Origin of the sequence: Streptomyces microflavus, from assembly GCF_014650075.1 — a bacterium.
GTDB lineage: Bacteria > Actinomycetota > Actinomycetes > Streptomycetales > Streptomycetaceae > Streptomyces > Streptomyces microflavus.
In genome coordinates this window covers 171,359-227,918 of the sequence record NZ_BMUG01000002.1, presented here as the reverse complement: position 1 = coordinate 227,918, position 56,560 = coordinate 171,359, and the positions used below count along the sequence as shown (strand labels likewise).

55 protein-coding genes and 1 pseudogene (2 of these 56 cut by a window edge) are annotated in these 56,560 nt (G+C 72.1%); 32 read left to right on the top strand and 24 right to left on the bottom strand.

The window, feature by feature from the left end:
- The 9 genes from IE264_RS06070 to IE264_RS06030 form a co-directional block, all read left to right on the top strand.
- Positions 1-1,307: the 3' portion of a DHA2 family efflux MFS transporter permease subunit gene (locus tag IE264_RS06070; protein ID WP_032760420.1), read on the top strand. 220 nt of this gene lie to the left of the window's left edge; the window shows 1,307 of its 1,527 coding nt (coding positions 221-1,527); its start codon lies off the left edge, out of view; its stop codon occupies positions 1,305-1,307.
- A gap of 49 nt (positions 1,308-1,356) precedes the next feature.
- Positions 1,357-1,770 carry a DUF3151 domain-containing protein gene (locus IE264_RS06065; protein ID WP_015609558.1) on the top strand — a complete coding sequence of 138 codons (414 nt, stop codon included), beginning with the start codon at positions 1,357-1,359 and terminating at the stop codon, positions 1,768-1,770.
- Between the two features lie 137 nt (positions 1,771-1,907).
- Complete coding sequence (locus IE264_RS06060; RefSeq protein ID WP_015609557.1) at positions 1,908-2,756, top strand: tryptophan 2,3-dioxygenase family protein; 849 nt, start codon at positions 1,908-1,910, stop codon at positions 2,754-2,756.
- A complete protein-coding gene (gene kynU, locus IE264_RS06055) occupies positions 2,749-3,963 on the top strand; it encodes a kynureninase (protein WP_032760422.1) in 1,215 nt (404 codons plus the stop codon). Before IE264_RS06060 ends, kynU begins: the two co-directional genes overlap by 8 nt.
- A 122-nt stretch (positions 3,964-4,085) precedes the next feature.
- Positions 4,086-4,967, top strand: a complete 882-nt coding sequence (locus IE264_RS06050) for an alpha/beta hydrolase family protein (RefSeq protein WP_032760424.1) — start codon at positions 4,086-4,088, stop codon at positions 4,965-4,967.
- A 103-nt stretch (positions 4,968-5,070) separates the two neighbouring features.
- Positions 5,071-5,892, top strand: a complete 822-nt coding sequence (locus IE264_RS06045; protein WP_015609554.1) for an SDR family oxidoreductase — start codon at positions 5,071-5,073, stop codon at positions 5,890-5,892.
- 184 nt (positions 5,893-6,076) lie between these two features.
- Entirely contained in the window at positions 6,077-7,465 is a 1,389-nt protein-coding gene (locus IE264_RS06040; protein WP_032760425.1) for a sensor histidine kinase, read from the top strand.
- Entirely contained in the window at positions 7,462-8,124 is a 663-nt protein-coding gene (locus IE264_RS06035) for a response regulator (RefSeq protein WP_015609552.1), read from the top strand. Before IE264_RS06040 ends, IE264_RS06035 begins: the two co-directional genes overlap by 4 nt.
- A 135-nt stretch (positions 8,125-8,259) precedes the next feature.
- Positions 8,260-9,465, top strand: a complete 1,206-nt coding sequence (locus IE264_RS06030; protein WP_032760428.1) for a cytochrome P450 — start codon at positions 8,260-8,262, stop codon at positions 9,463-9,465.
- 21 nt (positions 9,466-9,486) lie between these two features.
- Here the strand turns inward: IE264_RS06030 and IE264_RS06025 are convergent, their stop codons facing one another.
- The 3 genes from IE264_RS06025 to IE264_RS06015 all read right to left on the bottom strand — a co-directional run bounded on the left by IE264_RS06025 (position 9,487) and on the right by IE264_RS06015 (position 11,255).
- Positions 9,487-9,822, bottom strand: coding sequence for a hypothetical protein (locus tag IE264_RS06025; RefSeq protein WP_015609550.1), 336 nt, complete (start codon positions 9,820-9,822; stop codon positions 9,487-9,489).
- Between the two features lie 213 nt (positions 9,823-10,035).
- The gene (locus tag IE264_RS06020; RefSeq protein ID WP_032760430.1) at positions 10,036-10,308 is read right to left on the bottom strand and encodes a DUF1876 domain-containing protein; all 273 of its coding nucleotides are present in this window, start codon (positions 10,306-10,308) and stop codon (positions 10,036-10,038) included.
- Between the two features lie 95 nt (positions 10,309-10,403).
- Positions 10,404-11,255, bottom strand: a complete 852-nt coding sequence (locus IE264_RS06015; RefSeq protein WP_032760432.1) for a diacylglycerol kinase family protein — start codon at positions 11,253-11,255, stop codon at positions 10,404-10,406.
- A 186-nt stretch (positions 11,256-11,441) separates the two neighbouring features.
- Between IE264_RS06015 and IE264_RS06010 the strand changes: the two genes are divergently transcribed.
- Positions 11,442-12,725, top strand: coding sequence for an adenylosuccinate synthase (locus tag IE264_RS06010; RefSeq protein WP_015609547.1), 1,284 nt, complete (start codon positions 11,442-11,444; stop codon positions 12,723-12,725).
- A gap of 106 nt (positions 12,726-12,831) precedes the next feature.
- Here IE264_RS06010 and IE264_RS06005 read toward each other — a convergent pair whose 3' ends face one another.
- The 4 genes from IE264_RS06005 to IE264_RS05990 form a co-directional block, all read right to left on the bottom strand.
- Positions 12,832-14,361, bottom strand: a complete 1,530-nt coding sequence (locus IE264_RS06005) for a substrate-binding domain-containing protein (protein ID WP_032760433.1) — start codon at positions 14,359-14,361, stop codon at positions 12,832-12,834.
- A gap of 151 nt (positions 14,362-14,512) precedes the next feature.
- Positions 14,513-15,685 carry an oxygenase MpaB family protein gene (locus IE264_RS06000; protein ID WP_032760436.1) on the bottom strand — a complete coding sequence of 391 codons (1,173 nt, stop codon included), beginning with the start codon at positions 15,683-15,685 and terminating at the stop codon, positions 14,513-14,515.
- A 42-nt stretch (positions 15,686-15,727) separates the two neighbouring features.
- Positions 15,728-16,816 (bottom strand): polyprenyl synthetase family protein, encoded by a 1,089-nt coding sequence (locus tag IE264_RS05995; RefSeq protein ID WP_229887420.1) that lies wholly within the window; start codon positions 16,814-16,816, stop codon positions 15,728-15,730.
- Complete coding sequence (locus tag IE264_RS05990; protein ID WP_032760439.1) at positions 16,791-17,156, bottom strand: hypothetical protein; 366 nt, start codon at positions 17,154-17,156, stop codon at positions 16,791-16,793. Before IE264_RS05990 ends, IE264_RS05995 begins: the two co-directional genes overlap by 26 nt.
- A gap of 429 nt (positions 17,157-17,585) precedes the next feature.
- Between IE264_RS05990 and IE264_RS05985 the strand changes: the two genes are divergently transcribed.
- The gene (locus IE264_RS05985; protein ID WP_015609542.1) at positions 17,586-18,470 is read left to right on the top strand and encodes a glycoside hydrolase family 19 protein; all 885 of its coding nucleotides are present in this window, start codon (positions 17,586-17,588) and stop codon (positions 18,468-18,470) included.
- 102 nt (positions 18,471-18,572) lie between these two features.
- Here IE264_RS05985 and dnaN read toward each other — a convergent pair whose 3' ends face one another.
- Complete coding sequence (gene dnaN, locus IE264_RS05980) at positions 18,573-19,715, bottom strand: DNA polymerase III subunit beta (protein ID WP_032760441.1); 1,143 nt, start codon at positions 19,713-19,715, stop codon at positions 18,573-18,575.
- A gap of 330 nt (positions 19,716-20,045) precedes the next feature.
- Here dnaN and IE264_RS05975 point away from each other — a divergent pair, with 330 nt between their 5' ends.
- Complete coding sequence (locus tag IE264_RS05975) at positions 20,046-21,554, top strand: helix-turn-helix domain-containing protein (RefSeq protein WP_078657660.1); 1,509 nt, start codon at positions 20,046-20,048, stop codon at positions 21,552-21,554.
- 8 nt (positions 21,555-21,562) lie between these two features.
- Here the strand turns inward: IE264_RS05975 and IE264_RS05970 are convergent, their stop codons facing one another.
- Positions 21,563-23,413, bottom strand: a complete 1,851-nt coding sequence (locus IE264_RS05970) for a WD40 repeat domain-containing protein (RefSeq protein WP_308428490.1) — start codon at positions 23,411-23,413, stop codon at positions 21,563-21,565.
- A gap of 304 nt (positions 23,414-23,717) precedes the next feature.
- Between IE264_RS05970 and IE264_RS05965 the strand changes: the two genes are divergently transcribed.
- Positions 23,718-24,254: a GNAT family N-acetyltransferase gene (locus IE264_RS05965; RefSeq protein WP_032760451.1), complete on the top strand. Its 537-nt coding sequence runs from the start codon at positions 23,718-23,720 to the stop codon at positions 24,252-24,254.
- 22 nt (positions 24,255-24,276) lie between these two features.
- On the opposite strand, the gene IE264_RS05960 is transcribed toward IE264_RS05965, so the two are convergent.
- Genes IE264_RS05960 through IE264_RS05950 form a run of 3 tightly spaced genes read right to left on the bottom strand, consistent with a single transcriptional unit; the run spans position 24,277 to position 25,751 of the window.
- The gene (locus IE264_RS05960) at positions 24,277-24,678 is read right to left on the bottom strand and encodes a thiol-disulfide oxidoreductase DCC family protein (RefSeq protein WP_032760453.1); all 402 of its coding nucleotides are present in this window, start codon (positions 24,676-24,678) and stop codon (positions 24,277-24,279) included.
- A gap of 3 nt (positions 24,679-24,681) precedes the next feature.
- Positions 24,682-24,918: a DUF397 domain-containing protein gene (locus IE264_RS05955; RefSeq protein WP_032760454.1), complete on the bottom strand. Its 237-nt coding sequence runs from the start codon at positions 24,916-24,918 to the stop codon at positions 24,682-24,684.
- Positions 24,915-25,751, bottom strand: coding sequence for a DUF5753 domain-containing protein (locus IE264_RS05950; RefSeq protein ID WP_032760455.1), 837 nt, complete (start codon positions 25,749-25,751; stop codon positions 24,915-24,917). The genes IE264_RS05955 and IE264_RS05950 overlap by 4 nt, the downstream gene beginning before the upstream one ends.
- 234 nt (positions 25,752-25,985) lie before the next feature.
- Here IE264_RS05950 and IE264_RS05945 point away from each other — a divergent pair, with 234 nt between their 5' ends.
- A complete protein-coding gene (locus IE264_RS05945; protein ID WP_229887418.1) occupies positions 25,986-26,336 on the top strand; it encodes a hypothetical protein in 351 nt (116 codons plus the stop codon).
- Here the strand turns inward: IE264_RS05945 and IE264_RS05940 are convergent.
- On the bottom strand, positions 26,293-26,931 hold the full coding sequence (locus IE264_RS05940; protein ID WP_032760456.1) for a GNAT family N-acetyltransferase: 639 nt from the start codon (positions 26,929-26,931) through the stop codon (positions 26,293-26,295). The two genes, IE264_RS05945 and IE264_RS05940, sit on opposite strands and share 44 nt — an antisense overlap.
- 161 nt (positions 26,932-27,092) lie before the next feature.
- Between IE264_RS05940 and IE264_RS05935 the strand changes: the two genes are divergently transcribed.
- Positions 27,093-27,563 (top strand): hemerythrin domain-containing protein, encoded by a 471-nt coding sequence (locus tag IE264_RS05935; protein WP_032760457.1) that lies wholly within the window; start codon positions 27,093-27,095, stop codon positions 27,561-27,563.
- A 7-nt stretch (positions 27,564-27,570) separates the two neighbouring features.
- Here the strand turns inward: IE264_RS05935 and IE264_RS05930 are convergent, their stop codons facing one another.
- Together IE264_RS05930 and IE264_RS05925 are read right to left on the bottom strand one after the other, a co-directional pair.
- A complete protein-coding gene (locus IE264_RS05930) occupies positions 27,571-28,665 on the bottom strand; it encodes a methyltransferase domain-containing protein (protein WP_051822075.1) in 1,095 nt (364 codons plus the stop codon).
- 270 nt (positions 28,666-28,935) lie between these two features.
- Entirely contained in the window at positions 28,936-29,478 is a 543-nt protein-coding gene (locus IE264_RS05925) for a TetR/AcrR family transcriptional regulator (protein WP_015609527.1), read from the bottom strand.
- Positions 29,479-29,671: 193 nt separating this feature from the next.
- On the opposite strand from IE264_RS05925, the gene IE264_RS05920 reads away from it, so the two are divergent.
- A complete protein-coding gene (locus IE264_RS05920) occupies positions 29,672-30,196 on the top strand; it encodes a DUF6879 family protein (RefSeq protein WP_032760459.1) in 525 nt (174 codons plus the stop codon).
- 66 nt (positions 30,197-30,262) lie between these two features.
- Here the strand turns inward: IE264_RS05920 and IE264_RS05915 are convergent, their stop codons facing one another.
- Entirely contained in the window at positions 30,263-30,943 is a 681-nt protein-coding gene (locus IE264_RS05915) for a hypothetical protein (RefSeq protein WP_051822073.1), read from the bottom strand.
- A 233-nt stretch (positions 30,944-31,176) separates the two neighbouring features.
- Between IE264_RS05915 and IE264_RS05910 the strand changes: the two genes are divergently transcribed.
- Positions 31,177-32,433, top strand: a complete 1,257-nt coding sequence (locus tag IE264_RS05910; RefSeq protein WP_032760460.1) for an MFS transporter — start codon at positions 31,177-31,179, stop codon at positions 32,431-32,433.
- Here the strand turns inward: IE264_RS05910 and IE264_RS05905 are convergent.
- The 3 genes and pseudogenes from IE264_RS05905 to IE264_RS05895 form a co-directional block, all read right to left on the bottom strand.
- On the bottom strand, positions 32,415-34,163 hold the full coding sequence (locus IE264_RS05905) for a serine/threonine-protein kinase (protein ID WP_190167588.1): 1,749 nt from the start codon (positions 34,161-34,163) through the stop codon (positions 32,415-32,417). The genes IE264_RS05910 and IE264_RS05905 overlap by 19 nt on opposite strands.
- Before the next feature lie 317 nt (positions 34,164-34,480).
- Positions 34,481-34,972, bottom strand: a pseudogene (locus tag IE264_RS05900) (MarR family winged helix-turn-helix transcriptional regulator); the annotation flags it as partial.
- On the bottom strand, positions 34,969-35,580 hold the full coding sequence (locus tag IE264_RS05895) for a DJ-1/PfpI family protein (protein WP_032758750.1): 612 nt from the start codon (positions 35,578-35,580) through the stop codon (positions 34,969-34,971). The gene IE264_RS05895 and the pseudogene IE264_RS05900, both read right to left, overlap by 4 nt.
- A gap of 239 nt (positions 35,581-35,819) precedes the next feature.
- Here IE264_RS05895 and IE264_RS05890 point away from each other — a divergent pair, with 239 nt between their 5' ends.
- The 3 genes from IE264_RS05890 to IE264_RS05880 all read left to right on the top strand — a co-directional run bounded on the left by IE264_RS05890 (position 35,820) and on the right by IE264_RS05880 (position 38,834).
- Positions 35,820-37,193 (top strand): aspartate aminotransferase family protein, encoded by a 1,374-nt coding sequence (locus tag IE264_RS05890; RefSeq protein WP_032758749.1) that lies wholly within the window; start codon positions 35,820-35,822, stop codon positions 37,191-37,193.
- A gap of 157 nt (positions 37,194-37,350) precedes the next feature.
- Positions 37,351-38,052, top strand: coding sequence for a GntR family transcriptional regulator (locus IE264_RS05885; RefSeq protein WP_015609520.1), 702 nt, complete (start codon positions 37,351-37,353; stop codon positions 38,050-38,052).
- Positions 38,053-38,183: 131 nt separating this feature from the next.
- On the top strand, positions 38,184-38,834 hold the full coding sequence (locus tag IE264_RS05880; RefSeq protein WP_015609519.1) for a putative DNA-mimic protein: 651 nt from the start codon (positions 38,184-38,186) through the stop codon (positions 38,832-38,834).
- Positions 38,835-38,899: 65 nt separating this feature from the next.
- Here the strand turns inward: IE264_RS05880 and IE264_RS05875 are convergent, their stop codons facing one another.
- Complete coding sequence (locus IE264_RS05875; protein WP_032758748.1) at positions 38,900-39,805, bottom strand: SLATT domain-containing protein; 906 nt, start codon at positions 39,803-39,805, stop codon at positions 38,900-38,902.
- 309 nt (positions 39,806-40,114) lie between these two features.
- On the opposite strand from IE264_RS05875, the gene IE264_RS05870 reads away from it, so the two are divergent.
- From IE264_RS05870 to IE264_RS05860, 3 genes are all read left to right on the top strand, one after another.
- Positions 40,115-40,459, top strand: coding sequence for a YbaB/EbfC family nucleoid-associated protein (locus IE264_RS05870; protein WP_015609517.1), 345 nt, complete (start codon positions 40,115-40,117; stop codon positions 40,457-40,459).
- Between the two features lie 105 nt (positions 40,460-40,564).
- Positions 40,565-41,164 (top strand): recombination mediator RecR, encoded by a 600-nt coding sequence (recR, locus tag IE264_RS05865; protein ID WP_015609516.1) that lies wholly within the window; start codon positions 40,565-40,567, stop codon positions 41,162-41,164.
- Between the two features lie 92 nt (positions 41,165-41,256).
- Positions 41,257-41,916, top strand: coding sequence for a DUF5063 domain-containing protein (locus IE264_RS05860; protein WP_015609515.1), 660 nt, complete (start codon positions 41,257-41,259; stop codon positions 41,914-41,916).
- 127 nt (positions 41,917-42,043) lie between these two features.
- On the opposite strand, the gene IE264_RS05855 is transcribed toward IE264_RS05860, so the two are convergent.
- Positions 42,044-42,886, bottom strand: coding sequence for an SDR family oxidoreductase (locus IE264_RS05855; protein ID WP_032758746.1), 843 nt, complete (start codon positions 42,884-42,886; stop codon positions 42,044-42,046).
- A 225-nt stretch (positions 42,887-43,111) separates the two neighbouring features.
- Between IE264_RS05855 and IE264_RS05850 the strand changes: the two genes are divergently transcribed.
- From IE264_RS05850 to IE264_RS05820, 7 genes are all read left to right on the top strand, one after another.
- Complete coding sequence (locus IE264_RS05850) at positions 43,112-43,630, top strand: SgcJ/EcaC family oxidoreductase (RefSeq protein WP_032758745.1); 519 nt, start codon at positions 43,112-43,114, stop codon at positions 43,628-43,630.
- A 121-nt stretch (positions 43,631-43,751) separates the two neighbouring features.
- On the top strand, positions 43,752-45,893 hold the full coding sequence (locus IE264_RS05845; RefSeq protein WP_078657538.1) for a LamG domain-containing protein: 2,142 nt from the start codon (positions 43,752-43,754) through the stop codon (positions 45,891-45,893).
- 58 nt (positions 45,894-45,951) lie between these two features.
- Complete coding sequence (locus tag IE264_RS05840; protein ID WP_032758743.1) at positions 45,952-46,698, top strand: DUF1838 family protein; 747 nt, start codon at positions 45,952-45,954, stop codon at positions 46,696-46,698.
- Positions 46,699-46,960: 262 nt separating this feature from the next.
- The gene (locus IE264_RS05835) at positions 46,961-48,232 is read left to right on the top strand and encodes an aspartate kinase (RefSeq protein WP_015609511.1); all 1,272 of its coding nucleotides are present in this window, start codon (positions 46,961-46,963) and stop codon (positions 48,230-48,232) included.
- Positions 48,229-49,302 carry an aspartate-semialdehyde dehydrogenase gene (locus tag IE264_RS05830; RefSeq protein ID WP_032758742.1) on the top strand — a complete coding sequence of 358 codons (1,074 nt, stop codon included), beginning with the start codon at positions 48,229-48,231 and terminating at the stop codon, positions 49,300-49,302. The genes IE264_RS05835 and IE264_RS05830 overlap by 4 nt, the downstream gene beginning before the upstream one ends.
- 351 nt (positions 49,303-49,653) lie before the next feature.
- On the top strand, positions 49,654-50,316 hold the full coding sequence (locus tag IE264_RS05825) for a SigE family RNA polymerase sigma factor (RefSeq protein WP_176143989.1): 663 nt from the start codon (positions 49,654-49,656) through the stop codon (positions 50,314-50,316).
- A complete protein-coding gene (locus IE264_RS05820; RefSeq protein ID WP_190167587.1) occupies positions 50,313-51,704 on the top strand; it encodes a hypothetical protein in 1,392 nt (463 codons plus the stop codon). Before IE264_RS05825 ends, IE264_RS05820 begins: the two co-directional genes overlap by 4 nt.
- Positions 51,705-51,820: 116 nt before the next feature.
- On the opposite strand, the gene IE264_RS05815 is transcribed toward IE264_RS05820, so the two are convergent.
- Together IE264_RS05815 and IE264_RS05810 are read right to left on the bottom strand one after the other, a co-directional pair.
- Positions 51,821-52,714, bottom strand: coding sequence for an SURF1 family protein (locus IE264_RS05815; RefSeq protein ID WP_032758739.1), 894 nt, complete (start codon positions 52,712-52,714; stop codon positions 51,821-51,823).
- Positions 52,715-52,776: 62 nt separating this feature from the next.
- Entirely contained in the window at positions 52,777-54,615 is a 1,839-nt protein-coding gene (locus tag IE264_RS05810) for a S9 family peptidase (RefSeq protein WP_051821914.1), read from the bottom strand.
- Between the two features lie 124 nt (positions 54,616-54,739).
- Between IE264_RS05810 and IE264_RS05805 the strand changes: the two genes are divergently transcribed.
- Together IE264_RS05805 and IE264_RS05800 are read left to right on the top strand one after the other, a co-directional pair.
- A complete protein-coding gene (locus tag IE264_RS05805; RefSeq protein ID WP_015609505.1) occupies positions 54,740-55,582 on the top strand; it encodes a class I SAM-dependent methyltransferase in 843 nt (280 codons plus the stop codon).
- Between the two features lie 59 nt (positions 55,583-55,641).
- Positions 55,642-56,052: a nuclear transport factor 2 family protein gene (locus IE264_RS05800; RefSeq protein WP_190167586.1), complete on the top strand. Its 411-nt coding sequence runs from the start codon at positions 55,642-55,644 to the stop codon at positions 56,050-56,052.
- Positions 56,053-56,134: 82 nt separating this feature from the next.
- Here the strand turns inward: IE264_RS05800 and IE264_RS05795 are convergent, their stop codons facing one another.
- A protein-coding gene (locus IE264_RS05795; protein WP_032758737.1) for an SGNH/GDSL hydrolase family protein crosses the window boundary here: on the bottom strand, positions 56,135-56,560 show its 3' portion. 381 nt of this gene lie beyond the right edge of the window; the window shows 426 of its 807 coding nt (coding positions 382-807); the start codon falls outside the window, past its right edge — the gene reads right to left on this strand; its stop codon occupies positions 56,135-56,137.

The window sequence follows — 56,560 nt, the reverse complement described above, 5'->3', positions numbered from 1 at the left end:
GCGGGGCGCTCGGGGACCGGTACGGGCGGCGGCGGGTGTTCGTGGTGGGGATCGTGTGGTTCGCGCTGGCCTCGCTCCTCTGCGGGATCGCGCCGAACGCGGGGGTCCTCATCGCCGCCCGGGCCCTGCAAGGCGTCGGCGGGGCGCTGCTCACGCCGGGGTCCCTGGCGCTCATCCAGGCCAGTTTCCATCCCGACGACCGGGCGCGGGCCGTGGGGCTCTGGTCCGGGTTCGGCGGGGTCGGGGCGGCCGTGGGGCCGTTCGTGGGCGGGTGGCTCGTGGACGGGCCCGGCTGGCGGTGGGTGTTCCTGCTGAACCTGCCGCTCGCCGCGATCTGCGTACCCGTCGCCCTCCGCCACGTACCGGAGTCGCGGGATCCGGCGGCGCACGGCCGGTTCGACGTGCTGGGGGCCGTGCTCGGGGCGCTGGCGCTGGCGGGGGTGACGTACGCGCTGATCGAGGCGCCGGGCCGGGGCGCCTCGCCGCTCGTGATCGGGGCAGCCGTCGGCGGGGTGCTCCTCGGGGTGGCGTTCGTGCTGGTGGAGCAGCGGCGGGCGGACCCCATGCTGCCGCCGTCGATCTTCCGCTCCCGGCTGTTCACCTCGGTCAACCTGGTGACGTTCTGCGTCTACGCGGCCCTCGGCGGCTTCTTCTTCCTCTCCGCGATCCAGCTCCAGGTGGTCGCCGGGTACTCGGCGCTGGGGGCCGGTACCGCGCTGCTGCCCACCACCGTTCTGATGCTGCTGTTCTCGGCCTGGTCGGGGGAGCTGGGGCGGCGGATCGGGCCGCGCATCCCGCTCACGGTGGGGCCGCTGCTGGCCGCCGCCGGGATGCTCCTGATGCTGCGGGTGGGGCGGGGCAGCGCGTCCTTCGGCGGGTACGTGAGTGAGGTGCTGCCCGCCGTCACGGTGCTGGGCGCCGGGCTCGTCGTGGTCGTCGCCCCGCTCACCGCGACGGTCCTGGCCGCCGTGGACACCGGGCGGGCCGGGCTCGCCAGCGGGATCAACAACGCGGCCGCACGGGCCGCCGGGCTGATCGCGGTTGCCGCGCTGCCGCTGCTCGCGGGGATGGGCCCGGAGGCGTACCGGGACGCGGGCGAGTTCGCCTCGACCTTCCGGCGGGCGATGCCGATGTGCGCCGGGCTGCTGGTGCTGGGCGCGGTCATCGCCTGGTGGACCGTCCGCACCCCGACGGCCGCCGAGCGGGAACGGGCCGGGGAGCGGCCGGAGTGCACCGTGCACTGCGGGATCGTGGCCCCGCCGCTGGAGCCCGAGCGTGCCCGGGAAGACGAGGGGCCGGCCCGGTGAGGTGGGCGGTGCGGCCCCACCCGCGCCCCGGTGCAGGCACACTTGATCCATGTCCATCCACGAGAACCTTCTCGGGGGCCCCGCCCCGACCCACCTGCCCGACGACCCCGAGCCGCGCGAGCTGCTCGCCGCCGGTACCCCGCCCGCCGAGGTCGCCGCGAAGTACCCCACCTCCTCGCTCGCCTGGGCGCAGCTCGCCGACGAGGCTTTCGAGGGCGGCCGGGTCATCGAGTCGTACGCGTACGCCCGTACCGGCTACCACCGCGGCCTCGACTCCCTGCGCCGGGCCGGCTGGAAGGGCCACGGCCCCGTACCGTTCGAGCACGAGCCGAACCGTGGCTTCCTGCGCGCCCTGCACGCTCTGGCGCGGGCCGCCGGATCGATCGGGGAGACCGAGGAGCACGAGCGCTGCTCGACGTTCCTGCGCGACTCCTCGCCGACCGCCGCCGACATCCTGAGCTGAGCAGCCTTCCCCTGAGCCGCTCCCCTCCCAAGCGCAACGGGCGGGGAGCGGCTTAGTATGCGAGCAGGGGACCGGAGCTCCATCACCTCACGGAAGGGGCGGACCGCTACCCGGAAGCTCGTGTCGAGGAGACAGCAATGTCGACGAATCACCCCGACCCCGAAGCCACCGGTGCGGACACCCCGCACCTCGACTTCGCGGGAACGACTCCGTACGAGGACTATGTCCAGGCGGATGTCCTGACCCATCTGCAGCACCTCCGCTCCGACGACCCCGGCGAGATGGTCTTCCTGGTCACCACCCAGGTCATGGAGCTGTGGTTCACGGTCATCGTCCATGAGTGGGAGACCGCGACCCGCGCCCTGCGCGAGGACCGCATACCGGTCGCGCGCGACGCCCTGAAGCGTTCGCTGCGCGAGCTGGAGGCGCTCAACGAGTCCTGGCGGCCGCTCGCCGGACTCACCCCCGCCCAGTTCAACTCCTACCGGGGTTCGCTCGGCGAGGGCTCCGGGTTCCAGTCCGCGATGTACCGGCGGATGGAGTTCCTGCTCGGCGACAAGTCCGCCTCCATGCTGGTCCCGCACCGGGGCGCGCCCCGCGTCCACGCCGAGCTGGAGAAGGCGCTCGGGGAGCCCAGCCTGTACGACGAGACCCTCGCCCTGCTGGCCCGCCGCGGGTACGCCATCCCCGAGGCGGTCACCGGCCGGGACCTGACCAAGCGGTACGAGCCGTCGCCCGAGGTCGAGGCCGTGTGGGCGGAGATCTACTCCGCCGCCGACCAGAACGACGAGCTGGTGCGCCTCGGCGAGCTGCTCACCGACGTCGGCGAGCTCGTCTGGCGATGGCGCAACGACCACCTCGTCGCCACCCGCCGCGCGATGGGCTCCAAGACCGGTACCGGCGGTTCCGCCGGGGTGGCGTGGCTGGAGAAGCGCGCCACGAAGAACGTGTTCCCGGAGCTGTGGACGGCGCGCAGCCATGTCTGAGACCTCCCGTGACGCGCTCCGCGAGCGGGCGTCGAAGCTCGACGCCGCCGACCCGCTCGCCCCGCAGCGGGGGCTCTTCGCCCTCGACGACGGCGTCTACCTCGACGGCAACTCGCTCGGCGCGCTGCCCGTCCACGTCCCCGCCCGGGTGCAGGACGTCCTCACCCGTCAGTGGGGCGAGCTGCGCATCCGGTCCTGGGGCGAGAGCGGCTGGTGGACCGCGCCCGAGCGGATCGGCGACCGGATCGCCCCGCTCGTCGGGGCCGCCGCAGGGCAGATCGTCGTCGGTGACTCGACCAGCGTGAACGTCTTCAAGGCGGTCGTCGCGGCCACCCGCCTCGCGGGCGAGGGACGCGACGAGATCCTGGTTGACGCCACGACGTTTCCCACGGACGGGTACATCGCCGCCTCCGCCGCCCGGCTCACCGGTCACCGGATCGTGCCGGTCGCACCCGACGGCGTACCGGCCGCGCTCGGCCCCCGTACGGCCGCCGTCCTCCTCAACCAGGTGGACTTCCGCACGGGCCGGCTGCACGACCTGCCCGGACTGACCGCCGCCGTCCACGCGGCGGGCGCGATCGCGGTGTGGGACCTCTGCCACAGTGCGGGCGCGCTGCCGGTCGGGCTGGACGAGCACGGGGTGGACCTGGCCGTCGGCTGCACCTACAAGTACCTGAACGGCGGACCCGGTTCGCCCGCGTACCTGTATGTCGCCGAGCGCCACCAGGCCGCCTTCGACTCCCCGCTGCCGGGCTGGAACTCGCACGCCGACCCGTTCGGCATGACCCCCGACTACGCCCCTGCGGACGGTTCCGTACGGGGCCGGGTCGGCACGCCCGACATCGTCTCCATGCTGACGCTGGAAGCGGCGCTGGACGTGTGGGACGGGGTATCCGTGGACGCCGTACGGACCAAGTCGCTGGCCCTGACGGACTTCTTCCTGGAGTGCGTCGAGGCGTACGTACCGGCGGGCAGGGTCACCTCGCTCACCCCGGCCGCGCACGCCGAACGCGGCAGCCAGGTCGCCCTGCGCTGCGACGATGCCGAACGCGTGATGCGCCGGCTCATCGAGCGGGGCGTCGTGGGCGACCTGCGGCGGCCCGATGTGCTGCGGTTCGGGTTCACCCCGCTGTACGTGGGGTTCGCCGACGCGGAACGGGCGGCGCGGGTCCTGGCCGAGGTGCTCGACGAGGTGCCGGCCGGCTGACTGACCGTCAATGCGTGTGCGACCGGGCGGGGACGGTGCTGATCACTGGTACCGTCCCCGCAGGTCAACCCAGTTGGGCCAGGACCCAGGCACAGGACACAGGCATAGGACGGTTGAGCAGCATGTCGGATTCTGCCGCGCGTGATCGGGACGTCGCCGAGACCGAGTCGGCGCTCGCACATCCGGTGGTCGCCCCCGACCGGACCGCCTCCTACGGCGACCATCCCGACCAGGTCATCGACTTCTACGCCCCGCGCGACGGCCGCACCGGCGCCCCGCTCGTCGTCCTGCTGCACGGCGGCGCCTGGCGGGCCCCCTACGACCGCGCGCACGTCTCCCCGCTCGCGGACTTCCTGGCCCGGCGGGGGTTCGCCGTGGCGAGCGTGGAGTACCGGCGCGGCGGCGCGGAGGGCCAGGGGCAGGAGCCCGGTGCGGACCCGGTGGCCGGGAGCTGGCCGGAGACCTTCGACGACGTGGCCGCCGCACTCGACGCCGTACCGGCACTGGCCGCCCGGGAGCTGCCGGAGGCCGACGTGCGACGGATCGTGGTCACCGGGCACTCGGCGGGCGGCCACCTCGCGCTCTGGGCGGCGGCACGCCACGTGCTGCCCGAGGGGTCGCCCTGGCACCTGCCCGCCCCGCCGCCGCTGCGTGGGGTCGTCGCACTGGCCCCGATCGCGGACTTCGCCACGGCGGTGGAGCTGGGGGTGTGCGGCGGTGCGGTCAGCCAACTCCTGGGGGAGGGCGGGGAGTCGCAGGAGCGTACGGCCCAGGCCGACCCCACCGCCCTGCTGCCCACGGGGATCGCCACCGCGATCGTCCACGGTGAGGAGGACATCGTCGTCCCGCTGGCCGTCTCGGAGGCGTACGTCGACGCGGCGGCGAAGTCCGGCGAGATGGTCGGGTTCACACTGCTCGGCGACGTCGGGCACTTCCCGCTGATCGACCCCCTCGCCGACGCCTGCGCGATCGTGGCGGAGGAGATCACGCAGCTGGCGTGGTGAGGTCTTCGAGGCGCTGTCCCCTTGCGGACGGAAGCTGACCGCAAGGGCTCCTAGGTTGGGTGTTGCCGGACCGAACGGCCGGACCTGACGAAGGAGACCCGCAATGACGATCCTGGTGACCGGAGCCACGGGAACGGTCGGCCGTCGAGTGGTCGAGCAGCTGCTGGAGCGCGGCGAGCACGTCCGGGCCCTGACCCGCGACCCGGCGCGCGCCGAGTTTCCCGCGGGCGTCGAGGCCGTGCGCGGCGACCTCGCCGACCCGGCCTCGCTGGAGGGCGCGCTGGAGGGCGTGACCGGGCTGCACCTGATCACCTTCGACGGCGGCCTCTTCGCCCCGCTGGCGACCGGCGAGGAGATCCTGGAGCGGGCCCGCGCGGCGGGGGTGCGCAGGGTCACCGTGCTCAACGGCGGCGGGGACACCCCCATGGAGACCGCGGTACGGGCGAGCGGTCTCGCGTGGACCGTCGTCATGCCGGTCGAGTTCATGGCGAACGCCCTGGAGTGGGCGCCCGGCATCAAGGCCGAGGACGTGGTCCGCGAACCGTTCGTCGACCGGCTGAGCGCGATGGTCCATGAGTCCGACATCGGCGCGGTCGCGGCGACGGCGCTCACCGAGGACGGCCACGGCGGCCAGGTGTACCTGATCACCGGCCCGCAGGCGCTGACCGTCGGGGACAAGGTGGCGGCCGTCGCGGCGGCGCGGGGCCGGGCGGTCGAGCTGGTGGAGCTGAGCGAGGAGGAGGCGCTCGCCGACTGGCGGGCCAAGGGGATGCCCGAGGACGTGATCGCGTTCCTGATCGAGGTCTACCGGGACACCCCGCCGGAGGGGAAGACCGTGATCGACACGGTGGAGAAGGTCACCGGGCGGCCGGCCCGGACGTTCGCGCAGTGGGCCGAGGAGCACGCGGAATTCTTCCGTCCGTGACCCTTGGAACGTGCCTCGGAACGCCCCCGGAACGCCCCCCGGAAAGCCCCCCCGGAACGTCGCTCGGCGGCCTCGGGGGGCGCTGCCCCGGGGCGCGAGTAGGGCGCGTAGTCCTTGAGAGGGATGCCCCGGAATCAGCATCTGTAGGGACGACCCGCACTCCGCCGCCGCCTACCGTGGAAGCGTGACCGAGACCCAGACGAAGACCAGTAGCCCGGAGTTCCGGGCGGCCGCCGGTGCGATGGACGGCCTGCGGGAAGACCTCATCCGCCCCGTGTTCGCCTACCGCCCGCTGCCGCCCCTCTCGCCCGAGGGGCGGTTCATACGCCGGCTGCCCGAAGGGCTGAAGCGGGCCGTGGTCTGGACCCCGCACGCCCTGGTGCTGTTCGCCGCCTTCATCGTGATGATGGCCGGGTTCGCCAACTGGAACTTCCGCCTCCTCATGGGGCTGGTGCCCGCGATCGCCGTCGCGATGACCCTGGTCAGGCCGGTCGCCGCGTTCTGGGCCTCCTGGGCCGCGACGCTCTTCTGCGCGATCCTGGGGAGCGACGGGCTGTGGGGGCCCAGCGCCTTCATGGCGCAGGCGGTGGTCATGGTGGTCGTGGCGGCCCGGACCCGGCCCCGTACGGCGCTCTGGATGTGGCTGCTGACCCTGCTGTTCGGGGTGGTGCTGGAGGGCGGGGACGCGTCCATCACCGCGCCCATGGCCATCCTGACCGCCTTCGCGCTGCTCTTCGTCTCCCTGCTCCAGGTCCGGCGCGACGCCGCACGGGAGGTCCGCGACGCCGAGCGCGAGGTCACCGTCCAGCGCACCGTCACCGCCGTCGAGCGCGACCGGCGCACGCTGCTGGAGGAGCGCACCACCATCGCCCGGGAGCTGCACGACGTGGTCGCCCACCACATGTCGGTCGTCGCGATCCAGGCGGAGGCCGCCCCCTACCGGGTGGAGAACCCGCCGCCCGAGCTGGAGCAGGCCTTCGTCACCATCCGGGAGAACGCGGTGGCCGCCCTCACCGAGCTGCGCCGCGTCCTCGGAGTCGTCCGGGCGGAGGACTACGAGGCCCCGGACGCCCCGCAGCCCACGCTCGCCGTGCTCGACGGGCTCCTGGACAACGTCCGCGGGACGGGCCTGGAGACGGAGAAGGTGATCACCGGGGCCGTCCGTGAGCTGCCCCAGGGCGTCGAGCTGTCGGCGTACCGGATCATCCAGGAGGCCCTCAGCAACACCCTCCGGCACGCGCCGGGCGCCACAGCCAGGGTCGAGATCGCCTATGTGCTCGGCGGGATCGGGCTGCGCATCGTCAACGGGCCGCCGAAGGGCCTGGTCAAGCCGTCGCCGGGGGCCGGGCACGGGATCACCGGGATGCGGGAGCGGGTGGCGATGCTGAACGGAGTGATGACGGCCGTGGGGACGGAGGACGGCGGGTACGAGGTCGCGGTCTTCCTGCCCGTACCGGTGGCGGACGAGCCGGCGGAGCCGGTGGAGCCGGTGGAGCCGGTGGAGCCGACCGACCCGGCCGAGGGGGCCACCGTCCCCCAGATCGTCCTGCACAAGAAGGCGGACCGGACATGAGCGACATCCGTGTCCTGATCGTGGACGACCAGATGATGGTCCGCGAGGGCTTCTCCGTGCTGCTCAACGCCATGCCGGGGATCACCGTCGTGGGCGAGGCGGTGGACGGCCGGGACGCCATCGACAAGGTCGCCGCCCTCTTCCCGGACGTCGTCCTGATGGACATCCGGATGCCGGGGATGAACGGCATCGACGCGACCCGCGAGATCGTCGCGCAGGTCGTGGACGCCAAGGTGCTGGTGCTGACGACGTTCGACCTGGACGAGTACGTGTACCAGGCGCTGCGGGCCGGGGCCTCGGGCTTCCTCCTCAAGGACGCCTCGGCCCGGCAGCTCGCCGACGGCGTACGGGTGGTGGCCTCGGGCGAGGCGCTGCTCGCGCCCTCCGTGACCCGGCGCCTGATCACCGAGTTCTCCAAGCTCGCGGAGGCCCCGCGGCAGCCCGCGCTCGCCCGGATCGGGGACCTCACCGAGCGTGAGACGGAGGTGCTCGTCCTGATCGCGCAGGGGCTGTCGAACGCGGAGATCGCCTCCCACCTGATCGTCGCCGAATCCACGATCAAGACGCACGTCAGCCGCATCCTGGTGAAGCTCGGCCTGCGCGACCGGACGCAGGCGGCGGTGTTCGCGTACGAGGCGAGGCTGGTCACGCCGGGGTAGGGACCGGGGCCCCGTGCGCGGGGCCGGGCGGTGGACGGTCGAGGGGGCGCGCGGTGGCCGGGCTCCCGGATCCCGTGCGGTGGCCGGGGCTTCCGGACCCCTTGCGGTGGTGGTGGACGCGGGTAGCGTCGGGTCATGCACGTGTCCTTCGACCCCTGGTCGCCCGCGTTCGTCGCCGATCCCTACCCCGCCTACGCCGCCCTGCGCGCCGCCGGCCGGGCGCACTACTTCGAGCCGACCGGACAGTGGCTCATCCCGCACCACTCCGACGTATCGGCCCTGCTGCGCGACCGGCGCCTGGGCCGTACGTATCTGCACCGCTTCACCCACGAGGAGTTCGGCCGCACCCCGCCGCCCGCCGCGCACGAACCGTTCACCACGCTCAACGGGCAGGGGCTGCTGGACCTGGAGGCCCCCGACCACCCCCGCATCCGGCGGCTCGTCTCCAAGGCGTTCACCCCGCGCACGGTCGAGAACCTCGCCCCGACCGTACGGCGGCTGGCGGCCGAGCTGGTCGACGCGTTCGTGGCCAAGGGCGGCGGGGACCTGCTGGCGGAGGTCGCGGAGCCCCTGCCGGTCGCCGTGATCGCAGAGATGCTGGGCGTGCCGGAGGAGGACCGGGTGCCGCTGCGGCCCTGGTCGGCGGCGATCTGCGGGATGTTCGAGCTGAACCCCTCCGAGGAGACGGCCGCGGCCGCGGTCCGGGCGTCGGAGGAGTTCTCCGCGTATCTGCGCGGGCTCATCGCCGAGCGGCGCAAGGCCCCCGGCGACGACCTGATCTCGGCGCTCATCGCTGCCCACGACGAGGGGGAGCGGCTGACCGAGCAGGAGATGGTCTCCACGTGTGTGCTGCTGCTGAACGCGGGCCACGAGGCGACGGTGAACACCACGGTCAACGGGTGGCGCACCCTCTTCCACCACCCCGAGCAGCTAGCCGCCCTCCGGGCCGCGCCCGCTTCGCTGTCGGCGGCCGTGGAGGAACTCCTGCGCTACGACACCCCGTTGCAGATGTTCGAGCGGTGGGTGCTGGACGACATCGAGGTCGACGGCCAGGTGATCGGGCGCGGGGCGGAGGTGGCGCTGCTGTTCGGCTCGGCCAACCGGGACCCGGAGCGGTTCGCGCACCCGGACACGCTGGACCTGACCCGGCCGGACAACCCGCACGTCACGTTCGGCGCGGGCATCCACTACTGCCTGGGCGCTCCGCTGGCACGGCTCGAACTCACCGCCTCCTTCGGTGAGTTGCTGCGGAAGGCGCCCGCGATGCGGATGGTGGCGGAGCCGGAGTGGCACCCGGGGTATGTGATCCGGGGGCTGAAGGAGCTGGTGGTGGAGGTGTAGGCGGCGCCTGCGCGGTCGGGGTCAGCAGGGTGAGCCGCAGTCCTCCAGCGCCTGGGGGCCGGCCAGGACGTCGAAGGCGTAGCCGAAGGCGGCGAGCCCTGCGGCTACGGCCGCCAGGCCGAGGGCGCCGAGCCACCGGCCCCGGACGACGGCGAAGACGGCCAGGGCGGTGGCGAACCCGCCGAGGGCCATGACGGGGAGGCCCAGCCAGAGGACGGCCGGGTTGGTCTCGCCCTCGAAGCCGCCGAAGAGGCCCTTCCTGCCGTACGGGAGCCAGGCCGCGATGCCCGCGAGGGCGCCGAGCGCGGCGGCGAGGCAGCCGATGGTTCCGGCGGCGGCTTCCTGTCGGGTCTCCATGCGCGGGGAGACGCGCCGGGGCCAGGGTGCGGTTCCGCTGCCTCGGGTGCGCTGCCCCCGGACCCCCGCTCCTCAAACGCCGGAGGGGCTGGGAATGGTCACCCATGCACTTAAGCGCGGGAGGGCGGTGAATGGTCACCCATGCTCCTCAAGCGCGGGAAGGGTCGGAGATGCTCCCCGCCTTTGCAACGCCGGAGGGGCTGGATACGGGCCCTACGTCAGCGGGTAGGACGACCGGCCCGAGGCCTCGTCGATCTCCTCGTGGGCCTTGGTCAGCAGCTTCATCGCCAGTTCGTTGAGCGCCCTGGCCCCCGCGATCTCCTCGCCGACCCGCTGCTGGTCCTCGTCCGAGGGGTGGCGGCTGGCGTAGCCATGGGCGCGCACCTCGGTTCCGTCGGAGAGGCGGACGAGGGCCGCCGCACGGGTGCGGTGCGCGTCCTCCTCGAATTCCAGCTCGGTGTGCCATCCGACAGCGATCCTGGTCATGACGGGTCACCTCCGCGGCCGATTCCCGTACGTACCCCTTCAGCGTCCCTCCGCAGCCCCGTCCGCGCTCGCCGGGACAGCAGGGACCGGCGGGATCAGCTCGCGGGCACCGGCAGCATCAGCCCCCAGGCACCCGCCCGCACGGTCCACGTCCGGGTCCGGACCGGGCCGCCGGTCTGTATGTCGGCCCGGTAGCGGAAGTCCGCGCCGGAGACGGTGACGGCCTTGGCCTCCGCCGTGACCTCCTCGCCGTCCGAGGTGCGGACGACCACGTCGGCGAGGCCCCCGTCGCCCTGGGAGTGGACCGAGACCCCCCGCACCGGCGCGTCCAGATCGCTCAGCAGCACCCCGTCCGCCTCGACCCGCAGCCGGTACGTCCCCTGGGGCCCGCCGGAGGCGCCCGGGGCCGCCGGGCGGACCAGGGACGTCATCAGGGAGCGGCAGGTGTCCCAGACGGCCGTGACGCCCGTGTGCGGGGCATCGGCGAGCAGCGTGGGGGCCGGGATGCACAGCCGGCCGAGCACCACGCCGTCGCTGTCGTCCACCAGCAGGTCCAGGCGGCGCACCGCCCCGTCGAGCGCGGTCCGCGCGGCCGCCACCGCACCCCGGGGCACGCCGAGCGCATGGGCCACCTCCAGGGCGTGCGCGGCGCCCACGGGGATCAGGGAAAGGACGCCTGCGGCGAGCTCGCGCTCCCGGTGGAGCTGGGCCACGGCACGCAGCAGCGCGTGATCGTCGCCCACCACCACCGGGCGGCGCGAACCCCGCCGGGACAGGGCCCGGGCGAACTCCTCCGGGGTGTCCGGAAGGCAGATCTTGGCGTGCGAGCCGGCGCTCAGCACGTCCTTGGCGATACGGACGGACTCGCCGTCGGTCCGGCGGGCGACCGGGTCGATGACCACCAGGAGCTGGTCGTCTCCGTCGCCGGGGGGCTCTGCAGCCGACACCTCGGTCCTTCCTCGGGTAGCATCTTGGTGCAAGAGCCCCTTGCGCTATTGCGCCAGGGGCTTCGTCTATTCCGGGGCACCCGGTTCGACGGCTCAGGCTTTGCCGTACATCGTCGTGCGGCAGGTACGACCTTTACGTACGCCCCCTGACCTTGGACATGCCCCGCCCGGAAGGGGTGTACGCCTGTGCCCGCACTTGTGCTGCTCGGTGCTCAGTGGGGTGACGAGGGCAAGGGGAAGGCCACCGATCTCCTCGGTGGATCCGTGGACTATGTCGTGCGATACCAAGGCGGTAACAACGCCGGTCACACGGTCGTCGTGGGCGACCAGAAGTACGCACTGCATCTCCTCCCCTCCGGAATCCTGTCGCCGGGCTGTACCCCGGTCATCGGGAACGGTGTCGTGGTCGACCCGGCGGTCCTGCTCTCCGAGCTGAGCGGTCTGAACGAGCGAGGCGTCGACACGTCCAAGCTTCTGATCAGCGGCAACGCTCATTTGATCACTCCGTACAACGTCACGCTCGACAAGGTGACCGAGCGCTTCCTGGGGAAGCGCAAGATCGGCACGACGGGCCGGGGCATCGGCCCGACGTACGCCGACAAGATCAACCGGGTGGGGATCCGCGTCCAGGACCTCTACGACGAGTCGATCCTGGAGCAGAAGGTGGAGGCGGCCCTGGAGCAGAAGAACCAGCTCCTGGCCAAGGTCTTCAACCGCCGGGCCATCGAGGCCGGCAAGGTCGTCGAGGACATGCTCCAGTACGCGGAGCAGATCAAGCCGTTCGTCGCCGACACGACCCTGATCCTGAACGATGCCATCGACGAGGGCAAGGTCGTGCTCTTCGAGGGCGGCCAGGGCACTCTGCTCGACGTCGACCACGGCACGTATCCCTTCGTCACCTCGTCGAACCCGACGGCGGGCGGTGCCTGCACCGGTGCCGGTGTCGGCCCGACGAAGATCAGCCGCGTCATCGGCATCCTCAAGGCCTATACGACGCGTGTCGGCGCCGGTCCGTTCCCGACGGAGCTGCACGACGCGGACGGCGAGGCGCTGCGGCGCATCGGCGGCGAGCGCGGTGTCACCACCGGCCGTGACCGTCGCTGCGGCTGGTTCGACGCCCCGATCGCGCGGTACGCGACCCGGGTCAACGGCCTGACCGACTTCTTCCTCACCAAGCTGGACGTGCTCACCGGCTGGGAGCAGATCCCGGTCTGCGTGGCGTACGAGATCGACGGCAAGCGCGTCGAGGAGCTCCCGTACAACCAGACCGACTTCCACCACGCGAAGCCGATCTACGAGAACCTGCCGGGCTGGTCCGAGGACATCACCAAGGCCCAGACCTTCGACGATCTGCCGAAGAACGCGAAGGCGTACGTGAAGGCGCTGGAGGAGATGTCGGGCGCCCCGATCTCCGCGATCGGCGTCGGCCCCGGCCGGACCGAGACGATCCAGATCAACTCGTTCCTGTAGGCAGCACCACAGCACCACAGCGGTAAGGCACCACAGCACCACGGCAGTACGCGCAGGGCCCCGGATCCTCGTCGATCCGGGGCCCTGCGCGTAGGCGGCCGGTCGCTCAGTCCTCGCCGCAGACCCGCAGCCCCTTCGGGGTCGCGCACGGCAGGTGGCCGTGGATCTGGATGACGTCCTGGCCGCGCCCCCGGCTCAGATAGCCGAGGAAGCCGGAGGCCAGGGAGTCGGCGGGCGGGCGGCCGTAGGTGTAGGCGTACTCGATCTCCCGGTACGGGTAGGTGCTGGTGCCGATCGTGTCGACAGACGGCTCGGCGCCGTCGATCGAGATCCGGTGCAGGCCGCGCGGCTCGCTGCCGGAGCGCAGTTCGCTGTAGCCGAGGGCGCCGTCCAGCCGGGCGACGGTGGCCAGGACCTGGTCGGTGCCGTCGAGTTCGCAGCGGACGACCGGGGCCCGCGGGTCGTCCTTGGTGGCGCAGTCGCGGGAGGACTGGGCGGGTTCGTTGCGGTCCAGCACCCGGCGCTGGAACACCTCCCGGGTGCCGGAGTTGGCGTCCCGGCTGACGAGCAGGATCTCCAGGTCCGGGCCGCCGAGCTCCCGCCAGTTGCGGATCTCGCCCGCGTAGACGCGGCGGATGTCGGCGAGGGAGAGGTCGCGCACCGGCACCCGGTCGTTCACGACGAGGGAGAACAGCGACACGGCGACGCGGGTCTCGCGCAGCTCCGGGTGGCCGGGCGGTTTCGGGCCGTCCGAGAGGGCCACCAGCGCCGGCGAGCCGCTCTTCCCGGCCCGCGCGCCCTCGTCCGAGAGCTCGCGGATGCCTGAGTTGCTGCCGCGGGGGTCCACCTCGATCCGGGAGCCCTCGCACTCCTCCATGTACGTCGCGGCCAGCTCCCGTACGACGGGGGCGAAGGCGGTCGATCCCGTCACCCGGAGTTCGCCGCGCGCGCAGTCGAGCGGGGGCGGGGTGTCGTCCCGGACCAGGATGATCGCGGCGAGGACCATGACGCAGACGGTGAGGGACACGGTGATGAGCCGGGCGGCCCGGCCGAACAGCGGCGGTTTGTCGTCGGGGCGGGCGGCGCGGTTGACCGTCACCTCACCGTCCCGGATGCCGCCGGTGATCCGGATCGGGCTGCCGACGTCGGCGCCGGTCAGCAGCACCAGCAGCTTGAAGTGCTCGCCCCGGTTCAGCGGGACGCGGGGCAGCCGGATCAGCGATCCGCTGTGCCGCATTCCGGCGGCCGGGGTGAAGTGCTCCATCAGGTGTACGGCGCCGGGGGGCTGGGTGACCGCTATGCCGCGTACCGTGCGTCCGGTGAACTCGGCGGTCAGGCCGTGCAGTTCGCGCCCGGTGTAGTCGCTGTCGACGATGGACTGCGAGCCGTCGTTCTCGACGCGCAGCAGGACGAGCGTGGCGTCCGACATGTCGGGGGTCTCGCTGAAGAGACCGAGGCGTACGTTGGCCCGGCCCTGGCTCACGTCGCTGCCGATGGGCGTGTCCATCTGGACGCGGTAGCCGATGCGTTTGCGGCGGGGCACCCGGCGCTCGTACCAGAGCACGCCGATCGAGGCGAGGACGCCCAGTACGGCGGTGAGGACCGCCACGACGTTCTCGGCGCTGAACCACTCCACGGCTGCCCCCCCGGTCCCCGTGCTCGCGCGTTCGGTCCCCGTGCCCGCGCGTCGGTGCGAGTCACCGTAGGCGGGCCGGGAGGGGAGCGGGAGGGGTGGGAGGAGAGCGACGGCCGTTGTTCTCCCGTTGTTCAGACGGCAGTTGAGCCCCTCACTGCCTGGGCCCCGGCACGGTGGCCGCCGGAGGGCTCCAGCGGCCGGTGCGGGCGGGGCCGGACGGGACGCCGTACTCCTTCTTGAGGTGCTCGGGGATGGCGTAGTGCATGACGCGCCCCCGGGTCAGGGAGGACAGCTCCAGCACGCTGGTGAGGTGGCCGATCCGGTCCAGGGCCCAGGCGCCGAGCGGGGAGCGGTCCTCGATGGTCTCCAGGACGCCGAGGAGGTGCGGGACGGCCCTGGCGACGGTGTCCCAGGGGGTACGGGGCACCTCCAGCCAGTCCGCGCAGGTGTCGCCGACGAGGTGGCGGATGAGGGCGGAGACGATCGGGTCGAAGAGGGTGCCGGGGACGATCTCCTCGTAGAGGTCGATGAGCTGCCGGGTCAGCAGCGCGCCCTCCGCGGACGGGCCCATGTGCCGGATCATGTAGAGGTCGAGGAACTCACGTGCTTCGGCCAGGGACTTGGGCACCGCGTCCTGGTCGACGCCGAGCATGGCGCCTACCACCCGCCAGGCGTAGTAGTAGGCGTCCGCGCCCTCCTCGGACATGTGGATGCCGAGCCGGTGGAGGCTGTCCAGGACCAGCATGGAGAAGAACATCTGGCCGCCGATCATGTCCTCCTGGCAGATCGGCACCCCCGCGCTCTCCACGTCCCAGACGCCCTCGCGCCGCAGGTGGTGGCGGATGGAGGCGTGCAGGAGGCGGACCTTCTGCGCCGCCGGGATGAAGCGGCTGCCGGCTTCGAAGGCGTCGGGCCGCATCAGGTACACGGTGAACTGGCCGGTCTCCGCCATCCGCTTGGACGGGTAGCTCAGCCCGTGTGTCGCCGACAGCAGCTTCGCCACGTGCGGGACGACGTAACAGGCGGGCATGGAGGCGAAGGAGAGGGCGGTGGAGATGTGCACGTTGTTGTCGATGAAGAACAGCCGGGCCTTCTCCATCTCGCCCCAGTCCACCCAGGACGGCGGGGCGGCGGTGGCGTTCAGGTACTCCCGGGCCACGTCGGGCAGCCCGTCGGGGAGCGGGGCTCCGGCGGTGGAGACGTACCGCATCAGGGTGTTGAACGTGCCGACCTCCCCGCGTTCGAAGAGGGTGGCGACCGTGGCGTCGGCGAGTTCGTCGCCGCCCTGCCGCAGGGCGTCCAGGGATGCCTGGGTGTAGGTCATGGTGCTGCTCCTTCTGCGCGTACGTCGGGGGTCGGGGAGGCGTCAGGAACGGCGGACGGCAGCCGAGTGCGCGAGGCCGGTGAGCGCGGTGGCCGCGGGGCCCGGCAGGTCCAGCTCGTCGAGCGCGCGCAGTGCCTCCTCGACCCGGGCGGTGATCATGGCCTCGATGCGGTCGGGGGCCTTCAGACGGCGCATCACTTCGCGTACGGCGTCGGCGGGATCGGCCGTGGCGGCCGTACGGGTCTCCGCCCCGGGCGCGAGCAGGGTGCGGAGGCGGGCCCTGTCCTCCTCCCCGGCCAGCCGCCAGGTCTCCGAGAGCAGGGCGGTCGGCCGGTGGCCGCGTACGTCGTCGGAGCCGTCCTTGCCGGTGAGCTCAGGGTCCCCGAACAGGCCGAGCAGGTCGTCCCGCAGCTGGAACGCCTCGCCCAGCGGCAGCCCGTACGCGGAGCAGCCCTCGCGCAGCCGCTCACCGGCCCCGCCCAGCAGCGCGCCGATCAACAGGGGCTGCTCGACGGTGTACTTGGCGGTCTTGTAGCGGACGACCTTGAGCGAGGTCGCCGTGTCGGGGGCGGCCGCCCCGGTGTGCAGGATCTCCAGGCACTCGCCCGCGACCAGCTCCCGGGCCAGGGCGGCCCAGAGCGGGCGGGCCCGGGAGAGGTAGGCGGCGGGCAGGCCGCTGGTGACGAAGAGCTGCCCGGCCATCGACATCAGCAGGTCCCCGGCCAGCATGGCCAGCGACCGCGCGGCCAGGGCGGGTTCGGGGTGGTCCTTCACCGCCTCGCGCAGGGCCAGGTGGGCGGTGGGCCGCCCGTGCCGCAGCGGGCTGTCGTCGATCAGGTCGTCGTGGACGACGGCCGCCGCGTGCACCAGCTCCATCGAGGCCGCCGCCCGCACCAGGGCGTCGCTGTCCGGCTGTCCGGCCGCGCGCCAGCCCCAGTAGCAGAACGCCGCCCGCAGCCGTTTGCCGTCCGCCACCGCCGTCTCCACGGCGTCGGCCACGGGGCCCAGGGAGCCGTCGATCGCGGTGAGCTGATCGGCCTCCCCGGCGGCGAAGCGGTGCAGCACCTGGTCCACCCGGGCCTTGAAGGAACCCGGCTCCCACGCCTCAGGCACGGTCACCGATACGGTCACCGATACGGTCTCCGTCACCGGTACGGTCGCGGTCACCGGCGCGGTTGTCGTCACCGGCGCGGTCGCCGTCGCGCTGGGCGATCACATGGCGGGCGAGCACCTCCAGGTGGGCCGGGGGTGCGGTGGTGTACCGGTCGAGTGCGAGGCGGCCGCGCGCGATCAGGTCCTGTTCGGCCTCCGCCGCCAGCTCGGCCGTGTCGGACCGCCGGAGCAGCCCTCGTACGGAGGTGAAGGCGGCGCCCACCGTAGTCACTGCCAGGTCCGCGATCCCCGCCGCCAGCAGCACCGCCTGCTCGCCCGGTCCGCCGACGCCCTTGCCAGTGTCCCTCGTTCGTTCCACGCCATCCCCCAGCCGCAGTGTGTCCGGAGCCGCAAGAGGGCCCGCTCGGCGCCGCGTTCGTGCCGCGCTGTCGAGTTTTGCCCGGGGGTGTGTGCCGGTGCCGGGGAAACTCACCAACGAGTGATCAGCGTCTTTCAAACCTGCGGCATTGCGGCGGCGGTGCGTCCCGCATGCTGGACACGGCCGAATCTTTTACCTTCGGCCCCGGCCCTGTTCACGGCATGATCCGGATCGAATCCTTCCGGAATCAGGGCAGTTGGGGGGCATGGTGGCATCGTTGTCACGGGCGTCGGCGGGCCGGTGCGGGGCTGGTGGCATATTCACGGAAGCTGGTCTAGACCTTGACAGGTCCAGACCATCATCGCTTGAGTGTCGGCACCCCCACGGCGGCGCACGCCGGACGTCGCGCCGCGTCTAAGGAGTGATCACGTGATCCGACGCGTTATGAGCTTGCTGGTCGCGCTGGCCGCGCTCGTCGCCATGCTCGTCGTCCTTCCCGCGGCGACCGCGCAGGCCGCCAACTGCAACACGGCCTGGAGCTCCTCGTCCGTCTACGTGGGCGGGCAGACCGCCTCGTACAACGGCCGTAACTACACCGCCAAGTGGTGGACCCAGAACGAGCGGCCGGGCTCCTCCGACGTCTGGGCCGACAACGGCGCCTGCGGCACCGGCGGTGGCGGCGAGCAGCCGGGCACCGGCTTCGTCGTCAGCGAGGCCCAGTTCAACCAGATGTTCCCGAGCCGGAACTCCTTCTACACCTACAGCGGCCTCACCGCCGCCCTCAGCGCCTACCCGGCCTTCGCCAACACCGGCAGCGCCGAGCTGAAGAAGCGGGAGGCGGCCGCGTTCCTCGCCAACGTCAGCCACGAGACCGGTGGGCTGGTCTACATCAAGGAAGTCAACGAGGCCAACTACCCGCACTACTGCGACACCAGCCAGTCCTACGGCTGCCCCGCCGGCCAGGCCGCGTACTACGGCCGCGGTCCGATCCAGCTGAGCTGGAACTTCAACTACAAGGCCGCCGGTGACGCCCTCGGCATCAACCTGCTGGCCAACCCCTACCTGGTGGAGCAGAACGCGTCCGTGGCCTGGAAGACCGGCCTCTGGTACTGGAACACGCAGAACGGCCCCGGCACCATGACGGCCCACAACGCCATCGTCAACGGCGCCGGCTTCGGTGAGACGATCCGCTCGATCAACGGCTCGATCGAGTGCAACGGGGGCAACCCGGCCCAGGTCCAGAGCCGGATCAACAAGTTCACCCAGTTCACCCAGATCCTCGGCACCACCACCGGCTCGAACCTGAGCTGCTGATCCCCACCCGTACGGGGGGTTCGTCCGGCTGCTGCCGGGCGGCCCCCCGTTCCGGCGTTCCGGCGTTCCGGCGTTCCCCGGTTCCGGCGCTCCGGAACCGGCCTACATCAGCGGCGGCTTCACCGACATCAGCAGGTGCCGGTGGGTGTCCGGCTCCGACTCGCCCGTGATCATCGCCCGCTGCCCCGCCCCCATCAGCAGCAGCCGCAGCGCCGGCTCGTCGAAGGAGGCCAGGGCGTCCGCCAGATACCCCGGGTTGAACGCCACGGTCATCTCCCGGGCACCCTCCAGCGTCGCGGGAAGCCGCTGGGACGCCACGTCGTCCTCGTAACCTGCCTGGAGGAGTACGGAGTTGTCCGCGGCGGAGAAGGACATCTGCACCGGGCTGTCCCCGTCGGCGACCACCGAGACCCGCTTGACGGCCTCCACCAGCCGCGCCCGGTCCACCACCGCGACCGCAGGGCTCTCCAGGGCGAACAACTTGTCGTGGCGCGGGAGCCGCCCCTCCAGCAGCCGCACGGTGGTCCGCATCCCCGCGTGCTCGAACCCCGCCGAACCGGCGTCCAGCGCGACGCTCACCAGCCCGGAGCGCCCCAGCGAGCGGGCGATCTCCGTCAACCGGCGGGCGGAGACGATGACATCAGCGCTGACATCGGCGTTCCCCTCCGGACCCGGGTCGCCCGCGGTGGCCTTCCACGGGAGCGTCCGCACGGCGAAGCGGTACCGGTCGGTCGCGGCGAGTGTCATCGTCCCCGTCTCCCCGTCGAGCCCCAGCCGGATCCCGGTGAGCGCGGGCAGGGTGTCGTCCCGCCCCGCCGCCACCGCCACATCCGCGACGGCCGCCGCGAACTCCGCCGCGTCCACCGCGCCCCGGACCTGCGGGAGCGAGGGCAGCGCCGGGTAGTCGGCAAGGGGCAGCACGGAGAGGCCGAAGCGGGCCCCGTCCCCGGAGACGGTGAACCGCGAGCCCTCCACCGCGCACTCCACGGGCCCGTCCGGCAGCACCTTGCAGATGTCGAGCAGGCGCCGCCCCATGACGAGCACCTTCCCCGGACGCAGGATCTCGGCGGCCTCCACGTCGATGCGCGCGGACGCCTCGTAATCCAGCCCGCTGACGCGCAGCCGTCCGCCCTCCGTGTCCAGCAGCAGCCCGCCCAGTACGGGAACGGGGGAGCGGACCGGCAGGACGCGGGCGGCCCAGGCCACGGCTTCGGTCAGGGCACTGCGCTCGATGCGGAACTCCACGGTGGGGCCTCTTCTCACGGGTCGTCCGGACACACCGACGACGTTAGAGGCCACCACTGACAATCGGCCGGGGCCGACGGGTCGGCCGGGCTCACGAACAGACCGGGGTACAACCGGCCGTGTCCGGGCAGTCCCGGCACCGGTGGCAGCGACCACCCCCGTGAGCCGCTGCCACCGCTACCGGAACACCACGTTCGGACCTTAGACGGGTGGGTAGGGGCACGGGGAGGTTCAATGCGCCCAGTGTGGCGACGGCGGGGGTAACAGTCCGCACAGTGGTGATCGGGGGATCATGTGCGAGCACGGCAACGGGCCGACGACCTGATGAGGATGCAGCGCCTGGCCCGGAACGGCGGGACGGCCGAGCTGCTGCGCTGGCTGTCCGGCCGCGCCGACGGCTGGGCCGGAATCGCGGGCTCCGACGGGACCGTCCTGAGCGCGTCCGGGACCGTGGCCCCTCACGCCCCCCAGCCCCCCGACGTGCCCCGCCTCGTCGCCGACGGCGTGCGGGCGCTCGCGGAGCGCGGGGCCCTGGCGTACTCCCACGACACCGGCGCGCACACCGCCCTGCTCTTCCCCCTGTACGCCGACGACCGGGGCGCCGCCCCCCTCCTCGCCGTCGTCACGCCCCGCCCCGTGGCCGCCGGGCTCGCCACGCTGCTGGCCGACGTGCTGATGCCGCTGTCCCTGTGCTGGGAGGCCGAGGCGGTCGAGCGCAAGCGGCGCCGGGTGGACCTCGCCGAGTCGCGGGGCCGGGAGGCGGTGCTGCACCTGCTGATGACGGGCCAGCTCTCCATCGCCCGCCAGGTGGCCGGTGCGCTGCGCCCCCGGCTCCCCGACCCCGTACGGGTCTGTGTCGTGGAGTGCCCCGGGGGCAGCCGGGACGAGGTGGCCCGGGTCTGCGCCGAGGCGGACGGCGGGCGGTCCTGGATCGTGCGGTGCCCCGTCTACGCCCGCCACCTCATCCTGGTGATGCCGGCGGAAGAGGCTCCGGAGGGGACCGCCACCGATGAGGCCGTCGCCGCGCTGGTGGACCACTGCGTGGTGGGCGTCAGCGAGCAGGTGCCCCTGGCCGACACCGCCACCGGCTACCGCCAGGCCTTCCACGCCCTGGCCGTCGCCCGCGAACACCCCGCCAGGCACGTCAGGTTCGGCCTCGCCCCGGAACCCGCGCTCGTCGTCGGGCGCGCCGGACGGCAGTGGGCCGAGGCCCTCCTCACCCCGCTCCTGACCCATGTGCCGCGCCGGGCCCAGGACCCGGGGAGCCAGGAGCTCGCGGCCACCGCGGCGTCCTGGCTGGCGTTCTCGTCGCACGCGACCGGCCACCTCAAAGTCCACCGCAACACCCTGGCCGCCCGCCTCAAGCTGATCGGCGAGCTGCTCGGCCTCGACCTCCACCGGCTGGCCGACCAGTCGGCGCTCGACCTGGCCCTGCGCATCCGCGCCACCCCCGCCCCGGTCTGCACCCCGGACCCCGGCGAGCCGGCCCGTACGGCGGACTCCGCACACGCCGACGGTACGGCAGCCCCCGTACACGCGAACGGGGCGGCGCACGACCTCGATGAGGTCCTGCGCCGCCCCGCCGTCCAGGAGTGGGCCGCCCGCCAACTGGCCCCGATGACCGGCCCGGCCGGCCCGGCGGCCGAGGAGACCCTGCGCGCCTGGCTCGGCTGCGAGGGCCGCCTGGGCCCGACGGCGGCCGAGCTCGGCATCTCCGTCCCCGGAGCCCGCAAGCGCCTCACCCGGCTGGAGACCGTGCTCCAACGCTCGCTGCTGCGCCCCCCGAGCGCCCGCTACGACCTGTGGCTGGCGCTGCGGGCCCAGGAGGTGAAGCCCTGACCGCTACTTCACTTCGTGAAGATGAAGTACTTCCAGGCGCCGTGCGTCGTGGAGTTGACGGTGTCACCGGAGGAGCTGTTCACGTACGAGGAGCGCACGCGCATCTTGTAGCCGGTGTCGTGCGGTCCCGTGAGAGTGACGATCGACTTGCCCTTGGTGCCGAGCGGGAAGTACTGCTGACCGGCGTCGTACCACTTGCCCTTGTAGTAGAGCTCCAGGCTCAGCCGCTGCGCACGACCCTTGTAGTAGGTCATGGTCGTGGTGAAGTCGGGGTTCTTCTTCTTGCTGTAGTACGCGTAGGAGGTCTTCCCGATCTTCGCCGTCTTGTAGTGCTTCGACAGCTTGGTCGAGACGTTGACCTTCGCGTACGCGGTCGACTTCACGGTCTTCGGCGCGTACCGGCCGTCACCCGCGAAGACGGCGGTCACCGTCGTGTCGCGCTTCATGTTGACGGTGACGGACAGGTTGCCCTTGGAGTTGACCTTGGCCTTCTTGACCAGCTTCTTCGGCTTGTCGGCGCCGAAGGGGTCGGCCCACAGCTCGACGACGCGGTTCTTGTACGTCTTGCCGAGGGTCGCGGTGAAGGAGACGTTCTTGTTGTACGCGTGGAGCGACTTGTTCCGGTTCAGCTTCAGCGAGACCGCGGCGCGCGAGACGGTGACGCTGTCGGACGCGGAGGACGGCGTGTGCGAGGCGTTGCCCGCGAACGTCACCTTGTACGTCACCTTGCCGCCGGCCGGCGGGGTGTCCTTGAAGGTGTAGTTGCCCTTGGCGTCGACCTTGGCGGTACCGATCGCCTTGCCCTTGGGGGACTCCACGTCCGTCCGGACCACGGCCAACGGCGTACCCGAGGGCAGCGGCGCACTCGCGCTGGTGCGGCCACTGAGGGTCAGGGCCTTGCCCCGGGCCGCCGTGGACGGGGCGTTGGCCGTGGTCGTGGTGACGTACGAGCGAGGCGCCGTGAGAATCGTCATCGGGGTCGTCTCACCGCTGAACGTGTCGTGCAGGGCGAACAGCTTGCTGCCGTCGGGCGACCAGTGCAGACCGCGCTCGGCGAGGCCGGTGGTGTGGTGCAGGTCGCGCGTGCTGCCCGGCTGGCCCGAGCCGCGCGTGTACACGTACAGGTCCGGGTCCTCGTACCAGTCGGCCGTGCCGGTGGCGACCGTACCGTCCGGGGCCACCGCGACACTGGCGCCCTGCCGGGGGCCCGGGAACGTCCGTACCTCCGCGAGGTCGCTGAGCCGGTACTCCGCGACGGACGGACCCCGGCGGCCCGCCACGACGATGTTCGCGCCGTCCGGGGTGAAGTCGACGTCGTTGACGAAGCCCCCCTTGTCCTCGTGGAGGCGGATGGCGGGAACGCCGGTGGTGACGTCGTAGATCACGAACGGGCCGGAGCTGATCCCGCTGTCCACGGCGACGAGCGTCCCGGCGGCCAGCGGGTCGGTGTAGAGGGTGGGCGGCGTCGACCAGTCGAAGCCCGCCCCCTGGTCGAGCGTCACCACCGGCTCGGCACCGGTCAGATCCACCGAGCCGAGGGCCGAGTCCCAGTTCTGGCCGTGCCCGAACCAGATCCGCCCGTCGGCGAAGGCGACCGTGGACGGCCTGGTGCCCTCCCCGGTCGGGTACTCCGCCGTCACCCGCAGTGCGGCGGTGTCGATGGCCACGATCTTGTCGGCGTACGGTACGGCCGCGTACAGCGTGCCCGAGTCCGGGCTGAGAGCGAGGTCCGTCACGTCCGGCAGGCCGGGGATGGTGGCGAGCGTCCGCCCGGTGAAGTCGGTGGCGACGATCTTGCCCGAGCTGCGGTCGCTCAGGAACAGCCGCTGGTGGACACCGTCCAGCACGGAGTCCGACAACCACGTGACCGGAACCTCGACCCGGCTGTCGGCAGCGGCCGGGTTCGCCGTCCCGCCGACCAGAACCACGGAACTGAAGAGGACCGCGAACGCTGTCGCGGTCGAAATTCTGCGCGTGCGCACAGTTACAGATACCCCCACGGTATGAAGGGGCCGCGCGTCACCCGGGATGAGAGAAACGAAGGGGCGCGGCCCGGATCGCAGATTAAGCCATGCCGCCGACAGAGGAGCGCACTTTTCGCGCCCCCCGGGGCCCGGGCATAACCGATTGCCGCCGCCGGGACCCGTCGGATAGGAAGCTCGCATGCTCACAGGCAAGAAGGCCGGTCTCAGGGCCCGCCACGAGGAGGACATCCCGGTTCTGCGGGCCGAGCTCCACAACGACGTGGTCAACGCCGCCCGGGCCTCGAGTCGGCCGTGGCGGCCGATGTCACCGGACGCGAAGAACCCGCTCTTCACGGCGGACGACGAGGACGAGAGGCGCGTCGAGTTCTCCGTGGTGGAGCTGGGGGGCGGCACGCTGATCGGTACCGCGACGCTGTGGGGCATCGACACCCACAACCGGTCGGCGCACATCGGCATCGAGCTGCTGCCGTCCGCCCGGGGCAAGGGTTACGGCACCGATGTGGTCGGGACGCTGTGCCATTACGGGTTCGTCGTGCGCAGCCTGCAGCGGCTGCAGATAGAGACGCTGGCGGACAACGCGGCGATGCTGGGCTCCGCCGAGCGCAACGGGTTCGTCCGCGAGGGCGTTCTGCGCTCCTCGGCGTGGGTGCTGGGCGAGTTCCTGGACGAGGTGCTGCTCGGCCTCCTCGTCAAGGACTGGAAGCCGGACGCGTAGGGCGAGGAGTCAAGGTCAATGCCTAGGGCGCAGGCCGTACGCCCGGCCTGCGGTCCGCCGGCAGCGCGCAGGCCGGCGAGCCGCCCGGCATACGGGTGCGGTTGGCGGCGATGAGCCGGTAGACCCCGTGGGCGATCCACCGCACCGGGGGCAGGGTCAGCAGACCGCCCAGCCACGCCCAGCCCCCACCGGCGCGCAGCAGCAACTTGGCGACGGCCTGCGCGCCCCCGTACACCGCCCCGAGCGGCGAGATCCACAGCACCTCGTGCTCGGCCCGCTCCTGGGTGACGCCGAGAGCGTCCAGGTCGGCGAACTGCCAGGGGGTCACGGTGCATTGCGGACGCACGTACCGCATCAGGAAGTTCACCGAGGTCGTGCAGAAGGCGCAGTCGCCGTCGTAGACGAGGACAGGCTGTGCGGGCACGGCTCACTCCGCCCAGGTGACGAAGGTGGACCAGGTGTCGGCGGCGACGGCGAAGGCGGGCCCGTCGGTGACCTTGGAGTCACGGACGTGGACGGCGTGGGGGCAGGCGGCGACCTCGACGCACTCGCCGCCGCTGCCGCTGCTGTAGGAGGACGTACGCCAGTCGAAGGCGACCTCGATGCAGTCACCGCCGCTGCCGCTGCTGTAGCTGGACTTGAACCACCGGAGGATGCTGCTCATTCCTTCACTCCTGCCAACCGCATGATGAGGTCCAGCGATTCACGAGGACCCAGGGCCTGTGACCGGATCTTCGCATAGCGCTGAGCGTAGACGCTGACCTTTGCCGGGTCACTGATCAGCAGACTCTCGTCCTGCGGCTCCAGATAGACGAGATGTTCATGCTCCGGGGTCTCCAGAAGGTTCATCGAGCCGCGATCACCCGCATACTCCCCATACTTCCCGGCGTCCAGGGGCAGCACCAGCAGCGTGACATTGCGCCGCCGCGCACACTCCACGAGATGGAGCAGCTGCTCCCGCATGATCTCCTCGCTGCCGATGACGCGGCGCAGGGCGGCCTCGTCGATGATGACCTCGATCATCGGGAGCGGATCGCGGTCGAAGAGGGCGGCGCGCGCCACTCGGAGCTGGACCAGTTCTTCCACGCGCTGGTCGGAGAGCGGCGGATACGAGCCACCGATGAGCGCTCGCGCGTACGCCTCCGTCTGGAAGAGCCCGTGGATGACGTTGTTGGCGAACAGTTGGAGGCTGATCGCGGCCTGCTCCAGCAGCGAGTAGTCCTGGAACTGCTCGGGCAGCCGTTCCATCCGCATGTACAGCCGGGCCGTCTCGAAGACATCGCTGCCCTCGCTCAGCACCCGCTTCAGCGCCACCAGCATCGCGTCACTGGCGGGCTGCGCGCACGTCTCCATGGCGCTGACGGCAGCCGCCGAATAGCCGATCTCGTCCCCCAGCCGGTCCTGCGACCAGTCCCGCTGGACGCGCAGCATCCGCGTCACTTTGGCCACCAGCTTCGCCGCCGGGCTGGCTGAATCCTTGTTCTCCGCACTTGCCATGAGGTGATCTCTTTTCGACTCAACCGAACTCAACCGGTCACTACGCGATGTGGCTGGAATCAACTGCCCAACAGCGAAGTTCGCGCAGGTCAACGGGTGTGCGACGCCCCTCGCCAGTCGTAGAGAACGCTAGGTGATGCGCGCCACACTCGTCCTGTGAATGCGCTGAATGATGAGTGTGAGCGGAATATCGAGTGGCTTCCGGTTTCCGGATTCCAACTCCGCAAGGCGGGCGTGCAATTCGACGCCGTCCGCGTCGACGGTGACGCCGGGCGCCGGCTGGCCGACCTGATGGAGGAACTCGTCGGGGGAGAGCCCGGCCCGGTGGTGGCGGAGGCGAACGGCCGGCGCGGGGTCTACTTCTTCGTACCGCCGGGCTCGACGGCGCACCGGTGCTGGCCGCGCGAGGTGACGATCCTGAACGCGACGAGGAGCCGGGTGAGTTACGTACCCGTCCCGGCGCTGGAGGGCAGGACCTGGCCGCTGTCGTGGCGGTACCCGCCGACGGCTCCGGACCGCTTCGTCCACACGCTGATCCTGATCAACGCGGCGGAGTCGCTGCTGTACTCCGGCCGAGATAGGTGACGGGCCCGGGGTCCGGGACGGCGATCTCGTGGAAGCCGACACGGTCGTAGAAGGCGCGGGCCGGGGTGTTGCTGGTGGCCATGGAGAGGTGGACCGCCGGAACGCCCCGGGCGTGGAGCGCGTCGAGGAAGGTCTCCATGAGCGCCCGCCCGTACCCGTACCGCTGGTGGCTGGGCAGCAGGTCGATGTGGAGGTGGGCCGGATAGCCGTCCAGCTCCGGCAGCATCATCCGCTCCGGGTCGTGCATGAGCCCGGTCATCATCTCGGCCGGGGTGGCCGGGTCCTGTGGCTGTACGGGGGCGGGGTAGCGGCCGGTCAGGCCCGGGAGCCACTCGGTGCGGTAGCGGGCGACGAAGGACGCGGTGTCCGCCGTACCGAGGATGTAGCCGACGGCCCGCCCCTCGTCCTCCACGACGAAGGCGAGCTCCGGTTCGAGGACGGCGTAGGGCGCGGCGAAGATGTTCGGCAGGAGGTCCGGGTCCGGGTAGAGGTGGCGGGAGTCGCCGCCTTCGTGCCCGGTGCGTACGCAGATGTCGAAGAGGGCGTCGCGGTCCTCGGGGCGGTACGGGCGCAGTATCCCGGCGGGTCGAGTCATGGCGCCGATCCTTGGGGGTGCGGGAGCGCTCCCGCAACCGTGTTTCCCGGCAGGCGGGCTAGAGTTGGGGCGCGTCGCGTGCCGGTGGCAGACCGTGTCAGGCATGGAGGCGCCGGACCGAAGGAGGCCGACGATGAACGCGTCGCACCCTTCGCTCTCGCGTGACTGAGCGCGAGACGACCAGGCTCGTCGCCTGGAGCCAGGAACTCCGCCGGGTGCACCACCGGCTGCGGGAAGCGCTGGACGTGACCCGCGCCGCCCTCGGCGAGGGCATCCCCGGGGAGTCGGCCACCCGCGAACTGCTGCTGTACTGCCACGGCTTCTGTGCGGCCCTCGACAGCCACCACCAGGGCGAGGACCGCACCCTGTTCCCGGCCATCGCGGCGGCGCATCCGGAACTGCGCCCGGTGCTGCGCTCGCTGGAGCAGGACCACTCGATGATCGCCCACCTGCTCGGCGGCCTGAGCGCCGCGGTCGACCGGGCCGCGTCACCCGAGGAGCTCGACCGGCACCTCGAAGGCATCGCCGCGCTCATGGAGAACCACTTCCGCTACGAGGAACGCCAACTGCTCGCCGTACTCGAAACCCTGGAGCTGTCAGCCGCGCCCGGAGAGGTGCTGGGGCCGCTGTGACCAGGCCTCAAGGGGCAGCAACCAGCGGTTGCCAGCGAGGGCCGTGCGGGTCGTCGCCAGTGAAGACGTGGTGGGCGTCGGGGGTGATGTGGAGCCCGAAGTCGTACATGCCGGGTGACCCGCGCTCCTCCCACACGGCCCAGGCCCGGCTGACCTCGTCGGCCAGGTCGCGTCCACCGCCACCGTGTGCGTTCACGGCGTTGCCCACCTGTTCGAGGACGGCCCAGGAGGAGCGGCCGTCGCTGAGCCAGGCGGTCAGCTGCCCGCCGGTGCCGGCGACTTGGGTGTCGATGTGCACGTCGGGCAGCAACACGCGCAGTGCGAACAGCACATCGGGGTGGGACAACGCCTGCACGGGGCGGGAGAACGCGGTCGGTACGCCGGTGCCCCCGTCCCGTACGCGTTCGAAGGGCGAGAGCGGGTGTCCCGATCGCCGGGTGGGCATGAAGCGGGCGGGCGCCTGCATCCAGCCGGTCGCCGACGCGCCGTCCTGTGCCACGGTGAGCGCGACGCACCCCGTGTGCCCCCAGGGGGTGACGATCCGGCCGCCCGGCCGTGTCCGCTCCACCCACGTCCACGGCACGTGTTCGACGGCGTAGGTGGAGATGACCCGGTCGAAGGCCGCATGCTCCACCGACTCGGCATCGCCGTCACCGGTGATGACCCGGACCCGGTGGCCGGCCGCCTCGACGCGTCGGCGGGCGTGGGCGGCGAGTCCGGCGTCGATCTCGACGCTGGTGACATGGCCCTGGCCGGTGCGCTCGGCGAGCAGAGCGGCGTTCCAGCCGGATCCTGTGCCGAGTTCGAGCACCCGGTGTCCGGGCTCCAGGACGAGTGAGTCCAGCATGGTGGCCACGATGGCCGCACACGAGATGCTGGACGTCGGCATGGAGTCGGTGACCTGGGTGACGGTGGAACCGTACGGATCGGGGTAGACCTCGGAGGCCCACGCTTCCGGCGCCTCGGCCCGGTTCACCGCCCGGTACCGCTCACCACCTGTCCAGGCCCAGACGGTGTCGGGGGCGAAGCGGTCCCGGGGCGTCGACTCCACGGCCCTGCGGACCCAGGGTGAGTCCGCAGGCCACAGGCCCCCGTCAGTCATCGCGGACAGCAGACCGAGGCGGCGCTCTTCCAACACGTGGGCTACTTCCGGCGGGTGCCGGTGGGCGGGGGAGTGGGCGGGACCTGCCCGTCCGAGTTGCCGGGCGGCGGCTTGCCCTGCGAGGGGTCCGGTGTCGGCTTGCCGTGCGTGCCCATGGCTACCTCCGAGGCAGGCGCGAACGCGGACGTCCTATCGTCCCGTGCGGGTCGCATCCTCCGGGCGTAATCGGTCCAATTGACCGAAACCACTCGTTACTGGTGGCTCATTCACTCACGGAGTGGTGATCCGGGCGATCGCCTCGACCGTCAGGGCGCGGTCGTGCGGCTCGGTCTCCAGGGCGCGGTGGATGGACAGCCCCTCGATGAGCGCGTCGAGCTGGCGGGCGGTGGCGGCGTCGAAGTGCCATTCGAGGGCTCGTCGGCTGCGGCTCATCCACTCCCGGGTGAGCTCGCGGTAGGCCGGTTTGCGGGCGGCGAGGGTGTAGAGCTCGTGGGTGAGGATCAGCTCGCGCTGGTTGCCGCCGGAGAGGTGGTGAACGAGGTCGGCGACGGCTTCGCGGGCCTCGTCGGGGGTGGCGGCCGCGCCGAGGCGGTCCTCGAAGACGGCGACGATCGTGCCGGAGAACCGGGTGAACGCCTCGTGGAGCAGCTCGTCCATGCTCGCGAAGTGGTACGTCATCGAGCCGAGCGGAACCCCGGCGCGAGCGGCCACCTTGCGGTGCGAGATGCCCGCGACGCCCTCGTCGGCGATGAGGTCGAGCGCCGCGTCGATGATGCGGTCCCGCCGGTCGGGGTCGGTGCGCCCTGTCGCCACCCGGCGCCTCCTTGTTCGGCCTGGTCCCTCTTCGCATCTCGCAGCATAGAGCGCGGGGGCATCTCGGGATTCCCGCATGGACGGCCCAGGTGCCTCGCTCGTACCGTCGTGAGTGACGGGCGCGATGCCTGCGAGGAGTCTGAGGGGTAGGGGCTTGTGGAGATCCCGGAGGAGACGTTGAGGGAGGCCGTTCGTGCTCTTGGCCGGTGAGGAGTGGGCTGCTCGCTTTGAGCGGTTCCAGCGGGAAGCCTGGCGTCTGGAGACCCTGCCGCAGTACCTCATGCCCCAGGAGGCGGAGGAGTTCGAGGCGTTCAAGGGCGGTGCTCGCATTGATCCGGTGACCGTGTCGAACGAGTACACCGACCGGCTGCGCCGGCAAGTCGCGCAGGGGCGGAGCCAGGGGCGAGTTCATGTGCTGACCCGTCCGCTCTCCGACTACCTGCGGTTCGAGCTTCACCATTACTACAGGGCTCACTCGTCGGCCGGTGAAGAGATCCGCATTCTCGACGTGACGGACCGGCCGAACCTTCTTGAGGGAGCCCAGGATTTTTGGCTGTTCGACCGCTCCGAAGTGGTTCTCATGAACTACCACTCCGACGGTCGCCAGATCAGCCGAGAGGTGTTCGACGGTGACGTCGGTCCCTTCCTCGAATACCGGCGGATCGCGGTGGAGGAGTCGGTTGCCTTCGAGGAGTACGTGAAGGATCTCGACCTCTGACCTCTGACCTCGGGACTCCGGGCACGGCGCCGGTTCGCAGCATGGAGCGCGGGGCGAGGGGTGCGGTTAGGGAATGAGGTCGCTGAGGGTGACGTTGAGCTGCACTTTCCCGTTGGTTTCGGTCACTCCGACGCAGCGGGACCGTCGGTCCAGCAGCCAGCCGTTCGGCCGGCAGGTCCAGCCCGAGGGGCGGTCCAGTTTGCGGACGATCTCGGCGGGGGTGAGCCCGTCCCGACTGCCGACGGTCACCGAGCGGGCGCAACTGGACGATCCGCAACTGGAGCCCTCGGAAAGCACGATGAGGCCCGGCGGCAGATCGGGAACGACGGTGGCGGGTGGTACGGAGGCTCCGGCGCCCATGAGGAAGTAGAGGGCGGAAGCGGCCAGGGTCAGTACGAACTGCGTGCCGAGAACGCCGACCGCCGTACTGCGCCGCCTGCCCCACGCCTCGCTCGCGTGCCCCTTCTGCCCCTTCTCCAGACGGACGCCGAGGACGAGCAGGAGGGGTGTCGCGACGGTGAAGAGGAGGTGGGCGTCCGCCCGGGGGACGGCGGGCACCCCACCGTGCTGGATCGCCACCAGCAGCCCTCCGGCGGCGAACAGGACGGACGCGGTCGCGTAGCCCACGCCACGGGTGCGGGCGATGCGGCTCCAGGCGATGAGGGGTACGGCGGCGAAGAGGACGCCCAGCAGCGACCACACGAAGAAGCCGGTGGCGGAAGGGGACTGCAGCGACAGAACGGACACGGGAGCTCTCCGGCCGGTGCGGTGAAGGGCGACGGTGGCGATGGCGGGGGTGAAGGGGTAGGTGGAGGTACGGGTCCGGGGACGCGCGCGGAGGGCGGGCGGTTCCGGGGCTTCGGTGGAGGCCTCGGCCCGAAGCGGGTCGTGCAGCGAGGTGTGTACGAACGTACGCTTCAGGCGTACGATCGTACGCTCCGTACCTCCCGCCCTCTCCTGTCTGCCGAGGCACCCTGCTCATGAAGGTCATGCCGGACATGGACGCCCGCACCCGCCGCTGGCGCGCCGCGCTCTTCCTCTTCATGCTCGCCACCGGGGTGAGCATGGCCTCCTGGGTGGCCAGGACCCCCGCCGTACGGGACGCGCTGGACGTGTCCACGGGGTCCATGGGCCTGGTGCTGTTCGGGCTTTCCATCGGCTCCATGGCGGGTGTGCTGGTCTCCGGGGGTCTTGTGCGCAAGCGCGGCGGGCGGCCGGTGATCGCGGCCGGTGCGGGGCTGCTCGTCGCCGGGCTGCTGGTGATCGCCGGGGGCGCGGCGCTGGAGGTGTCCGGCGGGGTCTTCGGCGGTCTGGCGCTGTTCGGGGCCGGCATGGGGCTCGCGGAGGTGGCCTTCAACATCGAGGGCGCCGCCGTGGAGCGGACGTTGGGGCGCCCGGTCCTGCCGGTGCTGCACGGCTGCTTCAGCCTCGGGACGGTGGTCGGCGCGCTGCTGGGGATGGGGCTGACGGCGGTACGGTTCCCGGTCGGCTGGCACCTGGCGGCGGTGGCCGTCGCCGTCGCGGCGGCGGCGGTGTGGACCGTACGGGCGGTTCCGGCGGGCACGGGGCGCGAGGACGCGGCGTCCGGGGGTGGTGTGGCTGCCGGGGGCGGTGGGCTGCGGGCGCAGCTGGCGGTCTGGAGCGACCGGCGGCTGGTGCTGATCGGGCTGATCGTGCTGGCCATGGCGTTCGCGGAGGGCTCCGCCAACGACTGGCTGCCGCTGCTGATGGTGGACGGTCACGGGACGAGCGCGACGGCCGGTTCGCTGACGTTCATGCTGTTCGCCGTCGCGATGACGACGGGCCGGTTCGCGGGCGGGCCCCTGCTCGTGCGCTACGGGCCTGCGGCCGTGGTCCGGGCGAGCGCGCTCGTGGCGGCGGTGGGCGTGGCGCTGGTGGTCTTCTCGTCCAGCGCGCTGCTCGCCGGGGCGGCGGTCGTGCTGTGGGGGCTCGGCGCCTCGCTGGGGTTCCCGGTCACGGTCTCGGCGGCGGCGGGGGAGGGCGAGGGGGTGCGGGACGCCTCGGCCCGGGTCGCGGCCGTCTCCACGGCGGGCTACGCGGCTTTCCTGGTCGGCCCGCCCTCGCTGGGTTTCCTGGCCGACCACGTGGGGCTGCGGGCGGCGATGATCGTGGTGCTGGTGCTGCTGGGAGGTGCGGCGCTGATCACGGGGGCGCTGCGGCGGCGGACGGCCCCGCCGGTGGCCGAAGTGCCGTCACCTCAATCCGACTTGGTGTAGATCAGGCTCTCGCCCGAACCGGGCGCCGCCCTCCGCAGGGTGCCGTCCGGAAGGAGGGTCAGCTCGGTGGGCTTCCCGGGGGAGCAGGAGGCGGCCGGGCGGCCCACGGAGACGGTGGAGGGGCCGATGCGGACCGGTTCGCCGTCGCCGGGGCGGGCGGCCAGGGGCGCGGTGAACTCGCAGTGGTACGTGGCGCCCAGGGCCAGGGGGCCTTCGGCGATGAGGGAGAGGACCTGGTCGCCGACGCCACCCTGGCGGATGACCAGCTTCCGGGAGGAGCCTCCCTGGTCGCCGGGGATGGAGCCGGTCCAGGTGCCGAGGTAGTCGGCCGGGACGGCGCTCTCGTCGTCGGTCCCCGACCCGTTGCCGTTGACGTTGTCGTCGCCCGAGGCGGAGGGGCCGGGGTTGGTGTGCGTACCGCGCCCCTCGTTGTTCATGAACGCGTACACGGAACCGCCCGCGCCTATCGCCACGGCTATCGCGACGGCGACGAGAGCGACGGTCGCCCCGGCGGACCGGCGCGCGGGGGCGGGGGCCGGGGCTTGGGTGAAGTAGGCGGGTGGGAGAGGGGTGTTGTACGCCGGGCCGGGGTGGTGGGGCTGGTTGTACGAGGGGTAGGGCTGGGGCTGCGGATGTCTGGGCTGCGGCTGTCGGGCGTACGGGGGCGGGGTCGGGGGCGCGGGGGGAGTGGCGGGGGCCGCCTGGGTGGGCTGGGCGTGGACGGCGGCGGGGGGTGTGTCGGGGTGCCGCTGCCGGTGGTGCGGGTTCCGGGTGTCCGCCGGGTGCTCCGGGCCCTCCGGGTCCTCCGCGTCGAGCAACCCCACGGCGTGGCGGCCCAGTTGGGCGATGAGGGTGGCGGGGAGCCAGGGCTCGTCGGCCTCCGCCTCGCCCAGCCGCGCCAGGATCTCGTCGGGGGAGGGCCGGGCCGCCGGGTCCTTGGCCAGGCAGTCCCGGACGACCCCGGCCAGCTCCGCCGGGACGCCGGTCAGGTCCGGGTCCTCCTGGGTGATCCGGAACATCAGGGCGTGCACCCCGCCGCTCTCGGCCGCGCCGAACGGGAGGCGGCCGGACGCGGCGTACGCGAGGACGGAGCCCAGGCAGAACACATCGCACGCGGTGGTCACGCGCTCGCCGCGCACCTGCTCCGGGGCCATGAACCCGGGGGAGCCGATCATCGCGCCGGTCCGGGTCAGGTCGCCGTCGGCCAGGGACTCCAGGGCGCGGGCGATGCCGAAGTCGATGACCCGGGGGCCGTCGATGGTGAGGAGCACGTTGGACGGCTTCAGGTCGCGGTGGATGAGCCCGGCCCCGTGGATGTGCTGGAGGGCGTGGGCGAGCCCGGAGCCGAGGAGCTGGACGGAACGTACCGGCAGCGGCCCGTACGCCCCCGACTCCGCGACCGGGGCGCCGGGGCGGCCGGAGACGACGCGGTGGAGGGAGGGCCCGGCGACGTAGCCGGTGGCGACCCAGGGGACCGGGGCCTCGGTGTCGGAGTCCAGGACCGGGGCTGTCCAGGCGCCGCCGACCTGGTGGGCGGCGCGGACCTCCTGGCGGAAGCGGGCGCGGAACTCGGGCTGTTCGGCGAGCTCGCGGCGGACGAGCTTGAGGGCGACGGTGCGGCCTCGGTCGGAGCGGGCGAGGAAGACCTGGCCCATGCCGCCCTCTCCGAGCCGGCCGAGGAGGCGGTACGCACCTATGCGGTGCGGGTCGTCGGGCCCGAGCTTGTCCATATGCGCTTCCTCCCCTGCGGCCCGCACGACAATAGCGCCGCCCCGCCCGAACCCCAGCCCGTCCGGCGTTTGAGGACGGAACCGGGGACTGGACAGGTCCGGCTGCAACCCCAGCCCGTCCGGCATTTGAGGACGGAACCGGGGAGCGCGGGTTCGGTGCGCAGACATCAGCGGTGCCCCGGGGGAGCCGAGTATTCAGGTGAGCCCCCACCAGGGCGAGGGTTCCGTCCTCAAACGCCGGACGGGCTGGAAAGGCCCCCGGACACGCCGGAGTCGGCCCCCGACGGGCTGGAATGGCCCCCGGACACGCCGGAGTCGGCCGCGGCCGGGCTGGAATGGCCTCCGGCCGGGCCGGAGGTCGCCCTCTCCACCGCCCCCGACAACCGCTCCAGCACCCGCACCACCTCCACGAACCCCTCCACCCCCAGCTCCCCCGCCAGCCGCGCGGCGAACTCCGCGTGGGGCGGGTCGATCCGGGACACCGCCTCCCGCCCCGCGGCCGTCACCCGCAACAGCTTCGCCCGGCGGTGGGCCGGGTTCTCCACGTACTCCGCGAGCCCCCGCCCCACCAGCAGGTCCGCGATCCGCTGCACGCTCTGCCGGGTGATCCCCATCGCCCGCGCGATTCCCGCCACCGGCAACGGCTCCGGCAGCACCGCCCCCAGCACCTGCCACCAGGCCGCCGTCAGCCCACCCGGCTCGGCCAACTCGTCGGCCACCGAAAGGAACTGCCCGTTCAGCCGGAACACCGTGAGCGCGGTCCGGCTCAGCAACTCCTGCTCCGAGGGGCGCCCCACCTCCCCGGTCACGCCGCCTCGTCCCCCTCCAGCACCTCGTACGCACTCGCGTCCGAGTCGTGGAACAGCCGGTACCACGCGTCCAGCTTCTCCGGCCCGTACACCCCCAGCACCCCGAACACCTCCCGCGCCAACGCCACCGGCTCCGTCGGCCCGGCCGTGATCAGCCCGCCGTCCGTCACCGCGTCGGCGTCCACGTACCGCGCACCACCCCCGTACCCCGTCGCCGCCAGGTAGAAGGAGACCGCGCTCGTGTGCGCCCGGTCGTCGAGGAGCCCCTCACGGGCCAGCCCCGCCGTCGCCCCGCAGATCGCCGCCACCGGGACCTCCGCGTCCAGGAAGGCGCGTGCGGCACGGGCGAACGGCGCCAGGTCGTCGCCCGCGTCCCAGAGCCCGGCCCCGGGGAGAACGAGCAGCGCGCTCTCCTCGGGCCGCAGCTCGGCCAGCGCCAGATCGGGCTGGACGCGCATCCCGCCCATGGTGGTGACCGGCTCCCGCCCGGGCCCCACGGTCCGCACGGTGTAGCCGTTCTGGGCGAGGAAGGCGGTGGTGTACCCGGTCTCCCAGTCGGCGAGGGTGTCGTACACGGCGAGATGAACCACAGCTCCGGTGCTGGTCATGGCGACCTCCTGCGAGTAGATGACAGAATCCTGTCATGTCGACAGTGTGCTGTCAATCACCCCGGGCCCGCCCGGACTCTCCCGGGCCCGCCCGGACTCTCCCGGCCCCGCCCGGACTCTCCCGGCCCCGCCCGGACTCTCCCGGCCCCGCCCGGACCCGACACCTTGCCGACCCCCGCGCCCGACGCCGTACAACATGGCCATGGAGACGGCCCGCCACCAGCACCTACGCTCCCCGCATGACCCCTCATGCCCCTCATGCCCCGTACGCCGACCCCGCGGCCGGTGCGGCCGTGAAGGCCGCGGACCGCGCGCACGTGTTCCACTCCTGGTCCGCCCAGGGCCTCATCGACCCGCTCGCCGTCGCCGGCGCCGAGGGGGCCTACTTCTGGGACTACGACGGCAACCGCTACCTCGACTTCACCAGCGGACTCGTCTACACGAACATCGGCTACCAGCACCCCACCGTGATCGCCGCGATCCAGGAGCAGGCGGGCAAACTCGCCACCTTCGCCCCCGCGTTCGCCATCGAGGCACGCTCCGAGGCCGCACGCCTCATCGCCGAGCGAACCCCCGGCGACCTGGACAAGATCTTCTTCACCAACGGCGGGGCCGAGGCCGTCGAGAACGCCATCCGCATGGCCCGGCTGCACACCGGCCGTACGAAGGTGCTCTCCGCCTACCGCTCGTACCACGGCGCCACCTCCACCGCGATCAACCTGACCGGCGACCCCCGCCGCTGGCCCTCCGACAACGGCTCGGCCGGCGTCGTACGGTTCTGGGCGCCGTTTCTCTACCGCTCGCCGTTCTACGCCGAGACCGAGGCCGAGGAGTGCGCCCGCGCGCTCCAGCACCTGGAGGACACGCTCGCCTTCGAGGGCCCGTCCACCATCGCCGCGATCATCCTGGAGACGATTCCGGGCACGGCCGGCATCATGACGCCGCCGCCGGGCTACCTCGCCGGCGTCCGCGAGATCTGCGACCGGTACGGGATCGTCTTCGTCCTCGACGAGGTGATGGCGGGGTTCGGCCGCACCGGCGCCTGGTTCGCCGCCGACCACTTCGACGTCGTGCCGGACCTGCTGACCTTCGCGAAGGGCGTCAACTCCGGTTACGTACCGCTCGGCGGCGTCGCCATCAGCGCCGAGATCGCCGCGACCTTCGAGACCCGCCCCTACCCCGGCGGCCTCACCTACTCCGGCCACCCGCTGGCCTGCGCGGCCGCCGTCGCCACCATCGGCGTGATGGAGGACGAGAAGGTCGTCGAGAACGCGGCCCGGATCGGCGAGACCGTCCTCGGCCCCGGCCTGCGCGAACTCGCCGAGCGCCACCCCTCGGTCGGCGAGGTGCGCGGCCTCGGTGCCTTCTGGGCGCTGGACCTGGTCCGCAACCGGGAGACCCGCGAGCCGCTCGTCCCGTACAACGCGTCGGGCGAGGCGAACGCGCCGATGGCGGCCTTCGGGGCGGCTGCGAAGAAGCAGGGCCTGTGGCCGTTCATCAACATGAACCGCACCCACGCCGTCCCCGCGTGCAACGTCACCGAGGCCGAGGCCAAGGAGGGTCTCGCGGCGCTGGACATCGCCCTCGCGGTGGCCGACGAGCACACGGTGTAAGCGTCCGACCACCCTCATGTACATCCCACCGCCCCCGCCGTGCCCGAAATCGGGCACGGCGGGCCCCTGGCTTAAGGTGACCCGAGCCGAAAGACGGCTGAAGCCGGACCACGGCTGAATACGGCCGAACACGGCTGACGAACGGGAAGGGTCGCCCATGGGTCCGAGCGGAGGTGTGACCCGCAGTACGCTGCGCCAGCAGATCGCCGACGCGCTGCGCGACGAAGTGCTGGCCGGGCGGCTTCGACCGGGCCGGGAGTTCACCGTCAAGCAGATCGCGGAACAGTACGGGGTCTCCGCGACGCCCGTCCGCGAGGCGCTCTTCGACCTCTCCGCCCAGGGGCTGCTCGCCTCGGACCAGCACCGCGGCTTCCAGGTCCGCGAGTTCACGATCCGGGACTACCGTGCGATGGTCGAGGCCCGCTCCCTCGTCGTCGAGGGCATCTTCCGCAGCCCCGCCGACCAGGTCGCCGTCCGGGCCGAGGCGCTCGCCCCGATCCGGCGCCGGGCCGCGGAGGCGGTCCGCGCGGCGAAGGGCGGCGACCTCGACGTACTGATCGGGTACGACCTCCGCTTCTGGCGGGAGCTCGGGGCCTTCGTCCTCAACCCGTACATCACCGCCTTCCTCGCCAAACTCCGCGTCCAGGCATGGGTCTTCGCCGTGCACCGGCTGCGCGGCGAGCACCCGGACGAGCGGGTGCTGTGGTTCGGGCACGAGGAGCTGGTGGAGGCCATCGCGGGCGGCGACCGCGACGAGGTGCTCGCGGTGATGCAGACGTACTACGCGCACGCGCTGGCCTGGGCGGACCACCTGGAGTCCCAGGAGGCCCGCCAGTCCCAGGAGCCCCGGGAGTCGTAGGGCCCCCAGGCCTGCTGGAGGACGCCGGGGCTGCCGGTGCGTGCCCGGGGCGTGCCGGGGCACTGTGCGTGGGGTTCACCTCGCATTACGCTGTTCCGACGATCGCCCAACCCGTTGGAGAGCGAGACTTCGTGGCCTGTGACCTGTGGCTGGTCCCCCTCGTCGATGTGCTGTGCCACAGCCCCGACAACCCGTTCGCCGAAGAGATCGCCGTCTACGACAGAGCGCTGAACGACGCGGGGCTGCCGCCCGTCCCCGTCTTCGCCTACATGCCGGGCCTCAACGGAGACGTGGCCCCGGTGGCGGGCTTCGACTACGACGCCCTGCACTTCCTGCGCCGCGCCTACCTGCTCCAGCTGAGCGGCCTGGCCGTCACCCCGGTCGAGGGCCTCGGCGGTGACTACGAGCAGCTGCTGGAGATGTTCGAGCAGACCGCGCAGCAGTCGCACCTGGTCTGGCACTACGACCACGCCGGGGCGTACGTCCCGGTCGACTTCCCGCACCCGCTGTCCAACGACGCGCTGCTGGAGGGCGGCGGTCCGCTGGGCTCCGCGCACGGCCTGCTCCGGGAGCTGGAGTACGTGGCCCCGTCCATCGGCATCGACCCGGCCAACCCCCCGGCCGCCCCCCAGCCGCCCCCGGGCCCCACGGCCCTGGAGGAACCGGCGACCCAGGCCCCGTACGAAGACAGCCCGTTCGCAAGGGAACGCCACGTCTGGCTGGGCCTCCACGCGGCGGCAACCCGTTCCCTGGCCCAAGGCTCAATGATCATCTTCAGCTGACAACTCAGTCGCTTCCGCACCCGTCCCCAGCCCGTCCGGCGCTTGAGGACACCCCCTGGGGGGGCCTACCGCGGCGCCTCCGGAGGCCGCTGCCGAGGCATGTTCGGCCGAGCCGCGACGGACGGCATGGAGAACCGCCCCGGCAGCACCCCCGGCTCCACCCGGCCCCCCGCACTCCCCGACACCAGCGCCTGCGTCCCCATGGGCGCGGGCCCCGCCCGGAACTCGACCATCCAGTCCGCCGTCTCCGACCGCACCAGCTCCGTGACGTCCTCGGAGAACCGCCGCAGCACCCCCAGGCACCGCTCGGCCGCCTCGCTGGCGGTCCCCTCGGTCGGCCCGAGCGTCTCCCGTACGCACTCCGACGCCCAGTCGAACTGGAGCACCTGGAGCCGCCGCTGCACGGCCTGCGCGGTGGCGAGATTCCTTATCCAGCCGGAGGTGAGGCCGAAGTACCGGTCGCAGGCCATGCAGGCGGCACCCAGCAGCAGCGACAGATACCCCCACCCCGCCGACCCGCTCAACGTGCCGGTCAGGTCGAGCAGCGGCAGCGCGGCCCCCGCGACGACCCCGGCGGCGGTGCCCAGCCGCAGGGCCCTGGCCCCCCGGCGCTTCCACACGCGGTCCTTGAGATACCAGTCCGCGGTGGCGAGGGCGCCGGTCTCGGCCCAGCGGTACAGCTCGTCGAGCCGTTCGGCGGGCTCGCCCCAGTCGCCGAGCGGGAAGGGCCGCCCGGTCAGATCGCGCCCGCCGGCCCCGGACCCGTCGCCCCAGGCGCCCCCGGTACGGGCGCCGCCACCGCTCCCGGCCCCCCGGCCCCCACCGCTCCCCCCGGCTCCACCGCTCGCACCGGCTCCACCGCTCCCCCCGGCCCGGGAGCCAGAAGCGGAACACTCCACTCCGCTCTCACCGGAACCCGCGTCGGACTCCTTGCGGGGCGGCCCCTCGGGCTGCATCTCCGGCTGACTCACCGGGGCACTCCTCTGCACTCTGACGGACGGGACGAACGCTTGGGGCTTCCTCGCGGGTAACTCTGCGTCACTAGGCATGCGCGCATGCGTATCGATGTGCACGCCCTTCCTACCGCCGAATGGTGGGCCGCGGAGTCGAAATCGCGGGATTCCCGCCTGCGCAGGGCCGCTGGTCAGGTATAGGAGCCCTCGCGGCGGTTTCCGAATCTCACCCGAAAGAGTTGGTCCCCGGTGGGTGGAGCGCGGTGACCGAGGAGCACGTAGGCTCGGCTTACCGAAACATTTGTCGTCGAAATGCCAGGAGTGACCGTGATTCCCGGTGGTGGCCAGCCCGATATGCAGCAGTTGCTCCAGCAGGCCCAGAAGATGCAGCAGGACCTCGCCACGGCCCAGGAGGAGCTGGCGAGGGCCGAGGTCGACGGACAGGCGGGCGGTGGCCTCGTGAAGGCCACGGTGACCGGCTCCGGCGAGCTGCGGGCCCTGGTGATCGACCCCAAGGCCGTGGACCCGGAGGACACCGAGACGCTCGCCGACCTCGTGGTGGCGGCCGTCCAGGCGGCCAACGAGAACGCGCAGGCGCTCCAGCAGGAGAAGCTCGGCCCGCTGGCCCAGGGCCTGGGCGGCGGCGGCTCCATTCCGGGCCTGCCGTTCTGATCCGGGCCATGACCGGACCGGCTCCCCGGAGCTGACGCCGGGGGCCTACTGGTACCGACCCGTACCCACTACGGTACGGAGCAGGAAGCAAAGAAAGGCGTTCCGTTGTACGAAGGCGTTGTTCAGGACCTCATCGACGAACTGGGCAGGCTGCCCGGCGTCGGTCCCAAGAGCGCGCAGCGGATCGCCTTCCACGTCCTGCAGGCCGAACCCACCGACGTACGCCGCCTCGCCCATGCCCTCCTGGAGGTCAAGGACAAGGTCCGGTTCTGCGTCGTGTGCGGCAATGTGGCCCAGCAGGAGCAGTGCGGGATCTGTCGCGATCCGCGCCGCGACCGGAGCGTCATCTGCGCGGTCGAGGAGCCCAAGGACGTCGTGGCGATCGAGCGGACGCGCGAGTTCCGGGGCCGTTACCACGTCCTGGGCGGGGCGATCAGCCCCATCGAGGGCGTCGGCCCGGACGACCTGCGCATCCGTGAGCTGCTCGCCCGGCTCGCGGACGGCTCCATCACGGAGCTGATCCTGGCGACCGACCCCAACCTGGAGGGCGAGGCCACTGCGACGTACCTGGCGCGGATGGTCAAGCCGATGGGCCTCAGGGTGACCCGGCTGGCCAGTGGCCTGCCGGTCGGCGGCGACCTGGAGTACGCCGACGAGGTCACGCTGGGCCGCGCGTTCGAGGGGAGGCGGCTGCTGGATGTCTGACACCGCAGCGGTACGCCTCCGGATCCGGCGTCACCTCCACGTACTGCCGTCCTCTTCACCGTCTGTGACCGCGCCCACGGGAGGTCCCCTCGATGTCTGACGCCACGCTGAACACTGTCACGCAGGACCCGGGCGACTTCGCCGTCCAGATCGCGGACCAGATCAAGACGTTCATCGTCGCGGTCACCGAGGTGTCCAAGGTCGACGAGCCGGAAGAGGCCGTTCCGGTCCTGCTCCTCCAGGTCTCGCAGCTCCTGCTCGCGGGCGGCCGCCTCGGCGCGTACGAGGACGTCCTCCCCGACGAGCGGTACGAGCCGGACCTCGGCCCCGAGCCGGACGCGGACGGCCTGCGCGAGCGGTTCGCGGCCCTGCTGGAGCCGATCGACGTCTACTCCGAGGTCTTCGACCCGTACGAGCCCCGCAAGGCCCCGGTCCCGCACCGCATCTCCGACGACCTCGCCGACCTGGTCACCGACCTCGGCCACGGCCTCGCCCACTACGAGGCGGAGCGCACGGCCGAGGCGCTGTGGTGGTGGCAGTTCTCGTACTTCTCCAACTGGGGCTCCACCGCCTCCGCCACCCTGCGCGCCCTCCAGTCCCTGGTCGCCCACATCCGCCTCGGCCAGCCCCTGGAGGAGCTGGACGGCCTGGACACCGACCAGGACCCGGGCGAGGACGACCTGGCCGAGGAGGCGGGCCGCGTGATGCTCCAGGAGATCGCGGGACCGCTGGGACTGCGGCCGGTGAAGTAGCCGCCGGGCCGCCACCGCCCCCTCACCGGGAGGTGGCAGGCGCCCGCCGGATGGCGGCGGGCATCCACCGGACGGCAACCGCGTTTCACCGGACGGCAACCGCGTTTCACCGGACGGCAACCGCGTTTCACCGGAAGGCGGCGGCGTTCTCCTCCGCCCAGTCGCGGTACGGGCGGGCGGGCGAGCCGGTGACCCGGGAGACGGTGTCGTGCACGGCCAGCAGCTCGTCGTTGACATCGCCGCCCATCAGGTCGAGGACGCTGCCCGCGACCTCGGCCCCCATCATCGCGGCCATCGGCCCGAACGCGGCCTCCCGCCCGATCCCGACGCAGGCCACCTCCCGGCCCAGCACCCGCCCCAGCTCCCCGGCCTGCTGCCGCGGGGTGATCCGCTCCGGCCCCGTGAGCGGGTACGTCCGCCCCCGGTGGTCCGGCCCGGTCAGCGCGGCGCGGGCCACCGACGCGATGTCCGCCGGGTGGACCGTGGGCAGCCCGGTGTCCGCGTACGGCACGCGCACCACGGACTCCTCGCGTACGGACTCCGCCCACCAGAGGGTGTTGGAGGCGAACTGCGTCGGCCGCAGGACCGTCCACTCCATCCCGCTCTCCCGCAGCCGGCGCTCGACGGTGAGGTTCGCCCGCGCCGGGCCCAGGTGCGGATGGGTCACGACGGTGATGGAGGAGACCAGCACCACGTGCTCCACCCCCGCGCCCCGGGCGGCTTCCAGGACCCGCGCGTCGGCGCCGGCCCCCGCGAGCAGGAACAGCGAACGCACCCCGTCCAGCGCCGGCTTCAACGTCTCGACGCGGCCCAGATCGCCTTCCACCACCGCGACCCCTTCGGGCACCAAGGGCCCGGCCCGCCCCGCGTCACGGGTCAGCGCCCGGACGCCGGGGGCGTGCCCGTCCGCGTGCAGCTGCCGCAGCAGCTCCCTGCCGATGTTTCCGGTCGCACCGGTCACCAGGATCATCGTCACGTGCTCCTCATCGTCATGGGCCTTCTCGTCCCGGCCTGTTCGGCTTCGACAACGCTAGGACCTCAACCGGCCTTGAGATCAAGCCGGTTGGGCGGTTGGCGAAGTCCCCTTGACCTCAACCGCGCTTGAGGACGGAGGCTCGGCCTGTCCGGACCGACCGGCACCGCTCGGCACCACCGACCGGCACCGCTCGGCACCGCTCGGCACAAGGAGACCCGCATGAGCACCAGCAGCGCAGCGCCCCCCGCCGTCCTCGGCGTCCCCGCCCCGCAGGAGGACGTCGACGCGATCGTCGCGTTCGTGGCAGGGGTCCAGGAGGCCCAGCAGAACGCACAGCCCGACGCCTTCCTCAGCGGCTTTCGCGAGGACGCCATCTGGACCACGGCCCACGGGAAGAGACTGACCGGCCTCCCGGAGATCAGCGCCTTCACCCGCAAGGTGCTCCCGCCCCAGGCGGGCTCCCCGGTGACCGCCACGTACACCGTCGCGCTCATCCTCTTCATCCGCCCCGACGTGGCCGCGGTCAAGATCCGCCAGCGGCCGGCCACCCGCGAGGGAGGGGAGTTCCTGGACGAGATCTTCCGGGGCGTGGAGGACCCCTCCGAACTCATCGCCGCCCACCCCGAGTCGGTCCCCGGCACCCCGACCTACGTGCTGGCCAAGGACGACGGGGTCTGGCGGATCGCGGCCGCGCAGAACACCTCGGTGATCGACGCGGAGACACTGGCCGCCGGTTAGGGGGTGCCCGGCAGGTCATCCCGTGGACCGCTCGGTTATTCGCGGGCGGTGTGTCGGCCCCGATTGCTAGCCTGCTGCAGCCCTTGATCGTCGAGGGGCCGGCCGGGGAGGGGTACGCAGCATGACGGGACGTACGGGATATGGGAGAGCGAGACGGGCGGCCGCGGCGGCGGTGATCGCCGCCGGAACGGTACTGGCGACGCCAGGCACCGTACTGGCGGCGTCCGGCGGGCTCCCGCCGAAGCAGCCGCTGGTTTCCGACCTGGGAGCAGACGGCGCGCCGTGTGTCTCCGGTGAGGAGCGGCCCTACGTACGGTCGGTCCCGCAGGTGACAGCACGGCTGTACGGGCCCGGCGGCGGGCAGCCGGGTGAAGTGAGCCGGGTCCGGGGCGAGTTCGAGGCGTGGTGGCAGGGAGAGGGCGGCGCCGAGGAGCGCGTGACCGGGACCACCACCACGATGTCCGACACCGCCCCCTTCACCTGGCAGCTGCCGGACACTATCCCCGCCGACACCGTCGTGTCCTGGCGGGTGCGGGCCGTCAACGACGCCGGGGCGTCGGCCTGGAGCAGCGAAGGGGCGGGAGCGTCCTGCCAGTTCGTGTACGACCGCACCGCGCCCGACGCTCCGGTGGTCAGCTCCTCCGACTATCCGGACGACGACACCTGGTCGCCCGGCGTCGGCGTCCGGGGGACCTTCCGCTTCTCGGCGCAGGCCGACGACATCGTCGCCTACAGCTATTCCTTCCTCGGCGGAGCCCCGAAGGCCGTCGCGGCCGACGCCGACGGGTCGGCCGGGATCCGCTTCGTACCGGAGAAGTCCGGGGTGCAGGTCCTCTCCGTGCAGGCGCAGGACCGTGCGGGCAACCGCGGCCCGCGCACCGACTACACCTTCCGGGTCGGGGCGGGCCCCGCCCCGGTGGCGCAGTGGAGGCTCACCGACGCGGCGGGCTCCCGCTCGGCCGCCGCGGAGACCGGCGGCGCGGCCCGTGCCGGTGCGGGGGTCACCTTCGGCGCACCCGCGCCCTCCGGTACCCCGCTCACCTCCACCGCCTCGCTCGACGGATCGGGACACGGCTTCCTGACCTCGGGTTCCCCGGTCGTCACCGACACCGCGGAGACCTTCGCGGTCGGCGGCTGGGTGCGACCGGGACGCGTGGACGGCACCCGTACAGTCCTTTCGCAGGACGCTGGCACGGCACGCGCGTTCACCCTGGGACTGGCGCAGGCCGGGGCCGCCCCCGTCTGGTCCTTCTCCGTCGGCGGGGCGCGGGTCACGGGCGGCCTGCCCGAGACCGGCGCGTGGGCGTATGTGCTGGGCCAGTACGACGCCGGGACCGGTACGGCACGGCTGTACGTGAACGGCCGCGCGGTCGGCGAGGAGACGGCCGTCACCGCCGTGGCGGGCGAGGGCGCCTTCCAGATCGGCCGGGCGCGCGGCGCGCAGGGGTACCGGGACCGCTGGCAGGGCGAGATCGGTGACGTACGGGCGTACGACCGGATCGTCGTGGCCTCCGAGGTGAAGGAGCTTGCAACCCGTGCCGCGCGGCGGCTCGGCCACTGGGCGCTCGACACCGCGCCGGACGGCCTCGCACCGGAGGAGGGCGGCGGCGCACCGCTGAAGCTGGGCACCGGCGCCTCGCTCTACCGCCTCGACGACCCGTGCGACCCGCTGGACCTGGAGTGCGGCCAGGACTGGCCGCTGGAGATGGACGGCGACGGCCACCTCCGTCTCGACGGCGCCTCGGGCCACGCCGCCACGGACGCCCCCGTGGTCGACACCTCGGGGAGCTTCACCGTCAGCGTCCGGGTCCGGCTCACCGACGACGAGCCGGCGACGCCGATGACCGCGATCTCCCAGGGCGGCGAGCACGGCGACGCCTTCAAGGTGCGCTACGACCCGGAGAACTCCAGCTGGGACCTGGTGATGGCGCACGCCGACGAGCCGGGCGCGCCGGAGACCGTGCTCAGCCGTATCGAATGGCCGGACGGCAACACGGGGCCCGGCCACCGGCTGACCGTCGTCCATGACGCCTCCGCCAAGCAGGTGTCCTTCTATCTGGACGGGGTGAAGTACGACGAAGGCGGTACGGCCGGCTTCGACGCCGCCTGGAAGAGCACGGGCGGGCTCCAGCTCGGCCGGGCCCGCACCGCCGACGGGTGGGGCGAGTATCTGCACGGCGCCGTGGACAGCGTGTTTGCCTACGAGGGCGTGCTGCCCGAGGAGGACATCCGCCAGCTGCCGTGGCCGGCCGCCGGCCGCTGACGCAGGCCACCACCGCCCCGAGCCTCGTACCGGGGCGGCGGTGGCGCACAGTGTCCGTATGACGACACCCGCCGAGCTGTTCCGTTCCTTCGCCCGCACCCGCGCCTCGCTGGACGGCGAGGAGGTCACGTACTGGTGGTCGGGGGACGTGTACTCCTGGGCCCCCGACGAGCCCTACCAGCGCCTCTTCGGCTTCGAGGGGCTCAACGTCTCCCGACTCGTCCAGGACGCCGAAGCCGGGCCGGACGCCTACCAGCTCCTCACCCGGGAGGCCGCCTTCTACCTGGACCCCACCACCCGCGAGATCCTGGAGACCTGGCAGGACCAGCCGGTGGTGCACGTCTGGAACGACCCGGCCAACCAGAAGTGGCGCCCCTTCCCCGTCCCCACGACCGAGCTCGGCGGACAGATCTGCTTCAGCCTGGAGATCCCGCTCGCCTACCCCTCGCCGCTGCCGGTGGCCCAGTACCCCCTCCACTCGGCCGGTGACACCTACAAGGCGCTGGAGCTCTTCCAGTTCTTCGCCGACCGCGCCGACCTGGAGGGTTCCGCGCCCGGCGTCCCGGCCACCATGTCGTGGTCCCGGATGTCGCCGTGGCTGCCGTGGATGGCCCAGGGGCAGCGGCCCGGCGGGCTGACCTTCCACTGCCGGGGCCGCAAGCTCGGTTCGTACGAGGAGGTCCCCGGGCGCACCCGCGCGTACATCGCGGACCACCACCCGGAGTTCGCCCACGCCCCGGAGGAGTGGAGCGCGCCGAACGAGACGAGCTGGACGTACTTCCGGAAGCTCAACCCGGTCCGGTGAGCGGCCGGACGGTTCGGTGAGCAGCTGGGGCACGTAACCCGACCGGCACCGCCGACTCGCACATTTCGCCCCGAAGGTGTGGGCTGGGACACAAAGGGGAGTGCGCTCCTCCTGGATGGGCAGCAGCCTCGTACGAGCAGTTCGGGACGACACGCCGTACCGGGTCGTGGGCGGGACATCTCACCATCTGGTAAGGACGGGTCGATTCCGGGCTGCTCGTTAAACTGAGCCGACCGCAGTAATGACTGAGCGAGGAGCGCACGTGGGCCTTGTCGTGCAGAAGTACGGAGGCTCCTCCGTAGCCGATGCCGAGGGCATCAAGCGGGTCGCCAAGCGAGTCGTCGACGCCAAGAGGAACGGCAACCAGGTGGTTGTCGTGGTGTCCGCGATGGGCGACACGACGGACGAGTTGATAGACCTCGCCGAGCAGGTTTCCCCGATCCCTGCCGGCCGTGAGTTCGACATGCTGCTGACCGCCGGTGAGCGGATCTCCATGGCCCTGCTGGCGATGGCGATCAAAAACCTGGGCCACGAGGCCCAGTCGTTCACGGGCAGCCAGGCCGGTGTCATCACCGACTCGGTCCACAACAAAGCGCGCATCATCGACGTCACGCCCGGCCGCATCCGGACCTCGATCGACGAGGGCAACATCGCCATCGTCGCCGGGTTCCAGGGCGTGAGCCAGGAGGGCAAGAACATCACCACCCTCGGCCGCGGCGGGTCGGACACGACCGCCGTCGCGCTGGCAGCGGCGCTGAACGCCGAGGTCTGTGAGATCTACACCGACGTCGACGGCGTCTTCACCGCGGACCCCCGGGTCGTGAAGAAGGCGAAGAAGATCGAGTGGATCTCCTTCGAGGACATGCTGGAGCTGGCCGCGTCCGGCTCCAAGGTGCTGCTGCACCGCTGCGTCGAGTACGCACGCCGTTACAACATTCCGATCCACGTCCGCTCGTCCTTCTCCGGACTGCGCGGCACCTGGGTCAGCAACGAGCCGCAAGGGGACCAGAAGGTGGAGCACGCGATCATCTCCGGAGTCGCCCACGACGTCTCGGAGGCCAAGGTCACCGTCGTCGGCGTCCCGGACAAGCCGGGCGAGGCGGCCGCGATCTTCCGCGCCATCGCGAACGCCGAGGTCAACATCGACATGGTGGTGCAGAACGTCTCCGCCGCGTCGACCGGGCTGACGGACATCTCCTTCACCCTCCCCAAGTCGGAGGGCCGCAAGGCCATCGACGCCCTGGAGCGGGCCAAGGGCCCCATCGGCTTCGAGTCCCTCCGCTACGACGACCAGATCGCCAAGATCTCCCTGGTCGGCGCCGGCATGAAGACCAACCCGGGTGTCACCGCGGGCTTCTTCGAGGCGCTCTCCGACGCGGGCGTGAACATCGAGCTCATCTCGACATCCGAGATCCGCATCTCAGTGGTCACGCGCGCCGACGACGTCAACGAGGCCGTGCGCGCCGTGCACACCGCCTTCGGCCTCGACAGCGACTCCGACGAGGCAGTCGTCTACGGGGGCACCGGCCGATGACCGCACGCCGCCCTTCGCTCGCGGTCGTCGGTGCGACCGGGGCGATCGGCGGCGTCATGCTCCGGATCCTCTCGCAGCACGCGGACGTCTGGGGCGAGGTCAGACTCGTCGCCTCACCGCGCTCGGCCGGCCGCAAGCTGGCCGTGCGCGGTGAGGAGAGCGAGGTGCTCGCGCTCACCGAGGACGTGTTCGACGGCATCGACGTGGCCCTCTTCCTGGTGCCGGACGAGGTGTCCGCCCGCTGGGCCCCGATCGCCGCCTCCAAGGGCGTCGTCGTCATCGACGACTCGGCGGCCTTCCGGCTCGACGACGACGTACCGCTGGTCGTCCCGGAGATCAACCCGCACGCCACCCGGCTCAGACCGCGTGGCATCGTCGCGTCCCCGAACTGCACCACGCTGTCGCTGATCGTCGCGGTCGGCGCGCTGCACGCGGAATTCGGACTGCGCGAACTGATCGTCTCCTCCTACCAGGCGGTCAGCGGCGCCGGCCGGGACGGCGTCACGGCCCTGCGCGAACAGCTGTCGCTGGTGGCCGGTACGGAGCTGGGCACCCACCCCGGAGACGTACGCCGGGCCCTGGGCGACCACGCCGGTACGGCGGACAGCCCCTTCGCCGCCCCCGTGGCCCTGAACGTCGTGCCGTGGGCCGGTACGGACGCCGGGGACGGCTGGTCGTCCGAGGAGCTCGCCATCCGCGAGGAGTGCCGCAAGGTGCTGGGCCTGCCGGGCCTGAGGACCACCGCCACCTGCGTGTACGTCCCCGTCATCGCGACGCACTCCATGTCCGTCCACGCGCGCTTCGAGAACGAGGTCGCCGTCGACCGGGCCCACGAGATCCTGGCGACCGCCCCCGGCGTCGTGCTCTTCGACAGCCCGGCGTCCGGAGATTTCCCGACTCCGGCCGATGTCGTGGGCACCGATCCCACCTGGGTGGGCCGGGTTCGGCGCTCGATGGATGATCCCCGCGCCCTGGAAATGTTCATTTGCGGCGATAATCTCCGCAAAGGTGCGGCTTTGAACGTGGCGCAGATCGCCGAATCCGTGGCCGCCGAAATTACCCGGGCCTGAAACGAACCCCGATCACCCCCTGGCCGGTGCGCGCGGGCCCTGATCGGCCCTGATCCGCCCCGATCGCTTTCGGATTCATCGAACCTGTTTTGTAGGATCTGTGAACGCCCTATGAGCAATTACCTGGTCTGAACCTCTTGAGCTGGGGCGTTGTCATATCCGACGATGATCTCCCGGCCTTCTGCAACCGCACGTCGGCCGGGCAGCGTCTATGCCGTCACTTCTTGCGTGACGGGGACGCATTTACGGGGCATTCGGGGAAGAGCAGGTACGTATGAGGGCATGTCGCACAGCGCCGAACGTGGCGCCGTACGCGTACAACCCTGACGGGGGGCAGCGTGTCCAACAGGCGTGGCAGAGGTTCTCGACATCACAGTGGTGGGCCCGTTGCGAGGCGCGACCGTGCGTCCGCTCCGGCGGCCCCGCGCGCCCGGCGGCATGCCGGTGATCGCGCCCATGCCCGCTGCACGCCCGGCTCAACTGCCCTCGCAGCGCGGGGGTGCTGACGAGACGGTGGCAGCAGGAACCACGGTCGACCACCTCACCGAGACCTACCGCGCCCACTACCGTTCGCTGCTCGGCCTCGCGGCCCTGCTGCTGGACGACACCGCGTCCTGCGAGGACGTGGTGCAGGAGGCGTTCATCCGCGTCCACTCCGCGCGCAACCGTGTGCGGGAGCCGGAGAAGACCCTCGCGTACCTCCGCCAGACCGTCGTCAACCTCTCGCGCTCCGCGCTGCGCCGCCGCATCCTCGGGCTGAAGCTGCTGTCCAAGCCGATGCCGGACATGGCGAGCGCGGAGGAGGGCGCCTACGACCAGCTGGAGCGGGACGCGCTGATCAAGGCCATGAAGGGGCTCCAGCGGCGTCAGCGCGAGGTGCTGGTGCTGCGGTACTTCGCGGACATGACGGAGGCCCAGGTCGCGGAGACGCTGGGAATCTCGCTGGGCTCCGTCAAGGCGTACGGTTCCCGCGGTATCGCGGCGCTGCGCGTCGTGATGGAGGCCCAGGCATGAGCGGGCACCGGCACGAGCACAGGCACGAGAATGACCCGACGGGAAACGGAATTGTGAACCACGGGCCCGAGAAGACCCCGCACGCCGACCCGGATCGCCCGGACGGTCCGCACGACGAGGGCGCGCAACGCGAGCCGGACGAGAGCCCGGAACCGGAACCGGGGCCGGAACCGGCGCCGTCGCCTGCGCCGCGAGCGGATGGCGCTGACGGCAGCGGTGCGGAGAGCGCCGCCGGTACGCTCACCGACATCTTCGGGGGCGGCCGGCGCGGGCGCGGAACGGGTGACGGCCCTGGCGCCGACAATGCCGGTACGGGCACGGGCACGGGCGTCGGTACTGGCACGGGCCCCGGTACGGACACCGGTACGGGCATGGGCATGGGCGCCGACGGCGAGCTGGACGAGGTGGTCCTGCGCCGGATGCTGCACGGCGCCGTGGGCGACCTCGAACCCTCCGACCGAACCCTTGAACATCTGCAACGCGCGGTTCCCGCCCGGCGCGCCCGCCGACGCCAGGCCGTCGTCGGCGCGGCTGCGGCGGCGCTGCTCATCGGCACCGCGGTCCCCGCCTTCGTGCACGTGGCGAACTCGGACGGTCCGTCCACCGCGCTTCCCGCCATCGCCGGACATGGCGAGCAGGCGCAGGGCGGCAACGGGGAGGAGCCCGGCCCCCAGGCGCCGGGCGACCGGACCGCGGAGCCCACCGACCAGGAGAGCCGGGGCGGCACCGGCGAACCGGACCCGTCGGGCAGCCCCTCGTCGGACAACGCCGACGACCCGGAGGGCGGAGCCGCGACAGGCGGGGCCCCCGTGCCCCCGAGCGTGGATCTCGCCGCCCTGCCGGTGTGCGACCCGGGCCAGCTCGGCGTCGCCTCCGCGGGAGCGGGCTCCCCGGACGCCGAGGGACGGGTGTACGGCAGCTTCAAGATCGCGAACGTGTCCGGGGCGGACTGCACGGTCAGCAGCAACGGCACCGTCGGCTTCACCGCCCTGGGCGCCGCGGACCCGCTCAAGATCAACGTCATCCAGCACACGGCCGGCGATGCGGCCCCCGGCCTCCCCGACCCCTCGCGGGAGCCGGGCACGGTGCTGCTGAAGCCCTCCATGGCGTACGAGGTGCAGTTCGCCTGGGTGCCGGCCGACACCTGCCCGACCGTGGCTCCCTCACCCACCCCCACACCGTCGGCGGACGGCACCGGGGGATCGACGGGCGAGGGCTCCGGCCAGTCCGGCCCCGAGGCGCAGTCGCTGCACCGGGACGGCGGCACGGTGGACGGCAGCATCGCCGTGACGCACACACCGGAGACGGGCGCCCCCACGGCCGAGACGAAGATCAACAACGCCTGCTCGGGCACGATCTACCGAACGGGCGTCCTGGCCACCTCGTAGCCCCGCAAAGTCCCGGAGCGAGCCGAGACCGCGACAGCCTCGGGAAAGTCCCGGAGCGAGGCCGCAACGGCCGCGGGCTGCCCCGCCCTGCCCTGCTCTACCCGGCCGCGCCGCGCCTACGAACCTTGAGCGGTCTCCGGAGTCCTGCCCGCGAGGTCCTGCGCGGCGGCCTCGCCCTGCGAGGCACCGGCGCCCTCCGGACCGGCTTCCCCGCCCTCCGGGCCGTCCGCCGGACCGGCCTCCGGGACCAACCCGAGGGCGACATCGCGGACGGCCTCGGCCTCGCGGCGGACCAGCCGGAACCACATGAACAACACGAAGCCCGCGAAGACGAACCACTCACCCGTGTACCCCAGGTTCTGGAACGCCTTCAGGTCGAGACCGCTGCCCGCCGGGGCGGCGGCGGGCACCGGCTTCATCGCGCCGCCCGCACCGCCCGCCTCCGCCTCGGGAAGCGTCACCCAGGCGTCGTACACGTCGTAGTCGACCAGGTTCACCAGGGCCGCGGCGCTGATCATGCCGAGCTGGCCCTCGGGGAGCCCGCCCCTGGCGTCGACGCCGTCGCTGTGGATGTTCTCGGAGGCCTGGAGGTCCCCGGTCACGGTGACCACGCCCTGCGGCGCGGCGGGCACCCGGGCACCGCTCGCGGTACCGGGCAGCCAGCCCCGTACCACCGGCAGGGCCTTGCCCCCCTCGGTCCGCAGCAGGTTCAGGACGTAGAACCCCTGGCGGTCGTCCAGTTCACGGCCGGGGACCAGGAACTGGTCGCCGTACGTCCCGGTCGCCATGGCCGGGCGGCCGGACGTCACCTTGTCGACGGGCAGCAGCTCGTCCAGCGGTTTCGCGGCCCGGGTGCTCGGATCGGGCTGCTTCTCCGCCTGTTCGTGCGACTGCACACGGTCCTCGAAGCGGCCGAGCTGCCAGGTGCCCATGAACACGCAGAACGGGATGGCCAGCACGACGAAGAGGTTGATCCCCCACCATCGCGGGGTCAGCAGGAACCGGTACACCCCTCCAAGGTACGGTTCCCCGCTCCGGCCCCCCGGAGCGGGGTCGCCCTTTTATCCGCCTCTTACGCCCCCAGGACGTCCCCACCCCCCAGGTGCTTCAGGGCGAACTCCAGCTCCAGCCGCACCTGCTTGATGCGCTCCTCCACCACCAGCGAGCCGTGCCCGGCGTCGTACCGGTAGACCTCGTGCACCGCGCCGCGCGCCGCCAGACGGTCCACGTAGTTCTCCACCTGACGGATGGGGCACCGAGGATCGTTGACGCCCGCCGAGATGTAGACGGGGGCGCGCACCGCGTCGACGTAGGTCAGCGGCGACGAGGCCTCGAAACGCTCGGGCACCTCCTCCGGAGTGCCGCCCAGCAGCGTGCGGTCCATCGCCTTCAGGGCCTCCATCTCGTCGTGGTACGCCGTGACGTAGTCCGCGACGGGAACGGCGGCCAGCCCCAGCGCCCAGGCATCGGGCTGGGTGCCGAGGCCGAGGAGGGTGAGATAGCCGCCCCAGGACCCGCCGGCCAGGACCAGCCGCTGCGGGTCCGCGAGCCCGGACTTGACCGACCAGTCCCGCACGGCCGCGATGTCCTCCAGCTCGATCAGGCCGACCCGGTGCTTGAGCGCGTCCGTCCAGGCGCGGCCGTACCCGGTCGAGCCCCGGTAGTTGACCCGTACGACGGCGAAGCCGTGGTCCACCCAGGCCGCCGGGCCGGAGGCGAAGGCATCGCTGTCGTGCCAGGTGGGCCCGCCGTGGATCTCGAAGACGGTGGGAAACGGGCCGTCCCCCGTCGGCTTCTGCACGAGGGCGTGGATCCGGCCGCCCGGCCCCTCCACCCACGCGTCCTCGACGGCCACCGACGCCGGGGCCTTGGCACCCGGCGGGTCCAGGACCACCGCACCGCTCGTCGACCGCACCACGGGCGGCTGCGCGGCCGACGACCAGAGGTACTCCACCGTGCCGTCCGGCCGGGCCGTGGCACCGGACACCGTCCCGGCGGGGGTCTCCACGCGCACGGGGCCCGAGGCCCCCGGCTCGTACCGCCACAGCTCGCTGCGGGCCTCGAAGCTGTGCTCGATGAGCAGGGCGGAGCCGTCCGGATACCACTCGGCACCCACGTCACCGGGCAGATCGACGGGGAGCGCGGTCTCCGTGCCCGCGACCGGGTCCCAGATCATCGGCTCCCAGCGGCCCCGGCGCTGGTGCCCGACGAGGAGCCGGGTGTCACCGGCCACCGGCGCGAAGCCCAGCACGGCGAGCCCGAGCTCCTTCGTACCGCCCTCGGTGTCGTCCAGCTCGGCCACCGTGGAACCGTCCGGGCGCACCACGCGCAGCGCGGAGTGCATGGCGTCGCCGTGCTCGGTGTGCTCCAGCGCGATGAGGGTCCCGTCGTGCGACAGGTCCCCGACCCCGGCGGACTCCCGATGCCGGTAGATCTCGACGGACTCGCCACCACTCCCCGCACCCCCTGCCGGCCGCACGAGATGGACGGTCGTCCCGTCCTCGTCGGTGGAACGGCCGATCACCGCGGACCCGTCGCGCCCGATGGCGAGGCCCGCCGGATACGAGGGCGCGAGGCCCGGGGCGGCGGGCTCGTCCTCCCCGCCTCCGAAGGGCTGGCGCATCCACACGCCGAACTCGTCGCCGTCGGTGTCGCTGAACCACCAGATCGCTTCACCGTCCGGCGTCAGCACGCCGTCGGTGGTCCCGTTGGGCCGGTCGGTCACCTGGCGCTGCTGCCCGCTCGCACGGTCCCACGCGTACAACTCGTAGGTCCCGGTGGCGTTGGAGACGAAGAGCGAGCGGTCAGGCGCGTCCTCGGCCCAGTCGGGCAGGGACACCCTGGGCGCGCGGAACCGCTGCTCCCACTCCGGCATGGTCGAGACGTTCTCTGATTCGCTCATGCCCTCCATCCAACCCGATCCCGCGCCCGGCCGGAGAAGCCTGTCCACAACCCCCTTCCGAAGATATGACCGGACCCTTCCGCCTGTGGATATCCAGTCGCGCCCCTCCCGCCCTGTGGGTAACTTTCCGGTTATGTACTCCCCGACGCCGGACGACTGGCAGGACGCCAACCGTGCACGCTGGGACGAGCGCGTGCCGATACATGTGGCGAGCGACTTCTACGACCTGGAGGCGTTCCGGGCGGGCAAGGACGCGCTGCGCCCATTCGAGCTCGCCGAGGTCGGCGACGTCACGGGGAAGACCCTCCTGCACCTCCAGTGCCACATCGGCCTGGACACCCTGTCCTGGTCGCGGCACGGCGCCGCGCAGGTGGTGGGCCTGGACTTCTCCGAGCCCGCTGTGGAGACCGCCCGGGGCCTCGCGGAATCGCTGGGCCTGGGCCCGGACCGAGCGGCGTTCGTGACGGCCGATGTGTACGACGCCCCGACGGCCGTCCCCGACTCCTCGTACGACATCGTCTACACGGGCACCGGTGCGCTGAACTGGCTGCCCGACATCGAGCGCTGGGCGGAGACCGCGGCCTCGCTGGTCGCGCCCGGGGGATTCCTCTATCTGGCGGAGTTCCACCCCCTCACCGACACGCTGGACGACGGGACCGGCTCGGTCGTCACCCACGACTACTTCAGCCGTGAGGCCTGGGTGGACGAGACCCCCGGGACGTACGCCGACTTCGACGCGCCGACCGTGCACAACCGCAGCGTCGAGTGGCAGCACCCGGTGGGCGAGGTGGTGACGGCGCTGGCGGCGGCCGGCCTGCGGATCGAGTTCCTCCGCGAGCACGACGCCACGCTCTTCCCCCGCTTCGGCACGCTGGAGCGTGGCACGGACGGCCACTACCGCTTCCCGTCGGACCGCCCGAGGATCCCGCTGATGTACTCGCTGAAGGCGACGCGCCCCAAGCCGCACGAGGCATGACCACAGCTCAGCGGCGGCTCTCCGGGCGATTGTCAGTGCCGCACGCCACACTCATTCCCATGACGGACAAGAGCAGCAGGACCATCACCACGGCCGCCCTGCGCGCAGCGGTGGAGACGTACTGGACGACGGCCGACGCCCGCGACTGGGACGCCTTCGCGGCGACCCTGGCCGACGATCTGGTGTACGAGCTGCCGCAGACCCGGGAACGTATCCACGGCAAGGAACGCTACGTCCGGTTCAACGAGGAGTACCCGGGCGACTGGCACGTCCGGATCGAGCGGATCGTTGCGGACGCGGAGGGCCGACAGGCCGCCGCACGGACCGAGTTCACGGTCGGCGCGGAGGAGATGCACGCCATCCACTTCTTCACCTTCGACGACCGCGGCCAGATCACCGGCGTGACGGACTTCTGGCCGGAGTCGTACGAACCCCCGGCAGGCCGCGAACACTTGGTGGAGCGGTACTGAACTGAGCCCCTGGGCTCCGAACGCCCGAAGGCGGCCCGCCGGATCACCCGACGAGCCACCTCCGTACCGGCGCTCGTGTCCGCTACACCGCCGACCGGAAGGCCGGCAGATAGCCGCCCGACTGCCCTGCGATCGTGGGGTGGTACGAGTTCTGGATGGGCACGGTCACGCTGTGGATCCAGGCGTCACCGGAGCACAGCTCATGCCCGGTGAACTCGTCGACGACGCTGGAGAAGGTGAACCCGGCATCGGCGGCCCGCTTGGCGAGGACCCCGTTCAGTACGTCCGACGCGTCGTTGATCGCGGTCCGCTCGGCTTCGGTGAGCCCCGCGATGCAGCTGCCCGACAGTTGGTAGAAGCGCGGATAGCCGAGGACGACGACCTGCGCCGAGGGCGCTGCGGAGCGGATGCTCCCGTACAGCGAATCAAGGCTCCCGGGCAGGGAGTTGTTCATCTTGCCGACCGCGGTGTTCACGCTGCTGATGCAGGTGGCCTCGCTCCCGAGAAC

Bases quoted from the DNA above. Each gene is read 5' to 3' on its own strand.
- IE264_RS06065 (WP_015609558.1), top strand. From the start codon at position 1,357: ATGTCCATCCACGAGAACCTTCTCGGGGGCCCCGCCCCGACCCACCTG.
- IE264_RS06060 (WP_015609557.1), top strand. From the start codon at position 1,908: ATGTCGACGAATCACCCCGACCCCGAAGCCACCGGTGCGGACACCCCG.
- kynU (WP_032760422.1), top strand. From the start codon at position 2,749: ATGTCTGAGACCTCCCGTGACGCGCTCCGCGAGCGGGCGTCGAAGCTC.
- IE264_RS06050 (WP_032760424.1), top strand. From the start codon at position 4,086: ATGTCGGATTCTGCCGCGCGTGATCGGGACGTCGCCGAGACCGAGTCG.
- IE264_RS06045 (WP_015609554.1), top strand. From the start codon at position 5,071: ATGACGATCCTGGTGACCGGAGCCACGGGAACGGTCGGCCGTCGAGTG.
- IE264_RS06035 (WP_015609552.1), top strand. From the start codon at position 7,462: ATGAGCGACATCCGTGTCCTGATCGTGGACGACCAGATGATGGTCCGC.
- IE264_RS06030 (WP_032760428.1), top strand. From the start codon at position 8,260: ATGCACGTGTCCTTCGACCCCTGGTCGCCCGCGTTCGTCGCCGATCCC.
- IE264_RS06025 (WP_015609550.1), bottom strand. From the start codon at position 9,822: ATGGAGACCCGACAGGAAGCCGCCGCCGGAACCATCGGCTGCCTCGCC.
- IE264_RS06020 (WP_032760430.1), bottom strand. From the start codon at position 10,308: ATGACCAGGATCGCTGTCGGATGGCACACCGAGCTGGAATTCGAGGAG.
- IE264_RS06000 (WP_032760436.1), bottom strand. From the start codon at position 15,685: ATGACCTACACCCAGGCATCCCTGGACGCCCTGCGGCAGGGCGGCGAC.
- IE264_RS05975 (WP_078657660.1), top strand. From the start codon at position 20,046: ATGCAGCGCCTGGCCCGGAACGGCGGGACGGCCGAGCTGCTGCGCTGG.
- IE264_RS05965 (WP_032760451.1), top strand. From the start codon at position 23,718: ATGCTCACAGGCAAGAAGGCCGGTCTCAGGGCCCGCCACGAGGAGGAC.
- IE264_RS05955 (WP_032760454.1), bottom strand. From the start codon at position 24,918: ATGAGCAGCATCCTCCGGTGGTTCAAGTCCAGCTACAGCAGCGGCAGC.
- IE264_RS05950 (WP_032760455.1), bottom strand. From the start codon at position 25,751: ATGGCAAGTGCGGAGAACAAGGATTCAGCCAGCCCGGCGGCGAAGCTG.
- IE264_RS05940 (WP_032760456.1), bottom strand. From the start codon at position 26,931: ATGACTCGACCCGCCGGGATACTGCGCCCGTACCGCCCCGAGGACCGC.
- IE264_RS05930 (WP_051822075.1), bottom strand. From the start codon at position 28,665: ATGACTGACGGGGGCCTGTGGCCTGCGGACTCACCCTGGGTCCGCAGG.
- IE264_RS05910 (WP_032760460.1), top strand. From the start codon at position 31,177: ATGAAGGTCATGCCGGACATGGACGCCCGCACCCGCCGCTGGCGCGCC.
- IE264_RS05905 (WP_190167588.1), bottom strand. From the start codon at position 34,163: ATGGACAAGCTCGGGCCCGACGACCCGCACCGCATAGGTGCGTACCGC.
- IE264_RS05895 (WP_032758750.1), bottom strand. From the start codon at position 35,580: ATGACCAGCACCGGAGCTGTGGTTCATCTCGCCGTGTACGACACCCTC.
- IE264_RS05890 (WP_032758749.1), top strand. From the start codon at position 35,820: ATGACCCCTCATGCCCCTCATGCCCCGTACGCCGACCCCGCGGCCGGT.
- IE264_RS05885 (WP_015609520.1), top strand. From the start codon at position 37,351: ATGGGTCCGAGCGGAGGTGTGACCCGCAGTACGCTGCGCCAGCAGATC.
- IE264_RS05860 (WP_015609515.1), top strand. From the start codon at position 41,257: ATGTCTGACGCCACGCTGAACACTGTCACGCAGGACCCGGGCGACTTC.
- IE264_RS05855 (WP_032758746.1), bottom strand. From the start codon at position 42,886: ATGATCCTGGTGACCGGTGCGACCGGAAACATCGGCAGGGAGCTGCTG.
- IE264_RS05850 (WP_032758745.1), top strand. From the start codon at position 43,112: ATGAGCACCAGCAGCGCAGCGCCCCCCGCCGTCCTCGGCGTCCCCGCC.
- IE264_RS05845 (WP_078657538.1), top strand. From the start codon at position 43,752: ATGACGGGACGTACGGGATATGGGAGAGCGAGACGGGCGGCCGCGGCG.
- IE264_RS05840 (WP_032758743.1), top strand. From the start codon at position 45,952: ATGACGACACCCGCCGAGCTGTTCCGTTCCTTCGCCCGCACCCGCGCC.
- IE264_RS05830 (WP_032758742.1), top strand. From the start codon at position 48,229: ATGACCGCACGCCGCCCTTCGCTCGCGGTCGTCGGTGCGACCGGGGCG.
- IE264_RS05820 (WP_190167587.1), top strand. From the start codon at position 50,313: ATGAGCGGGCACCGGCACGAGCACAGGCACGAGAATGACCCGACGGGA.
- IE264_RS05810 (WP_051821914.1), bottom strand. From the start codon at position 54,615: ATGGAGGGCATGAGCGAATCAGAGAACGTCTCGACCATGCCGGAGTGG.
- IE264_RS05805 (WP_015609505.1), top strand. From the start codon at position 54,740: ATGTACTCCCCGACGCCGGACGACTGGCAGGACGCCAACCGTGCACGC.
- IE264_RS05800 (WP_190167586.1), top strand. From the start codon at position 55,642: ATGACGGACAAGAGCAGCAGGACCATCACCACGGCCGCCCTGCGCGCA.